The organism is Pseudomonas sp. CROZ-RG-20F-R04-15 (genome assembly GCF_022662375.1).
GTDB lineage: Bacteria > Pseudomonadota > Gammaproteobacteria > Pseudomonadales > Pseudomonadaceae > Aquipseudomonas.
Genome location: NZ_JAKNQL010000005.1, coordinates 282,093 through 338,714 on the forward strand (window position 1 = coordinate 282,093; position 56,622 = coordinate 338,714).

The 56,622-nt window shown below is 59.2% G+C and carries 53 protein-coding genes and 4 tRNA genes (2 of these 57 running past the window's edge); 25 read left to right on the forward strand and 32 right to left on the reverse strand.

The genetic code is table 11. The annotated features are described in order from the left end of the window. The 6 genes from clpB to L8H52_RS10860 form a co-directional block, all read left to right on the forward strand. Positions 1–2,427: the 3' portion of an ATP-dependent chaperone ClpB gene (gene clpB / locus L8H52_RS10835; protein ID WP_242207025.1), read on the forward strand. It extends 138 nt beyond the left edge of the window; the window shows 2,427 of its 2,565 coding nt (coding positions 139–2,565); its start codon lies beyond the left edge, outside the window; it ends in the stop codon at positions 2,425–2,427. A 297-nt stretch (positions 2,428–2,724) separates the two neighbouring features. Beyond that, positions 2,725–2,800, forward strand: a tRNA-Asn gene (locus tag L8H52_RS10840). A 9-nt stretch (positions 2,801–2,809) separates the two neighbouring features. Further along, a tRNA-Pro gene (locus L8H52_RS10845) sits at positions 2,810–2,886 on the forward strand. A 5-nt stretch (positions 2,887–2,891) separates the two neighbouring features. Then, positions 2,892–2,967 (forward strand) — tRNA-Lys (locus L8H52_RS10850). A gap of 97 nt (positions 2,968–3,064) precedes the next feature. Continuing rightward, positions 3,065–3,141: transfer RNA gene (locus tag L8H52_RS10855), tRNA-Pro, on the forward strand. Positions 3,142–3,305: 164 nt separating this feature from the next. Next, positions 3,306–4,931, forward strand: coding sequence for a methyl-accepting chemotaxis protein (locus tag L8H52_RS10860; protein WP_242207026.1), 1,626 nt, complete (start codon positions 3,306–3,308; stop codon positions 4,929–4,931). Between the two features lie 62 nt (positions 4,932–4,993). On the opposite strand, the gene L8H52_RS10865 is transcribed toward L8H52_RS10860, so the two are convergent. The 5 genes from L8H52_RS10865 to L8H52_RS10885 form a co-directional block, all read right to left on the reverse strand. Beyond that, positions 4,994–5,401, reverse strand: a complete 408-nt coding sequence (locus L8H52_RS10865) for a hypothetical protein (RefSeq protein WP_016986236.1) — start codon at positions 5,399–5,401, stop codon at positions 4,994–4,996. Between the two features lie 292 nt (positions 5,402–5,693). Further along, positions 5,694–6,992, reverse strand: a complete 1,299-nt coding sequence (locus L8H52_RS10870) for an NAD(P)/FAD-dependent oxidoreductase (protein ID WP_095121769.1) — start codon at positions 6,990–6,992, stop codon at positions 5,694–5,696. 63 nt (positions 6,993–7,055) lie between these two features. Then, on the reverse strand, positions 7,056–7,229 hold the full coding sequence (locus L8H52_RS10875) for a DUF3094 domain-containing protein (protein ID WP_007909875.1): 174 nt from the start codon (positions 7,227–7,229) through the stop codon (positions 7,056–7,058). Between the two features lie 51 nt (positions 7,230–7,280). Further along, entirely contained in the window at positions 7,281–7,808 is a 528-nt protein-coding gene (locus L8H52_RS10880; protein ID WP_242207027.1) for an MOSC domain-containing protein, read from the reverse strand. Continuing rightward, positions 7,805–8,431: a DUF1780 domain-containing protein gene (locus tag L8H52_RS10885; RefSeq protein ID WP_007909887.1), complete on the reverse strand. Its 627-nt coding sequence runs from the start codon at positions 8,429–8,431 to the stop codon at positions 7,805–7,807. Before L8H52_RS10885 ends, L8H52_RS10880 begins: the two co-directional genes overlap by 4 nt. A gap of 118 nt (positions 8,432–8,549) precedes the next feature. On the opposite strand from L8H52_RS10885, the gene L8H52_RS10890 reads away from it, so the two are divergent. After that, entirely contained in the window at positions 8,550–9,239 is a 690-nt protein-coding gene (locus L8H52_RS10890) for an energy-coupling factor ABC transporter permease (RefSeq protein WP_242207062.1), read from the forward strand. Between the two features lie 65 nt (positions 9,240–9,304). Further along, positions 9,305–9,520, forward strand: a complete 216-nt coding sequence (locus L8H52_RS10895; protein WP_007909901.1) for a hypothetical protein — start codon at positions 9,305–9,307, stop codon at positions 9,518–9,520. Positions 9,521–9,526: 6 nt separating this feature from the next. Here L8H52_RS10895 and yacG read toward each other — a convergent pair whose 3' ends face one another. Genes yacG through pilB form a run of 5 tightly spaced genes read right to left on the reverse strand, consistent with a single transcriptional unit; the run spans position 9,527 to position 14,138 of the window. After that, positions 9,527–9,727 (reverse strand): DNA gyrase inhibitor YacG, encoded by a 201-nt coding sequence (gene yacG / locus L8H52_RS10900; protein ID WP_095048684.1) that lies wholly within the window; start codon positions 9,725–9,727, stop codon positions 9,527–9,529. After that, positions 9,724–10,347: a dephospho-CoA kinase gene (gene coaE / locus L8H52_RS10905; RefSeq protein WP_242207028.1), complete on the reverse strand. Its 624-nt coding sequence runs from the start codon at positions 10,345–10,347 to the stop codon at positions 9,724–9,726. The genes yacG and coaE overlap by 4 nt, the downstream gene beginning before the upstream one ends. Beyond that, entirely contained in the window at positions 10,344–11,216 is an 873-nt protein-coding gene (locus L8H52_RS10910; RefSeq protein ID WP_242207029.1) for an A24 family peptidase, read from the reverse strand. Before L8H52_RS10910 ends, coaE begins: the two co-directional genes overlap by 4 nt. Before the next feature lies 1 nt (position 11,217). After that, positions 11,218–12,435, reverse strand: coding sequence for a type II secretion system F family protein (locus tag L8H52_RS10915; protein WP_242207030.1), 1,218 nt, complete (start codon positions 12,433–12,435; stop codon positions 11,218–11,220). Between the two features lie 2 nt (positions 12,436–12,437). Continuing rightward, positions 12,438–14,138, reverse strand: coding sequence for a type IV-A pilus assembly ATPase PilB (gene pilB, locus L8H52_RS10920; protein WP_242207031.1), 1,701 nt, complete (start codon positions 14,136–14,138; stop codon positions 12,438–12,440). Positions 14,139–14,363: 225 nt separating this feature from the next. Here pilB and L8H52_RS10925 point away from each other — a divergent pair, with 225 nt between their 5' ends. Together L8H52_RS10925 and L8H52_RS10930 are read left to right on the forward strand one after the other, a co-directional pair. Further along, entirely contained in the window at positions 14,364–14,801 is a 438-nt protein-coding gene (locus tag L8H52_RS10925; RefSeq protein WP_242207032.1) for a pilin, read from the forward strand. A 296-nt stretch (positions 14,802–15,097) separates the two neighbouring features. Then, positions 15,098–15,454 carry a BON domain-containing protein gene (locus tag L8H52_RS10930; RefSeq protein ID WP_242207033.1) on the forward strand — a complete coding sequence of 119 codons (357 nt, stop codon included), beginning with the start codon at positions 15,098–15,100 and terminating at the stop codon, positions 15,452–15,454. A 285-nt stretch (positions 15,455–15,739) separates the two neighbouring features. Here the strand turns inward: L8H52_RS10930 and L8H52_RS10935 are convergent, their stop codons facing one another. The 16 genes from L8H52_RS10935 to dksA form a co-directional block, all read right to left on the reverse strand. Then, positions 15,740–16,036, reverse strand: a complete 297-nt coding sequence (locus tag L8H52_RS10935; protein ID WP_242207034.1) for a DUF2845 domain-containing protein — start codon at positions 16,034–16,036, stop codon at positions 15,740–15,742. Then, entirely contained in the window at positions 16,036–18,987 is a 2,952-nt protein-coding gene (locus tag L8H52_RS10940; protein ID WP_242207035.1) for a DUF748 domain-containing protein, read from the reverse strand. Before L8H52_RS10940 ends, L8H52_RS10935 begins: the two co-directional genes overlap by 1 nt. A gap of 222 nt (positions 18,988–19,209) precedes the next feature. Continuing rightward, positions 19,210–20,226: a class I SAM-dependent methyltransferase gene (locus L8H52_RS10945; RefSeq protein ID WP_242207036.1), complete on the reverse strand. Its 1,017-nt coding sequence runs from the start codon at positions 20,224–20,226 to the stop codon at positions 19,210–19,212. 138 nt (positions 20,227–20,364) lie between these two features. Further along, the gene (locus L8H52_RS10950; RefSeq protein ID WP_242207037.1) at positions 20,365–21,237 is read right to left on the reverse strand and encodes an oxygenase MpaB family protein; all 873 of its coding nucleotides are present in this window, start codon (positions 21,235–21,237) and stop codon (positions 20,365–20,367) included. Positions 21,238–21,289: 52 nt separating this feature from the next. Continuing rightward, positions 21,290–23,227, reverse strand: coding sequence for an acetate--CoA ligase (acs, locus tag L8H52_RS10955; RefSeq protein WP_242207038.1), 1,938 nt, complete (start codon positions 23,225–23,227; stop codon positions 21,290–21,292). A gap of 152 nt (positions 23,228–23,379) precedes the next feature. Continuing rightward, positions 23,380–25,044, reverse strand: a complete 1,665-nt coding sequence (gene pgi, locus L8H52_RS10960) for a glucose-6-phosphate isomerase (protein ID WP_242207063.1) — start codon at positions 25,042–25,044, stop codon at positions 23,380–23,382. A 231-nt stretch (positions 25,045–25,275) separates the two neighbouring features. Beyond that, positions 25,276–25,656 (reverse strand): aspartate 1-decarboxylase, encoded by a 381-nt coding sequence (gene panD, locus L8H52_RS10965; RefSeq protein ID WP_003205654.1) that lies wholly within the window; start codon positions 25,654–25,656, stop codon positions 25,276–25,278. A 205-nt stretch (positions 25,657–25,861) separates the two neighbouring features. After that, positions 25,862–26,722 (reverse strand): pantoate--beta-alanine ligase, encoded by an 861-nt coding sequence (gene panC / locus L8H52_RS10970; protein WP_242207039.1) that lies wholly within the window; start codon positions 26,720–26,722, stop codon positions 25,862–25,864. Continuing rightward, complete coding sequence (gene panB, locus L8H52_RS10975) at positions 26,719–27,519, reverse strand: 3-methyl-2-oxobutanoate hydroxymethyltransferase (RefSeq protein ID WP_016983495.1); 801 nt, start codon at positions 27,517–27,519, stop codon at positions 26,719–26,721. The genes panC and panB overlap by 4 nt, the downstream gene beginning before the upstream one ends. A gap of 397 nt (positions 27,520–27,916) precedes the next feature. Continuing rightward, complete coding sequence (gene folK, locus L8H52_RS10980) at positions 27,917–28,402, reverse strand: 2-amino-4-hydroxy-6-hydroxymethyldihydropteridine diphosphokinase (protein ID WP_242207040.1); 486 nt, start codon at positions 28,400–28,402, stop codon at positions 27,917–27,919. Between the two features lie 4 nt (positions 28,403–28,406). After that, entirely contained in the window at positions 28,407–29,807 is a 1,401-nt protein-coding gene (locus L8H52_RS10985) for a polynucleotide adenylyltransferase PcnB (RefSeq protein ID WP_242207041.1), read from the reverse strand. 734 nt (positions 29,808–30,541) lie between these two features. Next, positions 30,542–31,975 carry a sigma-54 dependent transcriptional regulator gene (locus L8H52_RS10990; protein ID WP_242207042.1) on the reverse strand — a complete coding sequence of 478 codons (1,434 nt, stop codon included), beginning with the start codon at positions 31,973–31,975 and terminating at the stop codon, positions 30,542–30,544. A gap of 22 nt (positions 31,976–31,997) precedes the next feature. Then, a complete protein-coding gene (locus L8H52_RS10995; protein WP_242207043.1) occupies positions 31,998–34,952 on the reverse strand; it encodes a sensor histidine kinase in 2,955 nt (984 codons plus the stop codon). Continuing rightward, positions 34,936–35,112: a hypothetical protein gene (locus L8H52_RS11000; RefSeq protein ID WP_003176118.1), complete on the reverse strand. Its 177-nt coding sequence runs from the start codon at positions 35,110–35,112 to the stop codon at positions 34,936–34,938. The genes L8H52_RS10995 and L8H52_RS11000 overlap by 17 nt, the downstream gene beginning before the upstream one ends. A gap of 77 nt (positions 35,113–35,189) precedes the next feature. Beyond that, on the reverse strand, positions 35,190–36,086 hold the full coding sequence (gluQRS, locus tag L8H52_RS11005; RefSeq protein WP_242207044.1) for a tRNA glutamyl-Q(34) synthetase GluQRS: 897 nt from the start codon (positions 36,084–36,086) through the stop codon (positions 35,190–35,192). Between the two features lie 197 nt (positions 36,087–36,283). Next, positions 36,284–36,727, reverse strand: a complete 444-nt coding sequence (dksA, locus tag L8H52_RS11010; protein ID WP_064118688.1) for an RNA polymerase-binding protein DksA — start codon at positions 36,725–36,727, stop codon at positions 36,284–36,286. A 334-nt stretch (positions 36,728–37,061) separates the two neighbouring features. Between dksA and L8H52_RS11015 the strand changes: the two genes are divergently transcribed. Both L8H52_RS11015 and sfsA read left to right on the forward strand, forming a co-directional pair. Next, complete coding sequence (locus L8H52_RS11015) at positions 37,062–38,234, forward strand: pyridoxal phosphate-dependent aminotransferase (protein WP_242207045.1); 1,173 nt, start codon at positions 37,062–37,064, stop codon at positions 38,232–38,234. Continuing rightward, entirely contained in the window at positions 38,234–38,947 is a 714-nt protein-coding gene (gene sfsA / locus L8H52_RS11020; protein ID WP_242207046.1) for a DNA/RNA nuclease SfsA, read from the forward strand. The genes L8H52_RS11015 and sfsA overlap by 1 nt, the downstream gene beginning before the upstream one ends. On the opposite strand, the gene L8H52_RS11025 is transcribed toward sfsA, so the two are convergent. Then, positions 38,944–39,261: a Rieske (2Fe-2S) protein gene (locus L8H52_RS11025; RefSeq protein ID WP_242207047.1), complete on the reverse strand. Its 318-nt coding sequence runs from the start codon at positions 39,259–39,261 to the stop codon at positions 38,944–38,946. The genes sfsA and L8H52_RS11025 overlap by 4 nt on opposite strands. Positions 39,262–39,426: 165 nt before the next feature. Here L8H52_RS11025 and L8H52_RS11030 point away from each other — a divergent pair, with 165 nt between their 5' ends. From L8H52_RS11030 to L8H52_RS11045, 4 genes are read left to right on the forward strand one after another with little or no spacing between them, the layout of a single operon-like run. Then, complete coding sequence (locus tag L8H52_RS11030) at positions 39,427–40,299, forward strand: ABC transporter substrate-binding protein (protein ID WP_242207048.1); 873 nt, start codon at positions 39,427–39,429, stop codon at positions 40,297–40,299. 50 nt (positions 40,300–40,349) lie between these two features. After that, the gene (locus tag L8H52_RS11035) at positions 40,350–41,333 is read left to right on the forward strand and encodes an iron ABC transporter permease (RefSeq protein ID WP_242207064.1); all 984 of its coding nucleotides are present in this window, start codon (positions 40,350–40,352) and stop codon (positions 41,331–41,333) included. Next, a complete protein-coding gene (locus tag L8H52_RS11040) occupies positions 41,333–42,100 on the forward strand; it encodes a heme ABC transporter ATP-binding protein (RefSeq protein ID WP_242207049.1) in 768 nt (255 codons plus the stop codon). Before L8H52_RS11035 ends, L8H52_RS11040 begins: the two co-directional genes overlap by 1 nt. Positions 42,101–42,121: 21 nt before the next feature. Then, positions 42,122–42,973, forward strand: a complete 852-nt coding sequence (locus L8H52_RS11045; protein ID WP_242207050.1) for a ChaN family lipoprotein — start codon at positions 42,122–42,124, stop codon at positions 42,971–42,973. Between the two features lie 232 nt (positions 42,974–43,205). Here L8H52_RS11045 and L8H52_RS11050 read toward each other — a convergent pair whose 3' ends face one another. The 4 genes from L8H52_RS11050 to L8H52_RS11065 all read right to left on the reverse strand — a co-directional run bounded on the left by L8H52_RS11050 (position 43,206) and on the right by L8H52_RS11065 (position 46,568). Further along, positions 43,206–44,000: a cyclic nucleotide-binding domain-containing protein gene (locus L8H52_RS11050; protein ID WP_242207065.1), complete on the reverse strand. Its 795-nt coding sequence runs from the start codon at positions 43,998–44,000 to the stop codon at positions 43,206–43,208. A 16-nt stretch (positions 44,001–44,016) separates the two neighbouring features. Further along, a complete protein-coding gene (locus L8H52_RS11055; protein ID WP_003228231.1) occupies positions 44,017–44,289 on the reverse strand; it encodes a TfoX/Sxy family protein in 273 nt (90 codons plus the stop codon). Positions 44,290–44,576: 287 nt separating this feature from the next. After that, on the reverse strand, positions 44,577–44,921 hold the full coding sequence (locus tag L8H52_RS11060) for a pentapeptide repeat-containing protein (protein ID WP_007909940.1): 345 nt from the start codon (positions 44,919–44,921) through the stop codon (positions 44,577–44,579). A 90-nt stretch (positions 44,922–45,011) separates the two neighbouring features. Beyond that, positions 45,012–46,568: a bifunctional aminoglycoside phosphotransferase/ATP-binding protein gene (locus L8H52_RS11065; protein ID WP_242207051.1), complete on the reverse strand. Its 1,557-nt coding sequence runs from the start codon at positions 46,566–46,568 to the stop codon at positions 45,012–45,014. A gap of 118 nt (positions 46,569–46,686) precedes the next feature. Here L8H52_RS11065 and mrcB point away from each other — a divergent pair, with 118 nt between their 5' ends. The 3 genes from mrcB to L8H52_RS11080 are packed head-to-tail and all read left to right on the forward strand — an operon-like array spanning position 46,687 to position 50,112. After that, positions 46,687–49,011, forward strand: coding sequence for a penicillin-binding protein 1B (gene mrcB / locus L8H52_RS11070; RefSeq protein WP_242207052.1), 2,325 nt, complete (start codon positions 46,687–46,689; stop codon positions 49,009–49,011). A gap of 16 nt (positions 49,012–49,027) precedes the next feature. Then, on the forward strand, positions 49,028–49,777 hold the full coding sequence (locus L8H52_RS11075) for a hypothetical protein (RefSeq protein WP_242207053.1): 750 nt from the start codon (positions 49,028–49,030) through the stop codon (positions 49,775–49,777). Next, positions 49,777–50,112, forward strand: coding sequence for a YqcC family protein (locus L8H52_RS11080; protein WP_201231345.1), 336 nt, complete (start codon positions 49,777–49,779; stop codon positions 50,110–50,112). Before L8H52_RS11075 ends, L8H52_RS11080 begins: the two co-directional genes overlap by 1 nt. A gap of 18 nt (positions 50,113–50,130) precedes the next feature. Here L8H52_RS11080 and L8H52_RS11085 read toward each other — a convergent pair whose 3' ends face one another. Continuing rightward, positions 50,131–50,547: a DUF4124 domain-containing protein gene (locus tag L8H52_RS11085; RefSeq protein WP_242207054.1), complete on the reverse strand. Its 417-nt coding sequence runs from the start codon at positions 50,545–50,547 to the stop codon at positions 50,131–50,133. Positions 50,548–50,946: 399 nt separating this feature from the next. Between L8H52_RS11085 and L8H52_RS11090 the strand changes: the two genes are divergently transcribed. From L8H52_RS11090 to msrQ, 6 genes are all read left to right on the forward strand, one after another. Next, positions 50,947–52,671: an acetolactate synthase 3 large subunit gene (locus tag L8H52_RS11090; RefSeq protein ID WP_242207055.1), complete on the forward strand. Its 1,725-nt coding sequence runs from the start codon at positions 50,947–50,949 to the stop codon at positions 52,669–52,671. Positions 52,672–52,673: 2 nt separating this feature from the next. Next, on the forward strand, positions 52,674–53,165 hold the full coding sequence (ilvN, locus tag L8H52_RS11095; protein WP_003176102.1) for an acetolactate synthase small subunit: 492 nt from the start codon (positions 52,674–52,676) through the stop codon (positions 53,163–53,165). A gap of 48 nt (positions 53,166–53,213) precedes the next feature. Continuing rightward, complete coding sequence (gene ilvC, locus L8H52_RS11100) at positions 53,214–54,230, forward strand: ketol-acid reductoisomerase (protein WP_003228216.1); 1,017 nt, start codon at positions 53,214–53,216, stop codon at positions 54,228–54,230. A 149-nt stretch (positions 54,231–54,379) separates the two neighbouring features. After that, the gene (gene pssA / locus L8H52_RS11105) at positions 54,380–55,237 is read left to right on the forward strand and encodes a CDP-diacylglycerol--serine O-phosphatidyltransferase (protein WP_016983477.1); all 858 of its coding nucleotides are present in this window, start codon (positions 54,380–54,382) and stop codon (positions 55,235–55,237) included. A gap of 63 nt (positions 55,238–55,300) precedes the next feature. Further along, positions 55,301–56,314 (forward strand): protein-methionine-sulfoxide reductase catalytic subunit MsrP, encoded by a 1,014-nt coding sequence (msrP, locus tag L8H52_RS11110; protein WP_242207056.1) that lies wholly within the window; start codon positions 55,301–55,303, stop codon positions 56,312–56,314. Beyond that, positions 56,314–56,622: the start of a protein-methionine-sulfoxide reductase heme-binding subunit MsrQ gene (gene msrQ / locus L8H52_RS11115; RefSeq protein ID WP_242207057.1), read on the forward strand. The gene runs 315 nt beyond the window's last position; 309 of the gene's 624 nt are visible here — the first part of the coding sequence; its start codon is at positions 56,314–56,316; its stop codon lies beyond the right edge, outside the window. Before msrP ends, msrQ begins: the two co-directional genes overlap by 1 nt.

The following is a 56,622-nucleotide window of genomic DNA, read 5'->3' on the forward strand; positions in this document are numbered from 1 at the left end:
AAACCTCTGCTGATGCAGGTGGGCTTCGACGTCAACAGCTTGCGCAAAGAGCTGACCAAAGAGCTCGACCAATTGCCGAAAATCCAGAACCCGACTGGCGACGTCAACATGTCGCAGGATCTGGCGCGCCTGCTCAATCAGGCTGACCGTCTGGCTCAGCAGAAGGGCGACCAGTTCATCTCCAGCGAACTGGTGTTGCTCGCCGCAATGGACGAGAACAGCAAGCTCGGCAAGTTGCTGCTCGGCCAGGGTGTGAGCAAGAAAGCCTTGGAAAACGCGATCAACAACCTGCGCGGCGGCGAAGCGGTGAATGACGCCAACCACGAAGAGTCGCGGCAGGCGTTGGATAAATACACGGTCGACCTGACCAAGCGTGCCGAAGACGGCAAGCTCGATCCGGTGATCGGCCGTGATGACGAAATCCGTCGCACCATTCAGGTTCTGCAACGCCGCACCAAGAACAACCCGGTGCTGATCGGCGAACCCGGCGTGGGTAAAACCGCGATTGCCGAAGGTCTGGCCCAGCGCATTATCAACGGCGAAGTGCCGGACGGCCTCAAAGGCAAGCGTCTGCTCTCGCTGGATATGGGCGCGCTGATTGCCGGTGCCAAGTATCGTGGTGAGTTCGAAGAGCGCCTGAAATCACTGCTCAACGAGCTGTCGAAGCAGGAAGGGCAGATCATTCTGTTCATCGATGAGCTGCACACTATGGTGGGTGCCGGTAAGGGCGAAGGCTCGATGGACGCCGGCAACATGCTCAAGCCTGCGCTGGCTCGCGGTGAGTTGCACTGCGTCGGCGCGACCACGCTCAACGAATACCGCCAATATATAGAGAAGGACGCGGCGCTCGAACGACGCTTCCAGAAAGTATTGGTGGATGAGCCGAGTGAAGAAGACACCATCGCCATCCTGCGTGGCCTCAAAGAGCGTTACGAGGTTCACCACAAGGTGGCGATCACCGACGGCGCGATCATTGCCGCGGCCAAGCTCAGCCATCGCTACATCACTGACCGGCAGTTGCCGGACAAGGCCATCGACCTGATCGACGAGGCCGCCAGCCGCATCCGTATGGAAATCGATTCCAAGCCGGAAGTGCTCGATCGTCTGGAGCGTCGCCTGATTCAGTTGAAGGTGGAATCCCAGGCGCTGAAGAAAGAAAGCGACGAAGCGGCGATGAAACGTCTGGAAAAACTCCAGGAAGAAATCGTCCGTCACGAGCGTGAGTACTCGGATCTGGAAGAAATCTGGAACTCGGAAAAAGCCGAGGTGCAGGGTTCTGCGCAGATTCAGCAGAAGATCGAGCAGTCGCGTCAGGAACTGGAAGCCGCGCGCCGTAAAGGCGACCTCAATCGCATGGCCGAGTTGCAGTACGGGGTGATCCCGGATCTGGAGCGCAGCCTGCAAATGGTCGATCAGCACGGCAAGAGCGAAAACCAGCTGCTGCGTAGCAAGGTGACTGAAGAAGAGATCGCCGAAGTCGTATCGAAGTGGACCGGCATTCCGGTGTCGAAAATGCTCGAAGGCGAGCGCGACAAACTGATGAAGATGGAAAGCCTGTTGCACAAACGTGTGATCGGCCAGGAAGAAGCGGTGGTCGCCGTCGCTAACGCAGTACGGCGTTCGCGTGCCGGGTTGTCTGACCCGAATCGTCCGAGCGGCTCGTTCATGTTCCTCGGCCCGACCGGTGTCGGTAAAACCGAGCTGTGCAAGGCGCTGGCCGAATTCCTCTTTGACACTGAAGAGGCGATGGTGCGGATCGACATGTCCGAGTTCATGGAGAAACATTCCGTGGCTCGCTTGATCGGTGCGCCACCGGGATACGTCGGTTACGAAGAGGGCGGTTACCTGACCGAGGCAGTGCGTCGCAAGCCTTATTCGGTGATCCTGCTGGACGAAGTCGAGAAGGCGCACCCGGATGTGTTCAACATCTTGCTGCAAGTGCTCGAGGATGGTCGCCTGACCGACAGTCATGGCCGCACGGTGGACTTCCGCAATACCGTGATCGTCATGACTTCGAATCTGGGGTCGGTACAGATCCAGGAACTGGTTGGTGATCGTGAGGCGCAGCGCGCAGCGGTGATGGATGCACTGACGTCGCACTTCCGTCCGGAGTTCATCAACCGGGTCGACGAAGTGGTGATCTTCGAGCCTTTGGCGCGGGATCAGATCGCGGGCATTACCGAGATCCAGTTGGGCCGTCTGCGCAGTCGTCTGGCCGAGCGCGAGCTGAAGCTGGAACTCAGCCCCGAAGCGATGGACAAGCTGATCGCTGTCGGTTACGACCCGGTGTATGGCGCACGTCCTTTGAAACGTGCGATCCAGCGCTGGATCGAAAACCCGCTGGCGCAATTGATCCTCTCGGGTCATTTCATGCCAGGCGACACGGCAACCGGCAAGGTCGAGAACGACGAAATCGTTTTCAACTAAGTCCAAACGCCAATGAAAATTGGCAGGCCCCACATTGTGGGGCCTTTTTTTTCGTTAGGCTGTTGAACTCAAAGGAAAAGGCTTGTAAAGTGCGCCCCGCAGTCAGTCGCCAAGACGGTCTCAGCTCACTGAGTTGAAATCTGAAATAAGTTGCAAATCATTAACTTGAAAGCAATTTAGGGGGTTGACAGAGGTGTTCTAGGTTGTAGAATAGCGCGCCTCAGACACACGAACGCAGCGATGCGAACGAGTGACTGGAAGCAACAAGTTTCACCGTTGTAAATTGAAATATGTAGTTCCGTGATAGCTCAGTCGGTAGAGCAAATGACTGTTAATCATTGGGTCCCAGGTTCGAGTCCTGGTCACGGAGCCAATTTCAAGCCGGGGTATAGCGCAGTCCGGTAGCGCGCCTGCTTTGGGAGCAGGATGTCAGGAGTTCGAATCCCCTTACCCCGACCATTTTTGGGTCGTTAGCTCAGTTGGTAGAGCAGTTGGCTTTTAACCAATTGGTCGTAGGTTCGAATCCCACACGACCCACCATTTTTGAAACCAGTTAACGCTGGGATCGAATCTTAAGATCAGAGGCCAAAAGCGCTGATCGAAGAAGGCGATCTTTGAAAGGTCGCCTTTTTTTTACCGGGGTATAGCGCAGTCCGGTAGCGCGCCTGCTTTGGGAGCAGGATGTCAGGAGTTCGAATCCCCTTACCCCGACCATATTAAAAATCCTCGTATCGAAAGATACGGGGATTTTTTTTGTCCGACAAAAACTCATTTCCCCTTCAAGTCATCATACAACCTGCCGATAGCCCGCTAACACGAGGGGACTGCCATGGCTTCGCCCCTTGAATCTGGCCAATACAAGAATAAGGGCGTTCGTCATGTTGCTTCGTCAGTTGAATATTGCTCCCCGGGCGGCCCTGGGGTTCGCCCTGATCGCGGTGTTGGTGGCCTTGCTCGGCGTGTTTGCGCTGGGGCAGATGTCGAGTATTCGCGACAGTGAGGTCGCAGTAGAAAATCAGTGGCTGCCGAGCATTCGTGGCGGCGACGAGATTCGCGAGATCATGCTGCGCATCCGCACCATTTCGCTGCGCATGGCGCTGGATCAGGATCCGGCCAACATTGCGACTTACCGCAGCCAGATGGACACCCGCGACAAGGAGCTGAGCGAGAAAATCGCCGCTTACGACAAACTGGTCAACACCCCGCAAGGCCAGCAGCTATACGACCAGTTCAAAAAAACTTTCGCCGCCTATCGTAGCGGTATCGCTCAATCTTTCACCCTCGCTGAGCAAGGCAAGCGTGAGGAGCTGACCAGATTGCTGCTGGTCGACATGAAAACCGTGGTCGATGGCTCCGGCAAGCAACTCAACGACCTGGCGGATCTGTTCGCCAAACAGGTCGCGGCCGAAAGCCAGAAGTCCGCTGCGCACTACGATAATTCACGCACGATTGTCAGTTTGTTCATTGCCTTGGCCGCACTGGCCACCGTAGCACTGGCGATGATGCTCACGCGCAGTATCGTTCGGCCGCTGAGCAGCGCCGTGAGTGCAGCAGAAAGTGTGGCGCAGGGTGATCTGACCCGGCCGATCGAAACCCATGGCAACGATGAAGTCAGTCGTTTGCTCAAAGCCTTGGCGACCATGCAGCAGAACCTGCGTGAGACGCTACAAGGCATCAGTGGTTCGGCGACGCAACTGGCGACGGCTGCCGATGAACTCAATGCGGTGACGCTCGACAGCACACAGGGGCTGCAACAACAGAGCAACGAAATCGAACAGGCCGCGACCGCCGTCAACCAGATGACGGCCGCGGTGGAAGAGGTCGCACGCAATGCGGTGTCGACGTCTGACGCGACCCGTCAGTCCAGCGAGTCGGCGCATCTGGGCCAGATGCGCGTCAGCGAGACCGCCACGGCCATCAACGCCCTGGCCAGCGATGTGCAACAGACCGGTGAGTTGGTGCAGTCACTGGCCAACCAGTCGCAGGACATCGGCAAAGTGCTGGACGTGATCCGGGCGATTGCCGAGCAGACCAATCTACTGGCGCTCAACGCGGCGATCGAAGCAGCGCGGGCCGGTGAGAGCGGGCGAGGGTTTGCCGTTGTCGCCGATGAGGTACGGGCGCTGGCCTATCGCACGCAGCAATCGACTCAGGAGATCGAGCAGATGGTTCAGGGCATGCGCAGCGGTTCGAGCCTGGCGCTGGATTCGATGCAGGCCAGTACCGCGCGGGCGACGACCACGCTGGCGCTGGCCGAGCGTGCCGGCGAGGCGCTGCAAACCATTACAGCGTCGGTGCATCAGATCCATGAGCGCAATCTGGTGATCGCCAGTGCCGCCGAAGAGCAGGCGCAAGTAGCCCGGGAAGTGGACCGCAACCTGGTGAACATTCGTGATTTGTCGGTACGTTCGGCCGCCGGTGCCGACCAGACCAGTGCCTCCAGCCACGAGTTGTCGCAACTGGCCAACGCCTTGCAGGGCATGGTGCGGCGCTTCCAGTTGTAAACGGCAGACGTGAAAAAGCCGCGTTTCTCCCAAGAGAAGCGCGGCTTGGTTTTTTCTGCTGATCAGGCACCGTCTTGATCTTTCAGGTGTTCGAACAGGCCTTTTGGCATTTTCTTGCCGTTGGCTTCAAAGTTGGCCTTCACGTTGTTGTAGGCCTCTTGCTCATCGATAAAGCCATCGTGGTTGGTGTCGATCTTGTCGAAATCGGACTTCGGCGCGACTTTGAGGAATTCGGCGCGGGAAACCTTGCCGTCACCATCGCTGTCAGTCTTGGCCATCGAAGCATCGCCACATTTGCCTTCACCGCATTTGCCTTCCGGCGCTTTCACCGAGGTTTCCGCCGAGGCGACCATGTAGCCCTGCGCCAGTGGTTGAGCGGCAAACACCGAACCAGACAGCATCAGGCCACCCGCCAGTGCGGCGCCGATCAGGCCAATGGATTTTTTACCGAGGGTCGAAGTACGGGACATTTACATTCTCCTGGGCTGCACTGTGCAACCACGCGTTAAGGACGATTGCCTGAGCAGGTGTTGCTCGGGTGTGGCCATTAAGCGGTGGCGGTGTATCGCAACTGTGTCGCGCAGCGGGGGAGTTTGTAAGCGAAGGTGGGAAAAGCGGGGCGGGGATACAGTAAGAAACAGATCTTTCGATCAACACAAAACAATGTGGGAGCGAGCCTGCTCGCGAAGGGGTTGTATCAGGCGACATTTCTGTCGTTTGACTCACCGCATTCGCGAGCAGGCTCGCTCCCACAGGTTTACATCAATGCAGTTTCAGACGCGGCTCGGTGCCACGGCCAATCTTGCTGCCCAGCATCAACATCGCCGTGCGGAACGGCCCGTACAGCGCCATCTGGTGCATGCGATACAGCGACACGTAAAACATCCGCGCCAGCCAGCCTTCGAGCATCACACTGCCGGTGAGGTTACCCATCAAGTTACCCACAGCCGAGAAACGCGACAGCGAGATCAGCGAGCCGTAGTCGGTGTACTTGTACTCCGGCAGAGTCTTGCCTTCGATGCGCAGCTTCAGCGACTTGGCCAGCAACGACGCCTGCTGGTGCGCGGCTTGCGCCCGTGGCGGCACGTTGCGGTCGGTACCCGGTTGCGGGCACGCGGCGCAATCGCCGAAGGCGAAGATGTTTTCATCGCGCGTGGTTTGCAGGGTCGGCAACACTTGCAGTTGATTGATGCGGTTGGTTTCCAGGCCATCGATGTCCTTGAGGAAACCCGGTGCGCGAATGCCCGCTGCCCAGACTTTCAGGCTGGCCTTGATCTCGTTGCCATCGGCAGTGATCAGGCTGTCGGCGGTCACTTCGCTGACCGAGGCGTTGGTCATCACATTGACCCCGAGTTTTTCCAGGGTCTTGTGTACCGGCCCGCTGATGCGTTCCGGCAGGGCTGGCAATACTCGAGGCCCGGCTTCGATCAGGGTGATGTGCATGTTTTCCGGTTTGATCCGGTCCAGACCATAAGCCGCCAGTTCATGGGCAGCGTTGTGCAGTTCGGCCGCCAGTTCAACGCCCGTCGCACCGGCACCGACGATCGCCACGCTGATCTGCTCGATCACATCGGTTTGCCCGGCGTGAGCACGCAGATAGTGGTTAAGCAGTTGCTGGTGGAAGCGCTCGGCCTGTTTGCGGGTGTCGAGGAACAGGCAGTGTTGCGCTGCGCCCTGAGTACCGAAATCGTTGGTGGTGCTGCCGACGCTGATCACCAGCGAGTCGTACTGCACTTCACGTGCCGGCACCAGTTCTACGCCGTTTTCGTCGTAGGTGGCGGCCAGCTGGATTTTCTTCTGCGCGCGATCGAGCCCGCTCATGCGCCCCAGCTGGAACTCGAAGTGGTTCCATTTCGCTTGGGCAACATAGTTGAGTTCGTCTTCGGAGGAGTTCAGCGATCCGGCGGCCACTTCGTGCAGCAGTGGTTTCCAGATGTGCGTCAGATTGGCGTCGACCAGCATCACACTGGCCGTGCCGCGTTTGCCCAGAGTCTTACCCAGACGGGTAGCCAACTCCAGACCGCCGGCGCCGCCGCCGACAATAACAATACGATGGGACATGGGGATAACTCGCAAGGTTTTTAAAGGAAATCGGTGCGGTTACCCAAGCGAGCGCCAAGCAGCTCATAGCGTCAGGTAACTGATAAATCGGCTCAACAGGCCCAGACCAATGGTCACTGCCAGCACCAGCACCAGGAGCATCCACGGCCGGAATGGCCGGCGCTCGACTCGGTGTTGGGACAGTTGCAGGTACTCTTCGACATGTTTCTGGTCTTCGGGGTTCAGGCGGCTGGTCATATTTGCCTCGTCAGGTAGACGTTGCTGAATGGGCAGAAGCTACAGCGGTTTTTATCCGGGGTTGAACGCAGCATAGCCGCTGTCCGGAACCGGTTCGACGCTCACGCTATCTTCGAGGCGAATGATCCCGCTTTGTAACACCCGCGCGGTAATTCCGCCATGCCCGCGCACCGCTTGAAAAGTGCCAGGGCCGAGGTTGTTCTGCAGGCGTGCGCAGGGCTGGCACCAGCCCGTGGTTTCGAATATTGCCTGACCGATGCGAAAGCGCCGACCCTTGAGGCTAAACAAATTGATACCGCTGATAACAAGATTGCGCCGCAGGTCTTCAGGCCTGATTGGTTGATCGTCGGGGCGGCCCATCAGGGCGTTGATCACCGGCAGATGTTCCCACTGGATCAGCGTGACCTGCCGCGCGTTACGCACACCAGGCCGGGCGTGGTCGCCGGTCAGTCCTGCTTCCAGTCGCGCCTCCACTGCATCGAGTTCGATCATCGGCCCACGGGATTCGGGGCGCACGCCGATCCAGCGTACACGCCCAGTCTGCGGCACATCGGCGATCAATTGCTGAAGTGGCGTCACAGGCTGATCCCGACATCGAAGACGATGCTGCGACCGAGGTTGCTGCGCAGAAAATCCGGCGCGTCCGGGTGGGCGAACAGCACGCGGGCGAAGGTCGGGCCGACGAGCGACAGCGAGCGCCAGCCCTGACGCAGGTATTCGGTGGGCGGGGGGAAATGGCTGTTCAAATCCAGTACTTCTCGTTTGAGGCTGGCGAAGGCGATGATGTCCAGTTCGCCGAGATCCATGCCGCGTTCTTTGTAGTTGTGGGCTTTTTTGCGCAGGGTCGGCGCCAGTCGCAGCAGGAATTCATTAGCCGGGATTCGTTTGGGCTTGGCTTCGCGGCGGACCAGTTGGCTGAGGGAAAAGGCGCTGCGCCGCCGCTGCAATTCATCACGCCACTCATCGTTGAGTCGGCGCCCCTCATCGAGAACGAAGAACACTTCGAAATTGGCATCCCGAAACAAAACGTCCGGCGGTTCGCCAGCGGGCGCGAATTCGTCGGCGCGGTAGGGAATGTTCAGGCCTTGCAGCAGGCGCTGACAGACCCAACGCTCACGCTCCCATTTGCGGGCATTGGACAGAAAGGCGTTGGCCTGCTCGGCCGCGATGGTCAGCAGGCGTAAATAATCTGAGTCATCCATAGGCCCAAGCTTAGCGTTCAAATGCGACAAACAGATAGCTTTGCATCAGCTGATGCGTTGCGGGCGGCGGTGTAGACTGCCACAAAGGACGTAAAGCCATGGATAAAGTGAGGGAATGATGATCGGTGCCGAACTGTTGTCCTCGGCGAGCCTGACGCTCGGCTGGCTGATTTATCTGCCGGTGCTGCTCTGGGCGATTACGCGCGCGCCGTGGGTCGAGTTGTTCAGCGACAGCCGGCGTCAGCATCTGTTGTTCGGCACGGTATTCGCGCTATTTCTGTTGTGGCTGGTGCGCAGGGATTTCGACACCGGCGTGTCCTATCACTTTATCGGCATGACCGCCGTGACATTGCTGCTGGATTGGCCGCTGGCAATTGTCGGTGGCCTGGTCGCACAGATCGGCCTGGTGCTATTGGGTCGTCAGGATTTGCTGGCGGTCGGGGTCAATGGCTCGCTGCTGATCCTGTTACCGGTGTTGATCACTGAATGTGTGGCGATCCTCGTCGAGCGCGCACAGCCACGTAATCCGTTTGTTTATATCTTCTGCTCCGGATTCTTCGCTGCGGCGTTGTCCGCGCTGTTATGTCTGATCCTGAGCCTGACGCTGCTGTGGTACGACGGTCTCTTCGCCATGCCGGAATGGCTGGAAGACTTCATCGGGTATCTGTGGCTGCTGCTGTTTCCCGAGGCGTTCATCAACGGCATGGTCGTCAGCGCACTGGTGGTGTTCTGCCCGGAATGGCTGGAGACATTCAATCGCACGCGTTACCTTGCGGCGCCGTGGAAGGACGACGATCCCAAGTCTTGATCCATATCAAACCCGCCATGCGCGGGAAATTTCATGCTCGCGCAAATCCCTTCAGGAGCAGCGGCATGAGTGTGTACGAGTGGGCAAGGCAGGAGACCCGGCAGAGTCTGGACATGGCGCAGGAGGTGGGCTTTGACCCGGGTTTGAGTTTGCGCGCCTTGCTCAGTGCGGTGGTGCAGCAGAGCAAGGCCGTGCGCAACGCCGAAGACCTGGCCGACGAGTTGCGCTTTCTGGCGGAAAACCTCGACGACGATCAGGACTACGGTTTTATGCGGCCCTGATCGAGATCAGTGACGCGGATCGAAGTCGCCGGAAAACAGTTCGTCCTCGGCATCCGGTGCGACCGGAATCTTGTGTTCTTCCGACGCCCAGGCGCCGAGGTCGATCAGCTTGCAGCGATCAGAGCAGAACGGCCGAAACTTGTTTTCGGGGATGAATTCCACGGGGGCGCCGCAGGTCGGGCATTCAACGGTGGGAATCTGGCTCATGCTTGGCCTCCGGATAAAGTCAGGTAAAAGTGATGCAGACGCTCGACTTCGCTGTGCAACCAGGCGAGGTCGCGGTCATTGACCACCACGTCGTCGGCACGGCTCACGCGGTCTTCGCGGCTCGACTGGGCCTTGAGAATCGCCTGAACCTGCTGCTCACTGGTCTGGTCACGCTGCAAGGTGCGTTCGATCTGCAGTTGTTGCGGAGCGTCGATGACTAGAATGCGTTGGGTCATCGCGTATTGCCCGGATTCGATCAACAGCGGCGAAACCAGAATCGAGTAAGGCGATTTTGCCAGCGCCAGGTGATGCGCGATTTCCTCGGCGATCAACGGATGCAGCAGTGCTTCGAGCCAGCGCCGTTGCTCCGGCACTTCAAAGATCAGTTTGCGCAGGGCGGCGCGATCCAGCGTGCCATCGGCCAGCAGTACGCCGGGGCCGAAATGTTCGGCAATCTTTGCCAGCGCCGGACGCCCCGGCTCAACCACCCAGCGCGCCGCGTGATCGGCATCCACCACGTGGATACCCAGGTCGATGAAGTGCTGGGCCGCCGCGCTTTTGCCGCTGCCGATGCCGCCGGTGAGGCCGAGAATCCAGGGTTTTTCCACAGGGGTATTCATTTCAAACCGACAGACTGCCAATAGAAGGCGGTTATTTGACCACCCCAGAGCAACGCAATCCAGCCGGCAATTGCCAGATAGGGGCCGAATGGGATCGGCGTCGAGGTTTTCTGCTCGCGCAAGCGCAGCAAAACCACTCCGATAATGGCGCCGACCAGTGATGACAACAGAATGGTCAGCGGCAGAATCTGCCAGCCGCCCCATGCCCCCAGCAGCGCCAACAGCTTGAAATCACCGTGGCCGATGCCGTCCTTGCCGGTCAGAAGCTTGAACAGCCAGAACACTGACCACAGCGCCAGATAACCGGCCACCGCGCCCCACAGTGCATCGTGCAACGGTACGAACACGCCAAAGCTGTTGGCGATCAACCCCAGCCACAGCAGCGGCAGCACCAGCACATCGGGCAATAGTTGATGCTCGGTGTCGATCAGGCTCATCGCCAGCAACCCCCAGGTGAGGACGATCAGCAGGCACGCCGGCCAGCCAAACCCGAGATGCCAGGCGATGAAGGCCGAGAGCAAGCCGCAGGCCAGCTCGGTCAGCGGATAACGTTTGCTGATCGGCGCGGTACATGCTGAACAACGCCCGCGCAGGCACAGATAGCTGAGCAGCGGAATATTTTCCCACGGGCGGATCCGGTGGGCGCAATGCGGGCATTCGGAGTGCGGCAGCATCAGGTTGTAGGTCGGTTGCGGCGCTTCGCCGGGCAAACCGAGCACATCATGGGCCTGCTGGCGCCAGTCGCGTTCGAGCATTTTCGGCAGGCGCCAGATCAGCACGTTGAGGAAGCTGCCGACCACCAGACCGAGCAACAGGGCGGTGAAGACAAAGGCCAGCGGGTACAGGGCAAACAGTTCGTCGATAGGCATGTCAGATCGCTGAGCCGAGTTGGAAAATCGGCAGGTACATGGCCACCACCAGCCCGCCGACGATCACCCCCAGCACGACCATGATGAACGGCTCCATGAGGCTGGTGAGATTGTCGACCATGTTATCCACTTCCTCCTCGTAAAACCCCGCGACCTTGTCGAGCATTTCGTCCAGCGCGCCGGACTCTTCGCCAATCGCCGTCATCTGCACGGCCATGTTGGGGAAGACCCCGGTGCTGCGCATCGAGAAATTCAGCTGCATGCCGGTGGAGACGTCCTGGCGAATGCGCAGCACCGCGCGCTTGAACACAACGTTGCCTGTGGCGCCGGCCACCGAGTCGAGCGCTTCCACCAGCGGCACACCGGCGGCGAAAGTAGTGGAAAGGGTTCGGGCAAATCGCGCCACGGCGGACTTGTACATCAGGGTGCCCACCAATGGCAGTTTCAACAGCCAGGTGTCTTTGCGATCGCGCAATGCCTGAGACGTTTTCAGTGCATGGCGAGTGCCGAAAATCGCCGCGACCAGCGCGCCGAGAATCGCCCACCACCATTGCTGCATGAATTCCGAAAGGCTGATCACCATCAGGGTAAAGGCCGGTAACTCTGCACCGAACCCCGAGAATACCGACTGGAATTGCGGCACCACTTTAACCAGCAGAATTCCGGTCACAACCGCTGCGACCAGCACCACGGCGGAGGGGTAAGTCATGGCTTTCTTGATCTTGGCCTTGAGCCGTTCGCTTTTTTCCTTATAAGTTGCGACCCGTTCGAGCAAGGTGTCGAGCGCGCCGGACTGCTCGCCGGCATCGACCAGGTTGCAATACAACTCGTCGAAATACTGCGGCTTCTTGCGCAGGGCTGTGGCGAAGCTGTTACCGGCCGCGACCTCCTGTTTGACCTCGTCGACCAGCTTGCGCATGGCCGGGTTTTCAAAGCCTTCGCCGATGATGTCGAACGACTGCAACAGCGGCACGCCGGCCTTCATCATGGTCGCCATCTGCCGGGTGAACAGGGCAATGTCCTGGGCCTTGATGCGTTTGCCCAAGCTCAACAACGAGGTGGATTTTTTGCGCACCTTGCCGGGATTGATCCCCTGTTTGCGCAGTTGTGCCTTGATCAGCGCCGGGTTCTGCCCGCTCAGCTCGCCGGTGACTTTGCTGCCTTTCCTGTCCGTACCTTCCCAAGCGTAGATACTGATTTTCGCTGCCTTGACCGCCATGTTCAGTCCTTGGTGACCCGATTGATTTCTTCAAGGCTGGTGATGCCTTGCATGGCCTTGTGCAGCCCTGAGGTGCGCAGGTCGTCGAAGCCGTCGCGGCGCATTTGAATGTCGATTTCCAGCGAGTTGCCTTCGGCCATGATCAAACGTTGCAACTCCGGTGTGTTTTTCACCACTTCATAAATCCCCACGCGTCCCTTGTAACCGCTGTTGCAGTGATCGCAACCGACCGGCTCGTAGATCGTGAAATGGCCGATGCGTTCCTCGGGGAAACCTTCCTTGATCAGGGTTTCGCGTGGGATCTCGATGGGTTTCTTGCAATGGCTGCAGAGCTTGCGCGCCAGACGCTGAGCGATGATCAGGCTGACCGATGTGGCGATGTTGAAACCGGGAATGCCCATGTTGTGCAGGCGGGTCAGGGTTTCCGCAGCGCTATTGGTGTGCAGGGTCGAGAGCACCAGGTGGCCGGTCTGCGCCGCCTTGATCGCAATCTCGGCGGTTTCCAGATCGCGGATCTCGCCGACCATGATCACGTCCGGGTCCTGCCGTAGAAACGAGCGCAGCGCCTGGGCAAAGTCGAGGCCCTGTTTGGGATTGACGTTGACCTGGTTGATGCCTTCCATGTTGATCTCCACCGGATCTTCGGCGGTGGAAATGTTGATGTCGACGGTGTTGAGGATATTCAGGCCGGTGTACAGAGACACGGTTTTCCCCGAGCCGGTGGGGCCAGTGACCAGAATCATGCCTTGAGGCTGCTTGAGCGCGGCCATGTACAAGTCTTTCTGCACCGGCTCGTAGCCGAGCGCGTCGATGCCGATCTGTGCGCTGGACGGGTCGAGAATCCGGATCACCACTTTTTCGCCCCACAGGGTCGGCAGCGTGTTGACCCGAAAATCGATCGACTTGCTCTTCGACAGGCGCATTTTGATCCGCCCGTCCTGCGGCTTGCGTCGTTCCGAGATGTCGAGGCTGGCCATGACTTTCAGGCGTGCGGCGATGCGCCCGGCCAGTTGAATCGGTGGCTTGGCCACTTCGCGCAGGATGCCGTCGGTGCGCACCCGTACCCGGTAGTTCTTCTCGTAGGGTTCGAAGTGCAGGTCGGAAGAGCCGCTCTTGATCGCGTCGAGCAGCATCTTGTGGACGAAGCGCACCACGGGTGCATCGTCAGCGTCGAGGCCAGCGATGGCGTCCTGTTTGTTGTCGTCGATGGATTCGACATCGAGGCCGTCGAGGTCGACATCGGCCATGTCCTCCAGACCACTGGCGTGGGTGTCGAAGAACTTTTCGATGGCATCGCTGAGCTTGTCGTCCTCGACCAGAATGGCTTCGGTGCTCAGTCCGGTGCTGAACTGAATGTCGTTGATCGCTTGATGATTGCTCGGATCGGAAATCCCCACGAACAGCTTGTTGCCCCGCCGCCACAAGGGCAGGGCGTGATGCTGACGGACCAGTTTTTCGCTGACCAGCCCTTTGGGCTGGGTTTCCTTGTCGAGGCAATTGAGATCAAGGAACGCCATGCCGAAATGCTCGCTGGCGATCTCGGCCACTTGCCAGCTCTTGACCAGTTTGTTCTGCACCAGATAGCTGACCAGTGACAGGCGATTGCGCTGGGCCTGTTGCCAGGCTTGCTGGGCGCTTTTTTCTGTCAGCAACTCGGCCTGCACCAATTGCTTGGCCAGACCGCTCAGAGCGATGTCATTCATGGGGATTCCGCACGCTTGCAGTTCATGACTTATAGCCTAGTCAAGTGACAGCGCCAAACACGGCGGGTACAGGTGACAAAAAGTGTCAGATAGTGCGGTTGCGGGTTGTAGGAAATGGCGTTGTAGAGGGGACGCGCCCAACGGACGGGGCTTGGAGGCGTTGGCATGGCCTATGCTGCGTCCCTTGCAGATCATGAGATTTCGACTCATGCATGGAGCGTGTCTATGAAAAAACAACAAGGTTTTACTCTGATCGAACTGTTGATCGTGGTGGCGATCATCGGGATTCTGGCGACTATCGCCCTGCCGCAGTATTCCAAGTATCAGGCGCGGTCGAAGGTGACGGCGGGGCTGGCGGAAATCAGTGCGATGAAGGTGCCGTTCGAGGACACCATTAACCAAGGTACCGCTCCGGATATAACCACCGTAAATGGCGGTACAACCACCACCTCCAACTGTACGGTGGCGGTTACAGGCACGGCGGCGACGGGTGCGGGCACCATCAGCTGCACGTTGCTCAACGCTCCGGGACCGGTACTGGGCAAAACCATCACGCTCACTCGTTCGGGCGCTGCTACTGGTAGTACCTCTGGTGTGTGGACCTGTGGCACTACTGTCAACGCGGATTATTCGCCAAAAGGCTGTACCGCCAGCGGTACGTGATTGCTAGCGTGTGACGACCGAATGCCCTGCCACGCAGGGCATTTTTCGTTACTAGGTGAAAATAAAAGTATCAATAATTTCAGCAGCTTATGAACTTTTTAAAAAGCCGCAACTTGCATGTGAAAATTGCACAAGTCATGCATTTTGCATGAATCCGAAAATCGCAGATTATAATAAGTCATTGTTTTTTAAGGAAATTAACAAGTCTGAAAAGTTGGCACAGCGTTCGCAACTACCTTGGTAACCCTGCTGACAAGACAACCAGCAGACTTTCCAGAAAAACAGGAGTTACTCGTATGAAGAAGTTCGCTATCACTGCCGCTGCTGCTACCGCGCTGACCCTGACCATGGCTTCCGGTGCATTCGCACAATCCACCCAGGCTACCCAGGCTCCAATGACTCTGGCCGCCGGTGAAATGACCAAGGCTAAAGAAACTACTTCCGATACCTGGATCACCACCAAAGTCAAAAGCGACCTGGTCACCGAAAAAGGCATTCCGGGCACCGACATCAAAGTAGAAACCAACAAAGGTGTTGTATCGCTGTCGTCGACTGTAGCCGTTACCGAGTCTCAGAAAGCTACCGCTGTAGCGATCACCAAGAAAATCAAAGGCGTCAAAGCGGTCTCCGCTGACGGCCTGAAAGCCGAGTAAGGCATGACTTCTCGCCTGGACCGGGAGAAGACGCGACAGACGGGCCGAGCAATACGTCTGCCGCAACTTTAGAGTTCATGCGAACGGTCACACGGATGTGACCATTGCAGGCCCCGCCACTTGTGCCGGGGCCTGTTCTATTTCAGGGACGAAAGAATCGAAGGGCACCGCAAAACAACTGTGGGAGCGAGCTTGCTCGCGAAAGCGGTATGCCAGTCACAATGGATTTGACTGACCAGACGCCTTCGCGAGCAAGCTCGCTCCCACATGGGTATGTGATTTGGATCAGTTTCTGCGTTTGCTGTTGATCTGGCGCAGACGGTTGCCTTCGAAGCGCAGGTATTGGTACATGCCGTTGCTCGGGCCGTAGGTCCATTCCTCGACCTGAAACTCCTCGCGGCGATTGGCGCTGCGTTTGTAACCGAGCACATCACGACTGACCGGTTCACCGCACTTTTGCAGGACTTCGCTGGAGCGGTCGCCAAGGCTGATCAGTTGGCTGCCGCAGCGCAGCGTATCGGACGCCGAGGCGTGACTGGCCGTGAACGTCATTGCGAGCAAGGCCAGCCACTGCAGTTTCATCACTCGGCATCCAGATGCATTTGCGTGACCACGCGGCCGTCGCTCTCGGCCTCGCCAAGATTGGCGTCGATGAAGTACACGCGGTCGTCTGCCAGTTGACCTTTATCGACCAGATAATCCTTGATGCTGCTGGCACGGTCCTGACCCAACTGACGCAGCAGTACATCGCTGCCACTCCAGAACTGAATCACGCCTTCGCGCATCTTCGCCGTACGTTCTTCCTTGCCCAGATCCTTCCATTCGGCCGGTGGCTGGGTTTTCAGACGAGTACGGTAGATGCCTTCTAGCAGTGGGCCTTTCTCGCCCTCCGGCACTTGCAGCAGCGACGCCTGAGCCGGGACTTTATCGCCACGACGCTGGAGCATCTTGTAGTAGTTGTATTGGTATTCGCGCTCCAGACGCTGCTCGGCGAGCAACGGGCCGTCACTGCTCTTCGCTGCTGTGCCTTCGATTTCCAGACGCAGTGCCGGACGTTCCTTCAGTGCCTGGGACAGTTTGACCAGCGCCGCTTCGGCATCCTTGCTCAAGTCGCTGGAACCCGGCGCAAACGACACGGTGCCGAGGTCTTCCGAGCCGCCGCCATTGATCAGCCCGCCGATCATCTTGAACGGTGCGGCAGCGGCTTTGACGATCAGGTTGCGCAGGGTCTGCCAGACAATCGGCATCACGCTGAACTGTGGATTGTTCAAGTCGCCGGTGACCGGCAGTTCGATGGAGATCTTGCCGTCGACGTCCTTGAGCAAGGCGATCGCCAGTTTCAGCGGCAGGCTCACGGCGTCCGGGCTGTCGACTTTTTCGCCGAGCTGCAATTGCTCGACCACCACCTTGTTCTCGGCTTTGAGCTGACCCTTGGTGATCAGGTAATGCAGGTCAAGGTTGAGCCGGCCCTTGCGGATACGGTAGCCGGCAAATTTGCCGGAGTAGGGCGTCAGTGTTGTCAGCTCGACGCGTTTGAAGCTGGTGGCGATGTCGAGGCTGGCCATCGGGTCGAACGGATTGACCGCGCCCTTGATGGTTACGGGCGCATAGCGATCGACCTTGCCTTTGATGTCGACGCTGGCCGGTTTGGCCTGACGGCTGTCGATGGTACCGATCTGGCCGTTGAGCTGTTGCACTGCGGTGGCGAAGTTCGGTGTCAGGCTGAAGTCGGCGAAGTTGGCCGAGCCGTCATTGATGGCGATGCCACCGATGTGAATACCCAGCGGTTTTTCGTTGCTGGCCGGTTTCGCTGCGGTGCTTTTCGCGCCACTGTCGGCGGGTTGTGGAATCAGCAGATCATCGATGTTGGTGGTGCGATCATCGTTGATCATGAATCGCGCATACGGCTGGAACAGGTTGATCTTGTCGATCGACAGGCTGTCGCCGTGTTGATAATTCAGGCCTTCGACCACCACTTGCTGCCACTTGAGGAAGTCGCGGGTTTTCAGGGTGTCGAGGGTGTGCAGTTGATCGATCTGCGCGCGCCCGGTGACGCTGAGCGCAAGCGGTTCGGTGCTCTTCAGATTGACCTTCAGATCGCTGCCAAGCATGCCGCTGCGCAGTTCCAGGCGAATGAACGGATTGATGTAGGACTGCGCGACACGCAGGTCGATGTCCTGGGTCTTCACGTTGAGCTGGGCGTTGACCGGGGCAAGATTGACCGTGCCGTCGGCCATGATCTTGCCTTGTTTGCCCACACCGCTGTCGAGCTTGAGCTTGAAGGGCGAGCCGTTGAGGCTGTCGAAATCCTGCAGGTCGACGTTCAGCGGGGTGATATCCAGAGCAACAGCCGGTTTGGCGGAGCGGTCGGCCAGATGCACGGTGTAATTGCGCAATTGCACGTCTTTGAGCAGCACCTGCCAAGGCTTGCTCGGCGCGGTCGGTTCAGCTTTCGGCGAGTCGGCAGCGGCCGGCGTGTTGGCCGGTTCTGCGGCGGCTTTGGCGGCCGGTTTCGACGGTTGGCTGGCGAACAGTTTCTGCCAGTCCAGTTGGCCGTCAGCTTCGAGCGCCGCCCAGGTTTCCAGTTTGTTGCTGCGGATCTTGCCGACCACGACTTGTTGCTTGGCCAGATCCACCGAGGTTTCGCTGACGTCGAGACGTTCGAGTTTCGCCAGTGGCCGCCCGTCCGGAGCCTTGATGGCGAACGGCGCGATGCTCACCGCGACGTTGTTCAACTGCAGTTCGGTTTCTTTCGACAGATTGAGTTTGTACTCGCTGCTGAGGCTGATCACGCCGTCTTCCAGTACCAGCGGCACCGAATCACGCACGTAAGGCCAGAAGGCTTTCATCTTGCCGTCGGTGACTTTCAGGGTGCCTTCGGAGGTGAACGGGATCAGGCTGAAATTGCCGCTCCAGTCGATCCGGCCACCGGCGGGGCCGATGGCGACCAGGGTCATGTCGGCGCTGTCTTCGGGCAGGGTGCTGAGGTTTTTCAGTTCGAAGCTGAGGTCATCGTAGAGAAACTCGATGGGTTCGCTCGGGCGCACGTCCTCAAAGTGCACGACGCCGCCAGCCAGTTTGATATTGTCGATGCGCAGCGGGAACGGTTTGGCGTTCGGGTCGGCTGGCGTCGGCTCACTGGCCGGCACGTTGAACAGGCCCAGCAGGTTGAGCTTGCCGTCTTTGGCGAAAAGGATTTCGCTTTTCGGCTTGTCCAGCTCGATGTTCGCCAGATGCAGGGCTTTGGTCCACAGGCTGTCGATTTGCAAGTCGGCGTACAGACGCTCGAAGCCGATCTGCTCCTTGCCCGGCTCGCCGATGACCAGCCCCCACAGGGTGACCTCAAGGCTGAACGGATTGAGCTCGATACGCTGGATATGTGCCGGCACCGTCGCGTAATTGGCCAGTTGTTGATTGGCCACACGCAGGGCGATGCCCGGCAAAATCAGAAACCCCAGCAGGCTGTAGAGGGCCAGAGCAGTCAACAAGGCGCCAATCGCGCGAATCAATCCTTTGGTCATGTGCGGCTTCATCTGTCTGAATCGGAGTGCCTTGGAGTATGGCACGCGATTCTGGTTCCGAAGTAATAGCCGTGCTGCAGGATTGTTCAGATTCTTCTGTAGGAGCACATTCCAAGTGGGAGCGAGCCTGCTCGCGAAAGCGTCATATCAGTCGCTCTATTTGTTGGCTCATACACCGCTTTCGCGAGCAGGCTCGCTCCCACAGGGGGAATAGTTGTCAGCTGCGCGGGCGGATCACAGCTGCAGGATCAGGGTTTTCAGCGGCGGTTGCTGGTCCATGGACGGGAAGTCGGCACCCGGGGTCATTACGCTCCACTCGCGCACCGGGCGCCCGGCCTTCTCGGCACAGCGCAGCACCTGCTCGCGCCAGTCATCCATGCTGACTTTCGCCAGGTTGTTGCAGCAGATCAGCACGCCATTGTCGGCGGTGGTCAGCAACGCCGGTTTGAGCAGGCTTTGATAATCGCGCAGCAGGTCGACGGTGCCGAATGCACTCTTGGCCCAGGCCGGTGGATCGAGCAGGACCAGATCGTATTGGCGCTGATCGAGACGCTGGTAGCTCGGCAGTTTTTGTCCCCGACGCTGGCTGATCGGCAGGCCGGCGAGTTGGCGGATGGCCGGGAAGTAATCCGACTGGATGAATTCCATCTCCGGCAGCTGTGGATTGAGCAGACCGTTTTCGCGACCGACTGCCAGATTACCCTCGGCGAAATCCAGATTGCACACTTCACTCGCGCCACCGGCAGCTGCGCTGAGGCCAACGCCGCAGGTGTAGGCGAACAAATTGAGCACGGATTTGCCTCTGGCGTGATCCTTGACCCAGCCACGGGTATTGCGCAGGTCGAGGAACAGCAGCGGATCCTGCCCGGCATGACGCCCGCGTACGCGGTAGTTCAAGCCCCATTCATGACCGACCAGATCGGCCAGCGCGGCGTCTTCGGCTTTATAGACGCTGTCTTCACGATCAATGCGCGAATTGCCACGGGAGCGGTCGTTGTAAACCAGTAACGTTTCCAGGCCCAATGTTTGATTGACCATGGCGTGCAGTTGCAGCAGGTCATCACGCTCCAGTGTCTGGTGAAAGCTTTGCACCAGCAGTTGCGGGCCGTAGCGGTCGATGGTCAGACCGCCAGCACCTTCCTGGCTGCCGTGGAACAGCCGATAACAATCGGTGCCCTGGCGGTGCAGCTCGGCCAGCAAATCCTGGCGTTGATCGAGGGCGGCGCGCAGCGCCTGATTCAAGGAAGACATGCGGGCGCCTTGCTGGAGAGAATGGGGGCGCGGGAGTTTAGCAGCTTGGCGGGCAATCGAGTTGCGCCCTTCGCGAGCAGGCTCGCTCCCACATGGGCATGCATTGCAAATGTGGGAGCGAGCCTGCTCGCGAAGCTTTTAAGTCAGCAAACCCATCCGGCGTTTGGCCCGCTGCACCGAACCATTGCGCATCGCCCAGCGCAGCATCGGCGCGCTGCGTCTGACGCTGGCGCGAATCAGTTGGCGTTGCAGTGAACTCTGGCGGACATCGAGCATGTCGCTGGCCCAGTCCGGCAGCAGATCGATACCGGCCTTCATCATCAAATCACCAAACGGGCGGGCCAGAACACTCGGTGCCGGCGCGGCGAGCAACAGGCGCAACACCTCACGACTGCGCTCGTCGCACAGCAGCTGCGGGCGCATCCTTTGCAGATAATCAGCCACGTCCTGCCGCGATTTCGGCACATCCCTTGCGCCCAGGCGTTCGGCAATTACGGCGATTTCCGCGTAATAACGATCCTGATCAGACCCCGACAACTGCGGATTGCGATAGCGCAGATGTGCCGCGAGAAAGTTGCTGACCTCGGCCACATGCACCCACGTCAGCAAGTCTGGATCACTTGCCGCATAGGGCTGGCCATCCGGCGCAGTGCCAACCACTTGCAGGTGAATGGTACGCACCTTCTCGATCAGCCAGTCGGCATCCCGCCGTGAACCGAAGGTGGTGCCGGAAACAAACTGACTGGTACGCCGCAAGCGCCCGAGCATGTCTTCACGGAAATTCGAATGATCCCAAACCCCGGCCAGCGCCAGCGGATGCAAGGCTTGCAGCAACAACGCGCTGATGCCGCCGATCAACATGCTGCTGAAATCGCCATGCACCTGCCAACTGACCGAGTCGGGGCCGAACAGGCCGGGATCGCCCTTGGGGTTTTCCAGGTCGAGTAGGCCGAGTGACAGACCGGTCAGGCTCATCAGTTGGTTTTCGATACGACTGCGGATGAATTCCATGACTACTCAGTGAAGAAAGGGCGGGCGCGGCCCGTTGACCGCGCCCGAAGCGTTACTGATTGAGGCGCTTGTCGATCAGGCCCTGCACCACGCTCGGGTCGGCCAGGGTCGAGGTGTCGCCGAGGCTGTCGAGTTCGTTGCAGGCAATCTTGCGCAGAATGCGCCGCATGATCTTGCCTGAGCGGGTTTTCGGCAAGGCCGGCGCCCACTGGATCAAGTCCGGTTTAGCAAAGCTGCCGATTTCCTTGCTGACGTGCGCCAGCAGTTCTTTCTTCAACTCGTCGTTGGATTCGGCACCGTTCATGGGCGTGACGAAGGCGTAAATGCCCTGACCTTTGACGTCGTGCGGATAACCGACCACGGCGGCCTCGGCGATGCTGTCGTGCAGCACCAAAGCACTTTCCACTTCGGCGGTGCCGATGCGATGGCCAGAGACGTTGATCACGTCGTCGATGCGCCCGGTGATCCAGTAATCGCCATCCTCATCGCGCCGTGCGCCGTCACCGGTGAAGTAATAGCCGGGGTAGGGTTTGAAATAGGTGTCGACCATGCGTTGCGGGTCGCCATAGACGCTGCGGATCTGCGCCGGCCAGCTGGATTTGATCGCCAGCACGCCGCTGCCGGCGCCTTTGATTTCCTTGCCGTGCTCATCGAGCAACACCGGTAGCACGCCGAACATCGGTTGCGTGGCGCAACCGGGTTTGATCCGCTGCGCGCTGACCAACGGGCTGAGCATGATGCCGCCGGTTTCGGTCTGCCACCAGGTGTCGACGATGGGGCAGCGCTGTTCTCCTACGACATTGAAATACCATTCCCACGCTTCTGGATTGATCGGCTCACCGACGCTGCCGAGTAATCTGAGGCTGGCGCGCGAGGTTTCTTTCAACGGTTCGGCACCTTCACGCATCAACGCGCGCAACGCGGTCGGCGCGGTATAGAAAATGTTGACCTTGTGTTTATCGATCACCTGCCAGAATCGTGAACTGCTCGGGTAGCTCGGCACGCCCTCGAACATCAACGTGGTCGCGCCATTGGCCAGCGGACCATAGACGATGTAGCTGTGGCCGGTGACCCAACCAACGTCGGCGGTGCACCAGAACACCTCGCCGTCGCGGTAGTCGAGCACGTATTTGAAGGTCATCGCCGCTTGCAGCAAATAGCCGCCGGTGGTGTGCAGCACGCCTTTGGGTTTGCCGGTGCTGCCTGAGGTGTAGAGGATGAACAGCGGATCTTCGGCATCCATCGGTTCCGGTGGGCAATCGTCGCTGACATCGCGTACAGCCTGGTGATACCAGAGGTCGCGGCCTTCGACCCAATCGACTTTGCCCTGGCTGCGTTCAACCACGACCACGGTGCTGACGTCCGGGCAACTTTGCAGGGCTTTGTCGACGTTCTGCTTGAGCGGCACGAACTTGCCGCCACGCACGCCTTCGTCGGCGGTGATGACTGTGCGGCAATCGGCATCGAGAATACGGTCACGCAGGGAGTCGGGGGAGAATCCGCCGAAAACCACCGAATGAATTGCGCCGATCCGCGAACACGCGAGCATGGCGTAAGCGGCTTCGGGGATCATCGGCATGTAGATGCACACCCGGTCGCCTTTGTTCACGCCACGGCTTTTCAGCACGTTGGCCAGTCGGCAGACATGGTGATGGAGTTTTTTGTAAGTGATTTGCGCCGATTCGGCAGGGTCGTCGCCTTCCCAGAGCAGGGCGGTCTGCGCGCCGCGTTGTTCGAGGTGGCGGTCGATGCAGTTGTAGCTGACGTTCAGTTTGCCCCCAGTGAACCAGGCGGCTTCGCCGGTTTTCAGGTCATAGCGCTGAACGGTCTGCCACGGTGTGCTCCAGTCGAGGAACTGCGTGGCCTGTTCGGCCCAGAAGGTGCTGGGGTGTTCAATGGATTCGCGGTACAGGCGCCGATAGTCTTCCTGACTCAACTGAGCAGCCCGGCGGACGGCATCGGCTTTGGGGAACGTGCTGATATCGAACATGACGGTTCCTTATTCTTGTGGTGCGACAAGGATAAAGATGCGCCGAGCGATGCAGAGGTTCAAGTCATGCGCAAAACAACTGTGGGAGCGAGCAGGCTCGCTCCCACATTGGAGATGGGTTGCCCACTGGAATTGTGGGCAACCCATTCACATCAACCGCGGTGACGACCGCGGAAGTAGTTGATCAAGCCCTGGGTGGAAGGGTCATCCGCGTTGGTTTCATCGCTGCCGACCAGACGGTTGTAAACGCCTTTGCCCAATTCCTTGCCCAGCTCCACACCCCATTGGTCGAAGGCGTTGATGCCCCAGACCACACTCTGTACGAACACTTTGTGCTCATACATCGCCACCAGTGCGCCGAGACGACGCGGGCTGATGCGTTCAACCACAAGGGTGTTGCTCGGACGGTTGCCCGGGATCACCTTGTGCGGCGCGAGTTTGTGCACCTGCTCTTCGCTCATGCCTTTGTCGCGCAACTCTTGCTCGGCTTCCGGCAGGGTCTTGCCGAGCATCAGCGCCTGGCTCTGCGACAGGCAGTTGGCGTACAGCCACTGGTGGTGGTCGGAGACCGGGTTGAAGCTGACGATCGGCACGATGAAGTCGGCCGGAATCAGCTGCGAACCTTGATGCAGCAACTGGTGGTAGGCGTGCTGACCGTTGCAGCCGACGCCGCCCCAGATCACCGGACCGGTATCGGTCGATACCGGCGTGCCGTCCTGACGCACGCTCTTGCCGTTGGATTCCATGTCCAGCTGTTGCAAGTGCTTGGTGATGTTGCGCAGGTAATGGTCGTACGGCAGGATCGCGTGGCTTTGTGCGCCCCAGAAGTTGCCGTACCACACACCGAGCAGGGCCAGCAGCACCGGCATGTTCTGTTCGAACGGCGCGGTCTGGAAATGCTGGTCCATGGTGTAGGCACCGGACAGCAGTTCCTTGAAGTTGGACATGCCAATGGCCAGCGCAATCGGTAAACCTATCGCCGACCACAGCGAATAACGACCGCCAACCCAGTCCCACATCGGGAAGATGTTTTCTTCGCGGATACCGAACGCCACGGCCGCCGCGTTGTTGCTTGAAACGGCGATGAAGTGACGATACAGCTCGGCTTCGGAACCGCCCTGCGCCAGGTACCAGGCACGTGCGGCTTGAGCGTTCTTCAGGGTTTCGAGGGTATTGAACGACTTCGATGAAACGATGAACAGCGTGGTCTCAGCGCGCAGTTTCTGCGTCAGCTCGTGGAATTCGCTGCCATCGATGTTCGCCAGATAATGGCAACGCACGCCTTTCTGCGCGTAGGACAGCAGCGCTTCGGACACCAGCTCGGGGCCAAGGAACGAGCCACCGATGCCGATATTGACCACGTCGGTGATCGGCTTCTCGGTGTAACCACGCCACAGACCATCGTGGATGCGGCCAACCAGATCGGTGATCTGGTTCAGCACCTTGTGTACTTCCGGCATCACGTTGACGCCGTTGACCGACAACTTGTCGCCCACCGGGCGGCGCAGGGCGGTGTGCAGCGCCGGGCGGCCTTCGGAAGTATTGACGATTTCGCCTTCAAACAGCGCTTTGATAGCGCCTTTGAGGTCGACTTCATTGGCCAGGTCGACCAGCAGGTTACGGGTCTGGGCGTTGATCAAATTCTTCGAATAATCGAGAAACAGTCCGCAGCTGCTGAGGGTGAATTGATTGAAGCGCTGCGGATCGGCGTTGAAGGCTTCGCGCATGCTGAAATCCTGCATGGCTTGGCGGTGATCTTTCAACGCTTGCCAGGCGGGCAGAGCGGTAACGTCTTGAGGAGTGAGGTAATACGCCATCGCTGCGGTTTTCCTTTTTACTTGAACGGCCTTTTGAACACTGAACAGACCCGGCACGCCATGTTTGGGCATGGGATCAACTGCGTCGACACGATTTCTGGACACAGGGCGAATACAGTAAACCTCGCGCTGCGTTCTGTCTTGACTTTGTCTGACCAGATCCCTGTACTTTTTTAACATCGCGACAGGGATTTGGCCGACAAACGGAGAGGGGCTGGGGCGATTTCGCGATCAGGCGAGCTGAACCGGGATGGCGTTGCTGGTGTGACTCAGCTCGTTGCCCGGTGCCATGTAGAGCATGCGCGGCTTGAAATTGACCAGCTCCGCTTCGCTGTAATGGGCGTAGGCACAAATGATCACGCGGTCACCGACCTTGGCTTTGTGCGCAGCGGCGCCGTTGACCGAGATCATCCGCGAGCCTTCTTCGCCACGAATCGCGTAGGTGGTGAAGCGCTCGCCGTTGTCGACGTTATAAATCTGGATCTGCTCGTATTCGCGGATGCCGGACAAGTCCAGCCACTCGCCATCAATGGCGCATGAACCTTCGTAATCGAGCACCGCATGGGTGACTTCGGCGCGGTGCAGTTTGGCCTTGAGCATGATCGCGTGCATGAGGTTTTTCCCGGGTTGGCATCGAACGGCGGGCAGTGTGCCCGAAGGCTTTTAAGGCGGCAATATGGCTGTAACTGGATCTTTAAAACACAAAAAAACCTGTGGGAGCGAGCTTGCTCGCGAAGGCGTCATGTCAGTCGATATTTACGTCAGCTGACAGATTGCATTCGTGAGCAAGCTCACTCCCACAGGTTATCGGTGAGGCTTAAACCGGGGTATCGAGATTCAGGTGCAGGTTATCGATCAACCGTGTGGTGCCGAGGAACGCGGCCACCAGAATCACCAGATCACGGTCTTCAGCCGTCGCCGGACGCAAGGTCAGCGCATGGCGGATTTCCAGATAGTCCGGGCGCAGACCCGCGGCTTCGAGCTGTTGCAACTGAGCACTGATCAGCGCCGGGAAGTCCCGTTCGCCTGTTTTGATCGATTCGGCAATGTTGCTCAGCGAGCGATAAACCACCGGTGCCACCGCACGTTGTTCTTCGCTGAGGAAACCATTGCGCGATGACAGCGCCAGGCCGTCGGCGGCGCGAACAGTCGGCTCGCCGATGATCTGGATCGGCATGTTCAGGTCGTGCACCAGAGCGCGGATCACCGCCAGTTGCTGGTAATCCTTCTGGCCGAAAATCGCCAGGTCCGGCTGGACCATGTTGAACAACTTGCTGACCACGGTCGCGACACCTTCGAAGTGCCCCGGCCGGCTGGCGCCACACAGGCCTTCGGACAGTTGCGGCACGCTGACCCGGGTCTGCCCGGCCATGCCATCGGGGTACATTTCCTCGACAGTCGGCGCGAAGAGCAGGGAACAGCCGGCTTCAAGGAGTTTCTCTTGATCCGCCGCCAAGGTGCGCGGGTATTTGTCGAGGTCTTCGCCGGCGCCGAACTGCAGCGGATTGACGAAAATGCTCGCGACCACGAAATCCACGCGTTGGGTGGCTTTGGTGATCAGTGCAACGTGACCGCTGTGCAGGTTGCCCATGGTCGGCACAAAGCCGATGCGCTTGCCTTCACTGCGGGCGCGGGCGACAGCGGCGCGCAGTTCGCGTACGGTTTTAACGGTGTTCATGCAGAGAATCCGTGTTCGATGCCAGGGAACGTGGTGGCTTTGACTTCGTTGACGTAAGCCTTCAGCGCGGACTGGATGCTGTCCTGACCGTGCATGAAGTTCTTCACGAACTTCGGCACGCGGCCAGTGATCGACAGGCCGAGCATATCGTGCAGTACCAGAACCTGACCGTCGGTTGCGTTACCGGCGCCAATGCCAATGACCGGGATCTTCACTGCCTGACTGATTTCGGCGGCCAGCTCGCTCGGCACGCATTCGAGCAGCAGCATTGCCGCACCGGCCTGTTCCAGCGAGATCGCATCGGCGCGCATCTGCCGCGCCTGGTTCTCGTTACGGCCCTGCACTTTATAGCCACCGAGAATGTTCACCGCCTGCGGGGTCAGGCCCATGTGCGCGCAAACCGGTACACCGCGCTCGGCGAGCAGACGGATCGATTCGGCAAGCCACAACTGACCTTCGACTTTGATCATGTGCGCGCCGGCCTGCATCAGCATCGCGCTGTTGCTCATGGTTTGTTCGAGGGTGGCGTTGGCCATGAATGGCAGGTCGGCGAGGATCAGGGCATCCGTGTTGCCGCGTTTGACGCAAGCGGTGTGGTAGGCCATTTCTGCGGTGGTCACCGGCAAGGTGCTGTCGTGACCTTGCAGGACCATGCCGAGGGAGTCGCCCACCAGCAGCACTTCGACACCGGCCTCGTTGCAGGCGTGGGCGAAGGTCGCGTCATAGCAGGTCAGCATGGTGATCTTTTCACCTTTCTGCTTGAGGCTCTGGAGCGTGGTCAGGGTGATGGCTGGCATGTAAAAAATCCTCGTTCAGGCGCTCTGGAAACTACTGCGAGTAACGCGCGTGATTCGTCATCTACTCAGGCGCACGCTCTTTTGTCGTGCTTATAAGGCCTGGATTGCGCCCGTATGTGCCGGGTTGGCGGCAGCGGGACGCCTATAGTCGTGATGAGCCAACAGGAAGTCAATTGCGTGTGTTACCGCATTGTTACGAGGGGAGTGTTACCGGCGTTACTGATGCGATTCAGCGGCGCGCTGGGGCTGATTCGGCGGTTTTTTGTCCGACAAAATCCAGCGTGCGCAATAAACCAATGTGGGAGCGAGCCTGCTCGCGAAGGCGGCGGATCAGTCAACATGGTGCTGAATGACACACCGCCTTCGCGAGCAGGCTCGCTCCCACAGGGGATTGCAATCAATCTGTCGAGAGGCGTTCCAGGCCGACGTACGGGCAGGCTGCCAGCAGATCGGAGAGGTTGCGGCCATCGGCCAAGCGCAGGTCCTGTGGGGCCAGTTCGGCGAGCGGATACAGCACAAACGCGCGTTCCTGAATCTGGTAATGCGGGACTTTCAGGCGTGGCTCGTCGATCAAGCGATCACCGAACAGCAGAATATCCAGATCCAGTGTGCGCGGGCCCCAGCGCTCAAGGCGTTCGCGGCCCTGATCATTCTCGATCGCTTGCAACGCATCAAGCAATTCCAGCGGGGCGAGCGAGCTGTCCAGCGCGGCCACCGCGTTGGTGTAACGTGGCTGGCCCGGCAACAGGGAATCGCTTTGGTAGAAGGCCGAAACGCCGACCAGCGTGGTTTGCGGCAATTGCCCCAGCGCCTCGACGGCGCTGCGCAGTTGTTCGGCGGGGTCTGCGAGGTTGCTGCCCATGCCGATGTAGATGCGTTCCATGCCTTTACTCGCCTGTAGCGCTCGGCGCGCCAGCGCGTTTGCGCTTGGAACCGCCGCTACGGCGACGTTTGCGTGGTGCGCCGCTGGCGTCATCGCCCTTGCCGCTGAGGTCGCGGATCATGTCGCGACGTTCGCTGTCGTTGGCGTCCTGATAGTCCGTCCACCATTCGCCCAGACCATCGGTCTCTTCGCCAGCGCTTTCACGCAGCAACAGGAAGTCGTAACCGGCGCGGAAACGCGGGTTGTCCAGCAACAGGTCGGCGCGTTTGCCGCTGCGGCGTGGCAGGCGTTCCTGCATGTCCCAGATCTCGCGGATCGGCATGGTGAAACGTTTCGGAATCGCGATGCGCTGGCACTGTTCGGCGATCAGCTCGTGGGCGCCTTCCTGCATCGCCGGAATCGGCGGCATGCCACGTTCTTGCAGGCGCAACACGCGAGCCGGCAGGGCAGGCCACAGCAGCGCGGCAAACAGGAACGCCGGGGTTACCGGTTTGTTCTGCTTGATGCGCAGGTCGGTGTTGGTCAGCGCTTCGCTGATCAGCGTGTGGGTGTACTCCGGGTTGTGTTCCAGCGCATCGGCACTGGCCGGGAACAGCGGGGCGAACAGTTGCAGATCGACCAGCATTTCGAAAGTGATCGCGCCGTGCCCGGAGAGAAACAGCTTGAGCACTTCTTCGAACAGTCGTGCCGACGGGATTTCGCGCAGCATCGGCGCCAGTTCGCGGATCGGCTGCACGGTGTGCTTCTCGATGCCGAAGTTGAGCTTGGCGGCGAAACGCACGGCGCGCAGCATGCGCACCGGGTCTTCCTGGTAGCGCTGCTTCGGGTCGCCGATCAGACGGATCAGGTGGTTGCGGATGTCGTGTACGCCGTTGGCGTAATCGAGAATGCGCTCGCTGACCGGATCGTAATACAGGGCGTTGATGGTGAAGTCGCGGCGTTGCGCGTCTTCTTCCAGCGAGCCGTAAACGTTGTCGCGCAGAATCCGCCCGCTCTCGTTACGCGAAGACTGATTGCTGTCTTCGTCGTCTTCGTTGACTGGGTGATTGGCGCGGAAGGTCGCGACTTCGATGATTTCGCGACCGAAATGGATATGCACCAGTTTGAAGCGACGGCCGATGATCCGCGCATTGCGGAATTCGGCACGGACTTGCTCGGGTGTGGCGCTGGTGGCGACGTCGAAATCCTTGGGCGTGATGCCCAGCAGCATGTCACGCACGCAACCACCGACCAGATAAGCCTGGTAACCGGCACCTTGCAGGCGTTCGACGATATTCACCGCATAGCGGCTGAATTGCGTTTTCTGCAGCGAATGTTGACCGCTGTTGAGCACTTCAGGGGTGCTGCGGATGTGTTGCGTACGACGCACGGGAGTTCGGAATGACTGGAACAACTTCTTCAGCATGGGATGCACTGTTTGAAGGAATGTTCGGCCATACCAAAGAATGACCGCATGATGGGCGCAGATTCTAGCATTTAGTCGGGGGATGGTGTAGGACACGGCCGATTTGAGCTGCAAGCCGCAGGCTACAGGCATCGCGCGCGATAAAAATGGGGGATTTTGCAAGGGAGGAGAAACTACAAGGGGAGCCGAAGCTCCCCAAGAAGTAGTTGCGTGCTCTTTTTATTATTGATTCGGGCTTCTTGTTTTTGTTGAGTGCCCTCGCCACGAAGTGTTTCCTTCGTGACCCTCCCAATCGGGAGCCAAGAGCAAACGGATTGCTTTGGTCGCTGAATTGCAGTGATCTCTCGATCCAACCAGTACAGGCTCTGTCTTAGGACAGTTTTTGTTGTTCTCGGCCTGGTCGTGGGGCAAGCCCCAAATACAACGCCTCTCCAAAAGAATCAGTTAGCTGCGCCTCTCGCCGTCTTGTTTTTATTGTGCGTGAGTCGATTCGTCTTATTTTTATTGTCTTGTGCATTGCTTGTTATTGTTCTTGTACTGAACATATAGCAGGGGGCGTGCCAACTTTTGCGAAGCCCAATAAAACAAGGGGTTAGGTCGATATAACCGTTTTGTCGGGGCGAAAAAAAGCCGGGGTTTCGTTACCGATAACCCCGGCTTCTGTTACGTGAAAGGACTGAGGTAACAGTTTTTTCACATCTTCAAGCGTTACCCGCGCACTCGACAGGTAACGTTCAGCTCTCGCTGGCGACCCCGGTCTTGCGCCGTGGAATGCCCAAGCGTTGACGGCGCTCCCACAGGCATTTACGGCTGACGCCCAGTTTGCGCGCCAGTTCGGTCTCGGTCATGTGGTCCTGATGCTCGAGGACGAAGTGCTGGAAGTAGTCTTCCAGCGACAGGTCTTCGGTCGGCTCATGACTGCTGCTGGCGCTTCCCGCAGCTTGTGGCGGCAGACCGATGAACTCGTCGTCTTCCAGATCGCTCAGCTCGATGTCGATGCCCAGCAGGTCGGCCGAGATTTCCGGGCTTTCGCTCAGAATCACTGCGCGCTCGACCGCGTTCTCCAGTTCACGCACGTTACCCGGCCAGGAATAGTGACGAATGGCCTGTTCGGCATCCGCAGCAAATTTCAGGTCGGTACGGTTGATGCGCGCGCTCTGGCGAGCGAGGAAAGCCGTGGCGATTTCGTTGACGTCGGTGCCGCGCTCGCGCAGAGCTGGCAGTTTCAACGCTATCACGTGCAGGCGGTAATAAAGGTCTTCACGGAACTGGCCGATTTTCGCCAGGCTCTTCAAGTCGCGGTGAGTCGCTGCAATCAGGCGCACATCGACTTTCTGCGACTGCACCGAGCCGACCCGGCGAATTTCGCCTTCCTGCAGCACGCGCAGCAGGCGGGCCTGGGCTTCCAGTGGCAGTTCACCGATTTCGTCGAGGAACAGCGTGCCGCCGTCCGCCGCTTCCACCAGACCGGCGCGTCCGGCGCTGGCGCCGGTGAACGCGCCTTTCTCGTGGCCGAACAGTTCGGACTCGATCAGGCTTTCCGGAATGGCCGCGCAGTTCACCGAAATCATCGGTGCCTTGGCACGTTTCGACAGGTTGTGCAGGGCGCGGGCCACCAGTTCTTTACCGGTGCCGGATTCGCCCTGGATCAACACATTGGAATCGGTCGGCGCGACCTTGCGGATCTTGCTGTACAGATCCTGCATCGGTGGGCAGGAGCCGATGATGCCGATCTCGCCATTACTGTTGTCGACGGCGGATTTGCCGCTGCCATTGGCCGGTTTGCTGGCAACCGCTTCGCCGGCAGCCGGGGCCGATTGGCGATCACGCAGGATCCGCGCGACAGCCTGAAGCATTTCATCGTGGTCGAAAGGCTTGGCGATATAGTCCACCGCGCCCATCTTCATCGAGTCGACCGCCGAACGCAGGCTGGCGTAACTGGTCATGATCAGCACCGGTGTGCCCTGGCCGAGCTTGATCAGCTCGGTGCCCGGAGCGCCCGGCAAACGCAGATCACTGACGATCAGATCGAACGTAGGAATGGTGAAGCGTTCTTGTGCTTCCTGCACTGAACCGGCTTCGCTGACCTGGTACTGATTACGTTCCAGCAGGCGGCGCAAGGCGGAGCGGATAATTGTTTCGTCTTCGACGATCAAAATGTGCGGCATTGATTCGATACTCTCGACGGTCTCAGTTCACAGCGGACGTCGCTTCGACATGACGCGGTAAGGTCACCCGGATACGGGTGCCGCGTTGGCTTTGTACATCAGCCGGGCTGTCGATGGTGATTTGTCCATAATGCTCTTCAACGATGGAATAGACCAGTGCAAGGCCCAGACCGGTGCCTTCGCCAGGATCCTTGGTGGTGAAGAAGGGTTCGAACAATCGGTCCATGATGTTCTTCGGAATACCGCTGCCTTCGTCCTCGACGATCAGGTCGACCGTGTGTTCGCCGGCTTCGCTCTTGACCCGTACCGCACTGTGCGGCGGCGAGGCGTCGCGGGCGTTGGATAGCAGATTGATCAAGACCTGGGCGAGCCGCTGCGGGTCGCCTTCGACCCAGTGATCGGGATCGCAGAGGTTGTAGAACTGCACTTCGAAATTGCGTCGGTTCAGCGCCAGCAGGCCGATGGCATCCTGCGCGACTTCCGCCAGGCAGACGGGCTCGTCACTGTGCTGATGGCTGCCGGCGTGGGCGAAACTCATCAACGACTGGACGATGCGCGATATGCGTTTGGTCTGTTCGAGAATCTGCCCGCTGATTTCCGTCAGTTCGTCGTCTTCTTCGCGCTCTTCGCGCAGGTTTTGCGCCAGACAGGCGATGCCTGTGACCGGGTTGCCGATTTCGTGGGCGACACCCGCCGCGAGGCGACCAATGCTAGCCAGGCGCTCGGAGTGCACCAGTTTGTCTTCGAGCATCTGTGTTTCGGTCAAGTCCTCGACCAGTAACACCAGACCACTGTTACCCGGCGCCAACGGCTCATCGATCGCTGCTTTGTGCAGGTTCAGCCAGCGAGTCTGACCGTCGAGGGCCAGATGCTGTTTGTGCAAATGCTCGTCCGGCAGGTTGATGAAACCCTGCAGCAATTCTTTCCACGGCTCGCCAATGGTGCTCAAGCGCGAACCGACCACGCGTTGCGCGGCAATTCCGGTGAGTTCTTCCATGGCCTTGTTCCACATCAGGATCTCTTGATCCTTGGCCAGCGAGCAGACGCCCATTGGCAGTTCCTGCAGGGTCTGGCGGTGGTAGCGGCGCAGGGCATCGAGTTCGGCCGCTAAACCTGTGAGGCGTGAGTGGTAATCCTCGAGGCGGCTTTCGATGAAGTGAATGTCTTCGGTGACATAGTTTTCGCCGCCAGCCTTGTACGGCAGGAAGGTTTCGACCATGTCTTGCGCCACGCTGGGACCCATCAGGCCGGAGAGGTTGGCTTCAATGCGGTCACGCAAACGGCGCAGGGCATAAGGACGGCGCTCGTCGAAGGGCAGATAAAGGTCACGCAGCGCTTGCTCGACTTCTTTCTGCGCTGCCTTGGCGCCCAACGGTTTGGCCAGTTGTGTGGCGAACTCCTGTGGCGAAGCGGCGTGCAGTTCGCGCCGTTGCGGGCGACGGACGTTATCCACCGCACAGGCTTCGGCGGCGCTGGCTTCTTCGGGGCTGGCGTTGGTGAACAGCGAGATCAAGGTGAACATCAGCACGTTAGCGGCGAGCGAGGCGATGGCCGCCATGTGCCAACTGGTGTCGTCGAGCACATAAATCATGTTCAACAGCGGAATGTAGAAGCCCTGCAGATTACCGACCAGCGGCAACAGCATCGTCACCACCCAGACCAGAATCCCCGCCAGCAGACCGGCAATAAAGCCGCGACGGTTGGCGGTCGGCCAGTACAGTACCGACAACACACCGGGCAGGAATTGCAGGGTCGCGACAAACGCGACGATGCCGAGGTTGGCCAGATCCTGCTCGGCGCCGAGCATCAGGTAGAAACCGAAACCGGCCATGATGATCGCGACGATCAGCGCCCGACGGGTCCATTTCAGCCAGCGGTAGATATTGCCTTCGGCCGGCGGCTGATAGAGCGGCAAAACCAAGTGGTTCAGGGCCATGCCCGACAGCGCCAGGGTGGTGACGATGATCAGACCGCTAGCCGCTGACAGACCGCCGACATAGGCGAGCAACGCCAGCGGTTTGCTGTTGGCGGCGATGCCGATGCCGAGGGTGAAATATTCCGGGTTGGTCGTGGCGCCGAGTTTCAGGCCGGCCCAGAGAATCAGCGGCACTGCCAGACTCATCAGCAGCAGGAACAGCGGCAAACCCCAACTTGCGCTGACCAGCGAGCGCGGGTTGAGGTTTTCGGTAAAGGTCATGTGGTACATGTGCGGCATCACGATCGCCGAGGCGAAAAACACCAGCAGCAGCGTGCGCCACGGGCCTTCCTGCAACGGCGTGTGCAGCGCGGCGAGGGCGGTCTGGTTTTGCAGCAGCCAAATCTCAAGCTGTTGCGGGCCGTCGAACACGCCGTACAGCGCATACAGACCAACGCCGCCGAGGGCGACCAGTTTGATCACCGACTCAAAGGCAATCGCGAATACCAGCCCTTCGTGCTTTTCACGCGTGGCGATATGTCGGGAACCGAAGAAAATCGTGAACAGAATGATCAGCGCACAGAACGCCAAAGCCACGCGGCTCTGGATCGGTTCGCCGGTGAGAATGCCGATGGAGTCGGCCACTGCCTGAATCTGCAACGCCAGCAAGGGCAGCACGCCGATCAGCATGAAAATCGTGGTCAGCGCGCCCGCCCAGGTGCTGCGAAAGCGGAACGCGAACAGATCGGCCAATGACGACAGTTGGTAGGTGCGGGTGATTTTCAGGATCGGATAGAGCAGCACCGGCGCCAGCAGGAACGCGCCGGACACACCAAGGTAACTGGAAAGAAAACCGTAACCATACTGATAGGCAAGCCCCACCGTGCCGTAGAACGCCCACGCACTGGCGTAAACCCCCAGCGACAAGGTGTAGGTCAACGGGTGGCGAATGATCGCGCGCGGGATCATGCCCCGTTCGCTGATCCAGGCAACGCCGAACAGCACCGCCAGGTACGCGGCGCTGATCAGGATCATCTGGGTCAGGCTAAAGCTCATCGGCATCTTTTTGGCTCTGCAGGATGAAGGTCACGACAATCAGGATCAGCCAGAGCAGATAGGGGCGATACCAGGCGCCCGTAGCGTCGATCCACCAATCCATGATGGCGGGGGAAAACAGGTAGATCCCCACGACTAAAAGCAGGACCAAGCGATAGATGTACATCCCGGCCTCTCTTTTTTATGCGCGTGCCCGAAAACGTGCGGCGATGGTAACGGATGGGCGCGCGACTGCAAGTGTCGTCATAGCAGTTGCGCTTCGGGCAGGGTCAGTGTGCGCGGGATCTTGCTGGCATCCCAGTGCGCGCAGCCCCACTTGAGTAACTCTAGCGGCGAGGCGTGGGCCAGTTCGGCGCCGGGATTTTGCCCCAAGGCGCGCAGGGCTCGCAGCAGCAATGGCGTGGCTTGATCCGCTTCAAGCGGCGGCGAGCGGTAGGACTTGCCGAGCTTGTTGCCGTCCGGCTGGGTGATCAGCGGCAAGTGCAGGTAGCGTGGCTGGCGCAGGCCCAGCAGTTCTTGCAGATACAACTGACGCGGGGTCGAATCGAGCAGGTCGGCGCCACGGACGATGTCGGTGATGCCTTGCCAGGCATCGTCGAGTACCACGGCCAATTGGTAGGCGTAGAGGCCATCGCGGCGACGGATCACGAAATCGCCGACTTCACGACCCAAATGCTGGCGGTATTCGCCCTGGACGCGGTCGATGAAGTGGTATTCCAGTTCTGGCACGCGCAGGCGGATGGCGGCGTCTTGCTGGTCGTGGCCGAGATTGCGGCACAGGCCAGGATAAATGCCGTCGTAAGGTTCGAGCTGTTTGCGCGAGCAGGTGCAGGCATAGGCCAGACCGTGATTGAACAGGCTGTTGAGCACGTCGGCGTAAGCCTCATGCCGATCGCTCTGGCGCACCATCTCGCCGTCCCATTCGAAGCCGTAGCTTTCCAGTGCCTTGAGAATCGCCGTTTGCGCGCCGGGCTCTTCACGCGGCGGATCGAGATCTTCCATGCGCACCAGCCAGCGACCGCCGACCGAACGGGCGTCGAGGTAAGAGGCGAGGGCGGCGACCAGCGAACCGAAGTGCAAATGGCCACTGGGGGTTGGGGCGAAGCGGCCGATGTAGGCGGGGGATGTCTTGGCTGTCATTAATGCGATAGTACTTTTTCAGCGCGTGTACACAACACCTGTGGGAGCGAGCTTGCTCGCGAAAGCGGTGTGTCATTCAGCATTAAATTGTCTGATCCGGCGCCTTCGCGAGCAAGCTCGCTCCCACAAAGGCAAAAGGCAAAAGGCAGAAACAAAAACGGAGCGTTAGCACGCTCCGTTTTTCGTTCAGGTCGAGATTACTTGCCGACCTGCTTTTCCTTTATTTCCGCCAGGGTCTTGCAATCGATGCACAGATCCGCAGTCGGACGGGCTTCGAGGCGCTTGACGCCGATCTCGATGCCGCAGGACTCGCACCAGCCGTATTCTTCGTCCTGAATCAGCTCCAGCGTCTTGTCGATCTTCTTGATCAACTTGCGCTCGCGGTCGCGGGCGCGCAGCTCGAGGGCGAATTCTTCTTCCTGACTGGCACGGTCGGCCGGGTCAGGGAAGTTGGCCGCTTCGTCTTTCATGTGATCAACAGTACGGTCGACTTCCTGCATCAAGTCCTGTTTCCACTTGTTCAGGATCTTGGTGAAGTGCGCGCGCATCGGTGCGCCCATGTACTCTTCACCGGCCTTCGGAACGTAAGGTTCGAAGCCGCTGATCGTCGTTTGCTGCTGTTGCTTTGCTTGGGTGGGCATGAAATGGACCGCCTCTACTCTTGTAATCCATTGCGCAGGATTGCTCCATCACCGACACCTGCCGGCCCTGCGGCTGCAAGCGGGCGAACTTACCAGATCAATTCGGCCTGCGCTACTCCCGGATGTCGAGGCCCCGGCGGGTGGCGCTTGCAAATGTTTGGCAAGCCGTGTCTGGCGGTGTTGAAGACCTGTTCAATCACTGATTTTAGTCAATCCTGGAGCGTACGCTCATATCGTTACAGTCCAGCGTTCTTGAGGCTGTGACCGCTACGGGTTCTCGCTCGTTCCGGCAGATGGGTAGAATCGTCTCTTTTTCCCTGCCGAAGGAAAACCAATGGCTCAGTCCTACAGTGCGCGCAGTCGTGCGATCGAACCGTTCCATGTGATGGCGCTGCTGGCGCGGGCCAATGAATTGCAGGCTGAAGGTCACGACGTGATCCATCTGGAAATCGGCGAACCGGACTTCACCACCGCCGAGCCGATCATTCGTGCAGGGCAAGCGGCGCTGACGGCAGGCAAGACCCGTTACACCGCCGCGCGCGGCATTCCCGAGCTGCGCGAAGCGATTTCCGGGTTTTATCAATCGCGTTATGGTTTGAACATCGATCCGCGACGGATTCTGATCACCCCGGGTGGCTCCGGTGCGCTGTTGCTGGCCAGTGCGTTGCTGGTCGATCCGGGCAAACACTGGTTGCTGGCGGACCCGGGTTACCCGTGCAACCGGCACTTCCTGCGTTTGGTCGAAGGCGTAGCGCAGCTGGTGCCAGTTGGCCCGGACGTGCGCTACCAACTGACCCCGGATCTGGTCGAGCGTCATTGGGATCACGACAGCGTCGGTGCACTGGTCGCCTCGCCGGCCAACCCGACCGGCACGATTCTGACTCGCGATGAACTGGCCGGTTTATCCACAGCCATCAAAGCCAGACACGGCCATCTGGTGGTGGACGAGATCTATCACGGCCTGACGTACGGCACCGATGCTGCCAGCGTGCTGGAAGTCGATGACAGTGCGTTTGTGTTGAACAGCTTTTCCAAGTATTTCGGCATGACCGGTTGGCGCCTGGGCTGGCTGGTGGCACCGGAGGCAGCGGTCAGCGAGCTGGAGAAGCTGGCGCAGAATCTCTACATCAGCGCGCCGAGCATGGCCCAATACGCGGCGTTGGCGTGTTTCGAGCCGGACACTATCGCGATTCTGGAAGAGCGCCGTGCGGAGTTCGGCCGTCGTTGCGACTTCCTGCTGCCAGCACTGCGCGAGTTGGGTTTCAACATCGCCGTGGAGCCTGAGGGCGCGTTCTATTTGTACGCCGATATCAGCCAGTTCGGCGGCGATGCCTTCGCGTTCTGCCGTCATTTCCTCGAAACCGAACATGTCGCGTTCACGCCCGGACTGGACTTCGGTCGCTATCAGGCCAGTCACCATGTGCGTTTTGCCTACACGCAAAACCTCCCGCGCTTACAGGAAGCGGTGGAGCGCATCGCGCGTGGCTTGAAGAGCTGGCAAGGCTGATGCGCTTTTATCCTCCTCTGGAAGAGGCGCGCCTGATCCGGCGTTACAAGCGTTTTCTCGCCGATATCGAAACCGTTAGCGGCGAGTTGCTGACCATTCACTGCCCGAACACCGGCTCGATGCTCAATTGTCAGGTCGAAGGCGGGCAGGTCTGGTTCAGCCGCTCCAATGACCCGAAACGCAAATTGCCGGGAACCTGGGAAATTGGTGAAACCCCGCAGGGCCGCTTGTTTTGCGTGAATACCGCACGGGCTAACGGTCTGGTTGAAGAGGCGTTGCAGGCTGGCGTTATCACTGAGTTGAACGGCTTTACCGCGTTGAAGCGCGAAGTGGCCTACGGGCAGGAAAAGAGCCGTATCGATTTTCGCCTCGAATACCCCAGCGGCCCGGCGTACGTGGAAGTGAAAAGCGTCACCCTGGGCTTCGACGGAACGGTAGTAGCGGCGTTTCCCGATGCCGTGACCCAGCGTGGCGCCAAGCATCTGCGGGAATTGGCGCATCTGGCGCGGGACGGGATTCGCGCGGTGCAGTTGTATTGCGTCAATCTGACCGGGATTGAAGCGGTGCGGCCGGCGAAGGAAATCGATTCGGCTTATGCCGATGCGCTTCTCGAAGCAGTGGCCTGCGGTGTTGAGGTGTTGGCGTATGGCGTGCGACTGGACCATGAAGAGATGGTCATCGACCGGCGTCTCGATGTGCTGCTTAACGGCTAAACATCGATCCACAGTCCTTGCGCATCTTCCCGGCAATTGATAGCGGTGAGTGATTGCCCCGCGCACGGTCCAGCCACGCATTCACCGTCCTCGATCAGAAACAGTGCGCCGTGGGTGGCGCACTGGATCAGGCTGTTGCTCGGGTCGAGAAACTGGTCGGGTTGCCATTCCAGCCCGACGCCGCGGTGCGGGCAGCGATTGAGGTAGATGTAGACCTGGCCGCTGCGACGTACGGCGAACAGCTTGTTACCGTCGATCTCGAACCCACGGCTTTTCGCTTCGCCCAGATCGGCGCCAGCGCAGAGAAACTTCATGGCTATCCTCTAGTGTCTGCTCGTGTCCGGATATGTCCGAGCTTGACGTTTAAATGCAAACAATTATCAAATGGCGGCCTTCGCCCGCAGGGCGGCTGGCAGATGTCGAGGATACTTGGCCTGTCCTGTCGATGCCCGGGAAAACTTCTTTCAAGGAAGCTGTGTATGCGCCTGAGTACCCGCGTTGTTGTGCTGTGTGCCGGACTGTTCGTCAGCCATCAGGCTGCAGCGGCCGATTTGCCGCAACGTTGGGTCAGCGCCGGCGGTGCACTGTCTGAATGGGTCAGTGCGTTGGGCGGCGAGTCGAAGCTGGTCGGCGTTGATACCACCAGTCAGCATCCGGAGTCGTTGAAGGCGCTGCCGAGCATCGGCTATCAGCGCAGCCTTTCCGCCGAGGGCATTCTCAGTCTGCGCCCGGATGTCCTTATCGGCACCGAAGAAATGGGCCCGCCACCGGTACTGTCGCAAGTAAAAGCGGCCAAGGTGCAGGTGGCATTGTTCTCGGCTCAGCCCGATTTGCCGACAGTTGAGAAAAACGTTACCCGTCTCGGTCAATTGCTCGGCGCTGAAACCCAGGCCAGGCAACTGCTGGAAAGTTATCAACAGCAACTCGACGCGCAGAAAGTGCGGGTTGCTGACGCGCAGTCCAGGCAGAAAGCGCCGGGCGTGCTGCTATTGCTCGGTCATGCCGGTGGCAAACCGTTGATCGCCGGTAAAGACACTGCCGCCGACTGGCTGCTGCAACAGGCGGGCGGGCATAACCTGGCGACGCATACCGGTTACAAACCGTTTTCCGTGGAATCCCTCGCCAGCCTCGATCCTGAAGTGCTGGTATTCGCCGACCGTGCGTTGACCGGTGACGCGGCGAAAGCGGCGCTGTTCAAGGAGAACCCGATTCTCAATTCAAGTCGCGCGGCCAAAACCGGCCGTGTGTTGGAGCTGGATCCGACGCTGCTGGTCGGTGGGCTCGGACCGCGTCTGCCGGCAGCGCTGAAAACCCTGTCTGACGGTTTCTACCCGGCCAAGAGCGGCCAATGACCACATTGGTCAAACCCCGTGGCTTGTTCATTGGCCTGACGCTTCTCTGTCTGCTGGCGATCTGGCTGTCGTTGGCGCTGGGGCCGGTGAGCCTGCCGCTGTTCGATACGTTGCGCGCAGCGTTGCGCATGCTCGGCGTGCCGCTGGCGCCGGAGGGGCTGGAGCAGGCTGAGCTGATTCTCGGGCAGATTCGTCTGCCGCGAACCTTGCTCGGGTTGGCGGTCGGTGGCGTGCTAGCCTTGTCGGGCGTGGCAATGCAGGGATTGTTTCGCAATCCGCTGGCGGATCCGGGGTTGGTTGGCGTTTCCAGCGGCGCGGCGCTTGGGGCGGCGATTGCGATTGTCGGTGGTTCGTTTTTTGGTGGTTTGCCGGAGTGGTTCGGGCCGTATCTGTTGTCGGTCTGTGCGTTTCTCGGCGGGCTCGGCGTAACAGCGCTGGTCTATCGACTGGGTCGACGCAACGGTCAGACCAACGTCGCAACCATGTTGCTGGCAGGCATTGCGCTGACAGCGCTGGCGGGTTCGGCAGTAGGTCTGTTCACTTATCTGGCGGATGACGCGACCCTGCGCACGCTGACCTTCTGGAACCTCGGCAGCCTCAATGGCGCCAGTTACGCGCGGTTGTGGCCACTGCTGATCATCAGCGCCGGCGTGGCGTTGTGGCTACCGCGTCGGGCCAAGGCGTTGAATGCTCTGTTGCTGGGCGAATCGGAAGCCGGGCATTTGGGTATCGATGTCGAAAAGCTCAAACGCGAGTTGGTGTTTTGTACGGCGCTGGGCGTCGGCGCGGCGGTGGCGGCGGCGGGCATGATCGGTTTCGTCGGTTTGGTGGTGCCGCATCTGGTGCGCTTGCTGGCGGGCCCGGATCACAAAGTCTTGCTACCGGCATCGGTGCTGGCCGGGGCGAGCCTGTTGCTGTTGGCTGATCTGGTCGCTCGGTTGGCGCTGGCGCCGGCGGAGCTGCCGATCGGTATCGTCACCGCGTTTATCGGTGCGCCGTTCTTCCTTTATCTGCTGCTGCGAGGACGTGCCTGATGTTGCGCGCGCAAAATCTGCACATCCAGCGTGGCCGCAAGGCAGTGCTCAGCGATGTCACGCTGCAACTGGAACCAGGTGAAGTGCTCGGAGTGCTCGGGCCGAACGGCGCTGGTAAAAGTACCTTGCTGGGCGCCTTGTGCGGTGAATTGGCGGCGAGTGCGGGCGAGGTTTCGCTCGACGGGCAGGCATTGAGTCACTGGACTGGCCCGCAGCGTGCGCAACGATTGGCGGTGTTGCCGCAAGTGTCGACGCTGGATTTTGCCTTTCGCGTCGAGGAAGTGGTCGGTATGGGGCGCTTGCCTTATCAAAGCGGTCGGGTGCGCGATGACGAAATCATCGCGGCGGCTTTGGCTGCAGCGGATGCCGGGCATCTGAGCGGACGCAGTTATCTGGCGCTGTCCGGTGGCGAACGGCAGCGTGTGCATCTGGCGCGAGTACTGGCGCAATTGTGGCCGGGCCAGGCCGGGCAGACGTTGCTGCTCGATGAGCCAACGTCGATGCTTGATCCACTGCATCAACACACGACGTTGCAAGCGGTGCGCGAGTTCGCTGATCATGGCGCAGCGGTTTTGGTCATCCTGCATGATCTGAATCTGGCGGCGCGTTATTGTGATCGCATTCTGCTGCTTGAAGGCGGGCGTCCGGTGGCTCTGGATACGCCGGAGCAGGTGCTGCGGCCGGACTCGCTGAAAGCCGTGTTCGGTCTCGAAGTCTTGGTGCAGCCGCACCCGGAGCGTGGGCATCCGCTGATCATCGCCCGGTGATTGAATCATCGAGGTGATTGCATGCGTGGCTTGTGGCTGTTGGCGGTGGTGTGGCTTGCGGGGTGTCAGCATGGGATTGCGCCACCGCCGATCAATGGCGAGATTCGCGATCTGCGTAGCGGTCAGGTGCTGACGGCGCAGCAACTGTTGGTGCGTCTTGCTGCGCCGGAGCGGCTGATCATTGGCGAGCAGCATGATAATGCCGATCATCATGTCGCGCAGTTATGGCTGTTGCGCGCACTTGGCGAACAACGCCCGCAAGGCAGTCTGTTGCTGGAAATGCTGACGCCGGACCAGCAGCCAAAAGTTGATGCCGTTCGCCAGGCGGCATCGCCGCCGTCCGGTCTTCCTGAAACGCTGGCCTGGCAGGAGGGCTGGGACTGGAATCTTTATGGTCCGATCATTCGTTTCGCCCTAACGCAAACTTATCCGCTGCTGGCGGCCAATCTTGAAAACAGCGAAATCCGGGCCTTTTATCGCCATCCTCCGCTTCTGAACGGTGCGCACAGTAACGCGCCATCGGTGAAAGAAACGCTGCTGGAACAGATCGCTGAGTCTCACTGCGGTTTACTGCCCGAATCACAGATGCCGGCGATGCTCGCCGTTCAGCAACAGCGTGATCGGCGGATGGCAGAACGCTTGCTGGCTGCACCGAAACCGGCTCTGTTGTTGGCCGGCGCGTGGCATGCACGCAAGGACGTCGGCGTGCCGCTTCACGTTGTGGATTTGGGCGCCATTGAGTCACCGACAGTGCTGATGCTGGCAGAGCAGGGCGGCGAAGTGACCGCCGCGATGGCCGATTACGTTTGGTATACGCCTGCAACACCAAAACAGGACTACTGCGAACAGATGCGTAAACAGTTCGGCAAATGACTTTTCCACAGGCAAAAAAAGACCCGGTAAAAACCGGGTCAAATAACCGTGATTAGCCTGATGAGGAGATAATCTGAGAGTCCGAACCAAGGGCTTTTCAGAATATCGACTGATCTCGCGATCAGTTGTGATAATCATAGCGATTCTCATTAGCGCGTCAACAACTGTTTTCTCATTTCTTTGATTTAGTCTTGGAAATGGCCGTAATGGCCCGGAAACAAAGGACGTGGCGTCAGCTTTTGGTTGCACTCAATTGGCTGACCTGCTTGTTCAGTTGGCCGATCCGTCGCGCCATGCTCTCGATGAGGCTGTGTGCGATCTTCGGATTGGTGCGGGTCATGCTCAAGAATTGCTCACCGGGAATCAGCATCACAGTGCTTGGCTCCCGGGCAATGACCGTGGCATTGCGCGGCTCATGCGTGAATACCGCCATCGCGCCGAATATTTCGTCCTTGGGCACTTCGCCGACCTTGTGGCCATCGACAAACGCTTCGGCATGCCCGTCGATGATCACGAACACATGATCGGCGGCGTCACCCTGGTTGATCAGAACCGTCCCGGCCTCAACCCGCTTAAAACCATTGGTGCTGCGAAACTCGCGAGGTTTCAGCTCCGCCACGGCATGGGCGAGCATTGCCATTTGCCCCAGCAGGTACGCAAGAAACTGCTCTGCCCGGCGGCCGTCGGCATACAAATGCTCGAACACCGCAACGCGTCGATAGGGCATCAGGCGCAATGGCCCGTCGCTGCACAAGCGGCAATCGCCCCAGTCATCGCCACGCTGCAGGCCGATCAAATCGCCGTCCTGCCAATAAAACAGCGGCCGGGCAGCGATGCTGCCGGTGATCACGCCTTCCGTCAGCAGAAACAATTGATCGCCGGGTAACTGCGCGAGCAAATCATCCGGCGCGTCCAGCTGCAGTTCCGCGCCGCACGGCGCCAAACCCTGCAGCCACTGCGCAGGCAAACTCTGCAGGCGATTGATCAGTGCATCGGCCCAAGCCGATTGTTCCCCCAATAAATACATGACGGTCAATGCCCGTTCAGTTTTTGTGGCGCGAGGAAATGGCTTCGAGCTGCTTGTTCAGGGCGTCCTTGCGTTCGGCGGGGATGTCGTTCCAGTGCACATCCATCAACGCGCCTTCGATCGCATACAACAACACCTTCGATGCGCGAAACCCGCGGGTACGCACAGCCCGGTAGGCGTCCACCGCGCCCAGGCGACGCAAGTCGGAGGCGCTATGGATGCCCACGGCATGCAGCCATTGCGCCGACGTCTTGCCAAGATTCTTCAGGTGTTGCAGTTCATCATTCATCAAGCCTCCTTGCGACGGCCGAATGGTGCGTGGGCGAGCTTCTCAGGAGTGTAGCCATCAGTAGGAAAAGCGTGGTTGTTTGGTCGGATTCGACGCAAATGCTTCTAAGAAAGGGCGCTTGAACGGCCTGCGAACGCAGAAAGGCGGGATAAACACAAAAATAAATGTGGGAGCGAGCCTGCTCGCGAAAGCGTTCTGACTTTCACGATCAGGGTGACTGACACTCCGTCTTCGCGAGCAGGCTCGCTCCCACCCAGCGGGCGTTGTGTCAGAGAATAATGAGGCGATCAGCGAGTGCGATAACGCAACCGCGTACCGAAATTCATCGACATCAGAATCTCGTCAGCGCTCAGCTCCGGCGGGAAGTACGCCCCGGAAATCTGCGCGTGGGCCAGGCTTGCGCCTTCAAGCGAGGCGTTGCGGAAATCGATACCGCGAAGATCGGCGGATCGGAAGTACGCGTCGCGGAAATCCACGCCATCGGCATTCAGTTCACGCAGATCGAGACCACGGAAATCGCCACCGACCATATCGATCGGGCCATCCTGTGGACGCTCTTTGTTGAAACCTGTGATGTCGTCTTTGTGCAGCAAGGCATACAGCGGGGTGTCGAGAAGTTTCGGCTGGCTCATGTCATATCACCGTTGGTTTTATGACGCCAGTATAGTGCCACTATTTGACGGCCGTGAAGCAAGCGAGGGCTTCACGGCCGAAATAGTTTCTTACAGGCCGGGCAGGCGCTGACGGATCTGCGCGACCACGGTGTCCAGGGTGCCGGACTCATTGGTCTGCACGCGTTTGCTGCGCAGGATTTCTTCCGGCGTCAGCGCTTCACGATTGGCCTGCTGCGCTTCGATCACGGCCAGTGTGGCGTCGGACGGATCCTGTTTGTCCGCCTGACGAATCGCCAGCCAGCTCTCGATCACCGCTTGCGGCGCGTTGCAGTCGAGGATCAGGAATGGCGTACCGGTGGCCTCGGCGATCTTCGCCGCGTTGTCGCGCTGCTCGCGCTTGAGGTAGGTGGCATCGATCACCACCGGGAAACCAGCGTGCAGGATCACTTCAGCGATTTCATGCAGGCGCGCGTAGGTCGCGGTGCTGGCGTCGGCACTGTAAATGCCGGCCTGCACGTCGTTGGCGACGGTTTGCTCGCCGAACAGACGCTTGCGTTCTACGTCCGACCGCAGACGAATCGCGCCCAGCGCTTCGACCAGACGCATGGCCACGTGGCTTTTGCCGACAGCGGAAACGCCGTGGGTGATCGCCATGAAGCGCGAAGGAATGGTGCTGTAGCTTTCCGCCAGGTTGGCGTAGTTGCGGTACTGGCGCAGGGTGGTGGCGCGCTGCACCGGGGTCGCGTCCGCCGGCATGCTGAACAGTGCAACCTTGGCGCGAACCAGGGCGCGGTAGGCTTTATAGAAGTTCAGCACTTCCAGGCCTTGATAGTCGCCGGTCAGCTCCAGGTACTGGCTGATGAAACGGCGCGCCAGGGATTTCAGGCCACGGTCTTCCAGGTCCATCGCGAGGAAACCGGTGTCAGCCCAGACGTCAGTGAAGCGGAACGGCTCGTTGAACTCGATGCAGTCGAAAATCACCACTTTGCCATCGATGACCGTGGCGTTCCCCAGGTGGATATCGCCGTGGCATTCACGGGTAAAGCCTTCGACCTTGCGTTGGGCGAACAACGGCTTTAGACGCTCGAAGCTGCTTTCGGCCCAGGCTTTCAATGCGTCGAGTTGCAGCAAATCGTTTTTGTCGCTGAGGAACGGCAGGATCTGCTCGAAGTTTTGCGACACCGGCGCCATCACGCTGTCCGGAGTGCCAGCGTCGTGTTCAGCCGGGACTTTTGGCGCGGCGAGGTGGAAACGGGCAATCTGCTCGGCCATCTCATCGATGTGCTGGGTAGTCAGCTCGCCATTGGCTTGCAAGGTGCTGAGCAAACCGGTCTGCGGGAACTGGCGCATTTTCAGCACGTATTCGATCGCTACGCCGTCGCCACCCAGTTGCGGCGCTTCAATGCTGCCGGTCACCGGCAACACTTCCAGATACAGATCATCGGTCAGGCGCTGGTTCAGACGCAGCTCTTCAGCGCAGAAATGCGCGCGCGACTCGAGGCCGGTGAAGTCGAGGAAGCCGAAATTCACCGGCTTCTTCACTTTATAAGCGAAGGGACCGGTAAGGATCACCCACGAGATATGGGTTTCGATGACCTGAAACCCTTCGACAGGGTGCGGGTAGAGGGCCGGGTTTTGCAGGGCAGCGATCAGTGACTGGCTCACGGGCGATCCTTCAGAGACTGGGGGAAATTCGAGGTCGCCATTATGGCCGCTCGCCAGCCTGACGCAAACCTCGGAGCGCTCCTGTTGAGGATGAATAAAGTGCGTATAATCCGCCGCCATGACTCGAACTCGATCTCCCCGTACCAAGAAAAAACCACCCTCCAAGGGCCTGAGCCCGTGGTTGAGCTGGGCCATTAAACTCAGTCTGGTCGGCCTTGTGGTGCTGGCCGGCTTCGCCGTTTACCTCGATGCCGTGGTGCAGGAGAAGTTCTCCGGCAAGCGCTGGACCATCCCGGCCAAGGTTTACGCGCGGCCGCTTGAGCTGTTCGTCGGACAAAAGCTCAGCAAGGACGATTTCCTCACCGAACTCGATGCCCTCGGCTATCGCCGCGAAGCCGTGAGCAATGGCCCCGGTGCTGCAGCCGTCAGCGGCAACACAGTCGATCTGAATACCCGTGGCTTCCAGTTTTACGAAGGTCTGGAGAAACCGCAGCCGGTGCGCGTGCGTTTCTCTGGCGATTACGTGGCCGAGCTGTCGGCGACCAACGGTTCGAAACTCTCCGTGGTGCGCCTCGAACCGCTGATGATTGGCGGCATTTATCCGAAAAATCTCGAAGACCGCATTCTGATCAAACTCGATCAGGTGCCGCCGTATCTGCTCGAAACTCTGGTCGCTGTCGAAGACCGTGATTTTTACAGCCACTGGGGCGTCTCGCCGAAGTCGATTGCCCGCGCAGTCTGGGTTAACACCTCTGGCGGCAAGATGACCCAGGGCGGCAGTACGCTGACCCAGCAGTTGGTGAAAAACTTCTACCTGACCAACGAACGCAGCCTGACCCGCAAGCTCACCGAAGCAATGATGGCGATGCTGCTGGAACTGCATTACGACAAGAAAGAAATCCTTGAGGCTTACCTCAACGAAGTCTTCGTCGGCCAGGACGGTCAGCGTGCGGTGCACGGTTTCGGTCTGGCCAGCCAGTTCTTCTTCGGTCAGCCATTGTCCGAGCTGAAACTGCATCAGGTGGCGTTGCTGGTCGGCATGGTCAAAGGCCCGTCCTACTACAACCCGCGTCGTAATCCCGAGCGCGCGCTGGAGCGGCGTAACCTGGTGCTCGACGTGCTTGAGCAGCAAGGCGTGGCGACTGCCGAGCAGGTCGAAGCGGCGAAGAAAATGCCGCTGGGCGTGACCACTCGCGGCAAGCTCGCCGACAGCTCGTTCCCGGGCTTTATCGATCTGGTCAAACGTCAGTTGCGTGAAGACTACCGCGACGAAGACTTGACCGAAGAAGGCCTGCGCATCTTCACCAGTTTCGACCCGATCCTGCAGATGAAAGCCGAGGCCTCGGTCAACGACACTTTCAAACGTCTGGCCGGGCGCAAGGGCTCCGATGACGTGGAAGCGGCGATGGTCGTGACCAACCCGGAAACCGGCGAAGTCCAGGCAATGATCGGCAGCCGTCAGGCCAGTTATGCCGGGTTCAACCGCGCACTGGATGCGGTGCGGCCGATCGGTTCGTTGATCAAGCCGGCGGTTTATCTGACCGCGCTCGAGAAACCGAGTCAGTACACCCTGACCAGTTGGCTGTCGGACGACCCGTTGTCGGTCAAAGGCGCGAACGGTCAGGTGTGGAAACCGCAGAACTATGACCGCCGCTCGCACGGCACCGTGTTCCTCTATCAGGGCCTGGCGCATTCCTACAACCTGTCGACCTCGCGTCTGGGTCTGGAAGTCGGTGTGCCGAATGTGCTGAAAACACTCGGTCGTCTGGGCGTAACGCGTGAGTTCCCGGCGTTCCCTTCGATGTTGCTGGGTGCTGGCGGCATGACCCCGATCGAAGTCGCGACCATGTACCAGACGCTGGCCAACGGTGGTTTCAACACGCCAATGCGCGGGATTCGCAGCGTGCTGACCGCCGAGGGCGAGCCGCTCAAACGTTATCCGTTCCAGATCGAGCAGCGTTTCGATCCAGCGTCCATTTATCTGATCCAGAACGCCATGCAGCGCGTGATGCGCGAAGGTACCGGCAGCTCGGTTTATAACGTGCTGCCCAAGACTCTGACGCTGGCCGGCAAGACCGGTACCAGTAACGATTCCCGCGACAGCTGGTTCGCTGGTTTCAGTCAGGATCTGCTGGCGGTGGTCTGGCTGGGGCGCGACGATAACGGCAAGACACCGTTCACCGGTGCCACCGGTGCGCTGCAGGTTTGGACCAGTTTCATGCGCAAGGCCGATCCGCTGCCGCTGGACATGCCGCAGCCGGACAACGTCGTGCAGGCGTGGGTCGATTCGCGGACCGGACAGGGCTCCGATGCCAACTGCCCAGGCGCGGTGCAGATGCCGTATATTCGCGGCAGCGAACCGCCACCCGGCGCCGCGTGTGCGGGCGAAACGCCTGCTTCCGGCGAATCGGTGATGGATTGGGTCAAGGGCTGGATGAATTAAGCAAAGAGGGTTTCAAGTGAACAAGTGGTTGATTCCAGCGGTGACCGCCGTGGCTTTGCTCAGCGGCTGCTCTACCGTACAGCGTGGTTCGATTCCGGTGGTTGACTCCGGTACCGCGGTGTCCAACAGCGAACGCATCTCGGCCAATGGCGGTTTCCGTCAAACAACGGTCAAGCGTCCTGCGCAGGGCCAGACTCAGGCGATTCCGCAAGGTGATACTGGCGTGGTGGTGATGGTACCGGGTGGTGGTGCAACAACCTCTGCACCGATCAGCTCTTCGCCAATTGTGCCGGGACCGGCATCCGGCGGTATCACGGCAGGGCCGTACAATCCTTCGCCGGCTGACTCCGCGCCGATCAATTCCGGCAGCTACAGCATGCCATCGACCCCGAGCGGGATTCCTTCCGCCAGTAGTGGTGGCGGCCTGTCGGCCGACGAACAACTGGACGGTCCGGTGCTTGCCTTGCTGACCACTGCGCAACAGCAGCAGGCCGGTGGCGACCTCAATGGCGCTTCGTCCAGCCTGGAGCGTGCTCAGCGCGTCGCTCCACGTGAGCCGCAAGTGCTTTATCGTCTGGCGCAGGTGCGTATGGCTCAAGGCGATGCACCGCAAGCCGAGCAGTTCGCCCGTCGTGCGCTGACCATGGCCAACGGTCGCCCTGACCTGCAAGCCAACCTGTGGGAAATCATTGCTCAGTCCCGTGAGAAACAAGGCGATTCCGCCGGCGCCGCTCAGGCCCGTCAGAAGGCTAAGGTTTCGCTGTGATGGATGCCCGTTTCCCGAAAATCGCCGATCAGCTGTTGCTGATCGAGCGTGAGCTGCGCACGCAGGGCTGGTGGGATGAGGTTTCGCCGTCGGCCGAAGCGCTGAGCAGTGTCGAGCCATTCTCGGTCGATACACTGGACTTCGAGCAGTGGCTGCAATGGATCTTCCTGCCACGGATGAAGATGATCCTCGAACAGGATCTGCCATTGCCGAATGCCTCGGGTATTCAGGAAATGGCCGAAATGGTCTTCGCCCAGCGCAACCTGCAGGGCAAGGACCGTCAGCTTCAGGTGCTGCTCAAAGAGTTTGACCTGCTGATCACTGCCTCGCGTTGAATTGGAAACTGCCAGTCGCTACTGGCAGTTTTCACTTATCTGTTTCTGCGCCTCGACAATGCGCTCATGCCGCTGTGCATCGTCCAGCCGGCGCAATTGCCCCTCCACTTCCTCCCTCAAGCGCGGATTGTTCTGCAATTGGGCCAGGTTCGTCCGTGCCTGCTCGCAAAACTGCTTGAGCTGTGCCTGTTGGTCGGCGACCTGTTTCTTCACCTTGTCATCAATCGCCTTCTGATCGCCCAATACACCGCTGCCCGGCATTGCCGCCGGTTTCGGCGGCGTCGAGGAGGGCGTCTGCAAAGTCGTCGACGGCTGACCCGGTGGCGGCTGCGCATCGAAATGGGTGACCCCTTGAACATCGACCCATTTGTAGATTTGAGCGGCCATGCACCATGGGCTGAGGCCGATCAGCAGAGTAAGGAGGAGCGTTCGCATGCTGATTCCTTGGCAAAATTGCGCAATTGACACTAACAGAGTAGCGGTTTTCAGGTTTTTTCTTGCGTTCTCATGTGCTTACCCACAATTAACCACACAGACGACTTGACTTGGAGAGGGCGAAACAGAAGAATCCAAAGTCCGCTGTAGAGGGACTGCCAGAAGCAGACCCACTCGGTAGATCATGAGGCGCACATCCGCGCCGACCTGTTACACCCGCAACGCGTTACCTCGCGCTGGGTGGGAAAGGCCCGCAACACTTGGGACGATCCCAATACTTGCTCAGTCAGTGCTGACGTAGTCGGCGACCACCGTCGCTCATGCTCTGCCGAGAAGTAAACCTATTAAGACCCGCCCCTTTTTTGTGGACGGTATTCTGGCGTTTTAGAGGTGAACAACGTGGAGCTTTTATCTGGCGGTGAGATGCTCGTCCGCTTTTTGCGTGACGAAGGCGTCAAATATATCTACGGGTACCCGGGTGGTGCTCTCCTGCATGTTTACGATGCCCTGTTCAAAGAACCGGAAGTGAATCACATCCTGGTTCGTCACGAACAAGCGGCAACCCATATGGCTGATGGCTACGCCCGTGCCACCGGTAAAGCCGGCGTGGTATTGGTGACTTCCGGTCCAGGCGCCACAAACGCCATCACCGGTATCGCCACGGCCTATATGGATTCGATTCCAATGGTGATCATTTCCGGTCAGGTGCCAAGCACCATGGTCGGCACCGACGCGTTCCAGGAAACCGACATGATCGGTATCTCCCGGCCGATCGTGAAGCACAGCTTCATGATCAAGCACGCTTCGGAAATCCCGGAAGTCATGAAGAAGGCCTTCTACCTGGCGCAATCCGGTCGTCCGGGCCCGGTCGTGGTCGATATCCCGAAAGACATGACCAACCCGGCCGAGAAGTTCGAATACATCTTCCCGAAGAAAGCCAAGCTGCGTTCCTACAGCCCGGCCGTTCGCGGTCACTCCGGGCAAATCCGCAAGGCAGCAGAAATGCTTCTGGCGGCCAAGCGCCCAGTGCTCTATTCCGGTGGCGGCGTGATTCTCGGCAACGGTTCCGCACCGCTGACCGAACTGGCAAAAATGCTTAACCTGCCCGTGACCAACACTTTGATGGGCCTGGGCGGTTTCCCCGGCACTGATCGTCAGTTCATCGGCATGCTCGGCATGCACGGCAGCTACACCGCCAACCTGGCGATGCACCACGCTGACGTGATCCTCGCTGTCGGCGCGCGTTTCGACGATCGCGTGATCAACGGCCCGGCGAAGTTCTGCCCGAACGCCAAGATCATTCACATCGACATCGACCCGGCATCGATTTCCAAGACCATCAAGGCCGACGTGCCTATCGTTGGTCCGGTTGAGAGCGTCCTGACCGAAATGGTCGCGATCCTCAAGGAAATCGGCGAGACCCCGAACAAGGAGTCCGTGGCCAGCTGGTGGAAGCAGGTTGATGAATGGCGCGGTGATCGCGGTCTGTTCCCTTACGAAAAGGGCGACGGCAGCCTGATCAAGCCGCAGACCGTGATCGAAACCCTCTGCGAAGTGACCAAGGGTGAAGCCTTCATCACTTCCGACGTGGGCCAGCACCAGATGTTCGCGGCGCAGTACTACACGTTCAACAAGCCGAATCGCTGGATCAACTCCGGCGGTCTGGGCACCATGGGCTTCGGTTTCCCGGCGGCCATGGGCATCAAGTTGAGCTTCCCGGATGACGATGTTGCCTGCGTCACCGGTGAAGGCAGTATCCAGATGAACATCCAGGAACTGTCGACCTGCCTGCAATATGGCTTGCCAGTAAAAATCGTCATCCTCAACAACGGCGTTCTGGGGATGGTTCGTCAGTGGCAGGACATGAGCTACGGCAGCCGTCACTCGCACTCCTACATGGAATCGCTGCCTGACTTCGTCAAGCTGGCTGAAGCCTACGGCCACGTCGGCGTACGCATCACCGAATCGAAAGATCTGAAGTCGAAGATGGCAGAAGCGTTCGCGATGAAGGATCGTCTGGTGATCATCGACGTTTCGGTCGACACCAGCGAGCACGTCTATCCGATGCAGATCAAAGACGGCTCCATGCGCGATATGTGGCTGAGCAAGACGGAGCGTACTTAATCATGCGGCACATTATTTCCTTGCTTCTGGAAAACGAACCCGGCGCTTTGTCTCGCGTAGTCGGCCTGTTCTCGCAGCGCAACTACAACATCGAAAGCCTGACCGTGGCACCTACCGAAGACCCGACCCTGTCGCGTCTGACGCTGACCACCGTTGGCCACGATGAAGTCATCGAGCAGATCACCAAAAACCTGAACAAGCTGATCGAAGTGGTCAAGCTGGTGGATCTGTCGGAAAGTGCTCACATCGAGCGCGAACTGATGTTGGTCAAGGTCAAGGCCACTGGTGCCCAGCGCGCCGAGATCAAACGCACCACCGATATTTACCGTGGACAGATCGTCGATGTCAGTGCCAGCGTGTATACCGTTCAATTGACCGGTACCAGCGACAAGCTCGACAGCTTCATTCAGTCCATCGGCACCGCATCGATTCTGGAAACCGTCCGTAGCGGCGTGACCGGCATTGCCCGCGGCGACAAAGTACTCAGCATCTAAACCAAATTAGCGAATGGCCTGAACGGCCTGGATATAAAGGGGAAATTCATGAAAGTTTTCTACGATAAAGACTGCGACCTGTCGATCATCCAGGGCAAGAAAGTTGCCATCATCGGTTACGGTTCCCAGGGCCATGCCCAAGCGTGCAACCTGAAAGATTCCGGTGTCGACGTTACCGTTGGTCTGCGTAAAGGTTCGGCCACTGTTGCCAAAGCTGAGGCTCACGGCCTGAAAGTGACTGACGTTGCTTCCGCTGTCGCTGCTGCCGACCTGGTCATGATCCTGACCCCAGACGAGTTCCAGTCCTCGCTGTACAAGAACGAAATCGAGCCGAACATCAAGAAAGGCGCCACCCTGGCCTTCTCCCACGGCTTCGCGATCCACTACAACCAGGTTGTTCCGCGTGCCGACCTCGACGTGATCATGATCGCGCCGAAAGCCCCGGGCCACACCGTACGTTCCGAGTTCGTGAAAGGCGGCGGTATCCCTGACCTGATCGCGATCTACCAGGACGCCTCGGGCAACGCCAAAAACGTTGCACTGTCCTACGCTGCCGGCGTTGGTGGCGGTCGTACCGGCATCATCGAAACCACTTTCAAGGACGAGACCGAAACCGACCTGTTCGGCGAACAAGCCGTACTGTGCGGCGGTACCGTTGAATTGGTCAAAGCCGGTTTCGAAACCCTGGTTGAAGCTGGCTACGCGCCGGAAATGGCCTACTTCGAGTGCCTGCACGAACTGAAGCTGATCGTTGACCTCATGTACGAAGGCGGTATCGCCAACATGAACTACTCGATCTCCAACAACGCCGAATACGGCGAGTACGTGACTGGCCCGGAAGTGATCAACGCCGAGTCCCGTCAGGCCATGCGCAATGCCCTGAAACGTATTCAGGACGGCGAATACGCCAAAATGTTCATCAGCGAAGGCGCAACCGGCTACCCTTCGATGACCGCCAAGCGTCGTAACAACGCCGCTCACGGTATCGAAATCATCGGCGAGCAACTGCGCTCCATGATGCCGTGGATCGGTGCCAACAAGATCGTCGACAAAGCCAAAAACTAAGTCGTCGTCCCTTGTATGAAAAAACGCGGCCTCGGCCGCGTTTTTTCGTTTGAGCCGTTGGTTCTGGTATAAAGCTGCAGCGTTTGTGGCCGAACTGTCGTCCTCGAACATCTGTCGAAATTTCTCCAAACCGTTGCAAGGTAATGTCCATGAGCGAACGTCCCGAAGAGCCGAACAAGGCTTCTGACGCCGAAAGCCTGCTGCCCATCGATGAACACATCGAAGAAGGGCACGACGCAGAAGGTCGTAAAGTCCGGCATCGTGGTATCTATCTGCTGCCGAACCTGTTCACCACTGCGAACCTGTTCGCAGGGTTTTACTCCATCATCAACTCCATGAGCGCCCAGGCTGCGTTGAGTGCCGGTGATTCGGCGAATGCGAGCAAGTATTTCGCGTTCGCCGCGATCGCGATTTTCGTCGCCATGGTGCTCGACGGCCTCGACGGTCGTGTCGCGCGCATGACCAATACGCAAAGTGCCTTTGGCGCCGAGTACGACTCGCTGTCGGACATGGTCGCGTTCGGTGTCGCACCGGCGTTGCTCGCCTTCGGCTGGGCGCTGGGTGACATGGGCAAGGTTGGCTGGATGGTCGCCTTCATCTATGTAGCGGGCGCGGCGTTGCGTCTGGCGCGTTTCAACACGCAGGTTGGCACGGCCGATAAACGTTATTTCATTGGTCTGGCCAGCCCGGCAGCGGCCGGTGTAGTGGCGGGGATTGTCTGGGCGTTCAGCGATTACGGGATTCAGGGTTCGAAGATGTCGTTCCTGGTCGCATTGATGGTCGCGGCTGCCGGCATGCTGATGGTCAGCAACATCAAGTACAACAGCTTTAAGGAGCTGGACTTGAAAGGACGCGTGCCGTTTGTGGCGATCCTTGCAGTGGTGCTGGTGTTCGCCGTGGTCTTCAGCGATCCACCGCGCATTCTGCTGCTGGTGTTCCTCGCCTACGCCGCTTCCGGCCCGGTGCAGTACCTGTTGCATCTTCGTCGCCACAAAAAAGCCGAGTGATGTAATTTCCCGCATACTCCGCAGTCTATGGGTGCATCTGTCCTCCAAAGCTGCGGAGTTGTCATGCTGATCAAAATCCCCAAAGCGTCCGACTGCAACGAGTCGGATGTCACGCCTGAATCCATTTATCTCTCTCGCCGCCAATTGTTGGGTGCCACTGCTGTCGGTCTTGCCGTCAGTAGCCTGCCGCGCTGGGCCAATGCCGAGGATGCCGCTCGGTACGCCGATGTCGAGCCTGGCAAAGCGCCTGCATGGTTCAACGACAAGCTGTCTTCTACTAAATGGGGGGCAGTCAACGTCAAGGACGAGGCGATCACACCTTATAAAGATGCCACCCACTACAACAACTTCTATGAGTTCGGTACCGACAAGGGTGATCCGGCGGCGAATGCTGGCTCGCTGAAAACCGAACCGTGGAGTGTGGTGATAGACGGGGAGGTGGGTAAGCCAGGGCGATATGCGCTGGAAGACTTCATGAAACCGTACCAGTTGGAAGAGCGAATCTATCGCCTGCGCTGTGTAGAAGCGTGGTCGATGGTTATTCCGTGGATCGGTTTTCCGATCTCGGCGCTGCTTAAACAAGTCGAGCCGAACGCCAATGCCAAGTACATCCGCTTTGAGACCTTGCAGGATCCCAAGACCATGCCGGGGCAACGCTCTGGGTTTGCTTTGATCGACTGGCCTTATGTAGAAGGCTTGCGCCTGGATGAGGCGATGAATCCATTGGCCATTCTGGCGGTAGGCATGTATGGCCGCGAGTTGCCGAATCAGAATGGCGCGCCGCTGCGTTTGGTGGTGCCGTGGAAGTATGGCTTCAAGAGTGTTAAATCCATCGTGCGTATCAGTCTGGTCAGTGAGCAGCCGAAAACAACCTGGCAAAGCATCGCGGCAGATGAGTACGGCTTTTACGCAAATGTGAATCCAACCGTTGATCACCCACGCTGGACGCAGGCGCGGGAGCGGCGTCTGCCGAACAGCCTGTTCAAGCCGAACGTACGCGATACGCAGATGTTCAATGGCTACTCAGATGAAGTCGCTTCTTTATATACAGGGCTCGATCTGCGGAAGAACTACTGATGCGATTTCCGTTCTGGCGTATAGGCGTTTTCATTGCGGCGGCGATCTGGCCGATGCTCTGGTTGTATCAGGCACTTGGGGATTTGCTCGGGCCGGACCCCGGCAAAGTGTTGGTCGATCGGCTGGGGTTGGGAACACTGGTGTTGTTGTTGATCACCCTGAGCATGACGCCGCTGCAGAAACTCACCGGTTGGGCGGGGTGGATTGCGGTTCGCCGGCAGTTGGGGCTTTGGTGTTTTGCCTATGTGGTGTTGCACCTGTGTAGCTATATGGCATTTATCCTGGGGTTCGATTGGTCGCAGCTGGCG

Bases quoted from the DNA above. Each gene is read 5' to 3' on its own strand.
- L8H52_RS10985 (WP_242207041.1), bottom strand. From the start codon at position 29,807: ATGCTGAAGAAGTTGTTCCAGTCATTCCGAACTCCCGTGCGTCGTACG.
- pgi (WP_242207063.1), bottom strand. From the start codon at position 25,044: ATGGCGTATTACCTCACTCCTCAAGACGTTACCGCTCTGCCCGCCTGG.
- L8H52_RS10950 (WP_242207037.1), bottom strand. From the start codon at position 21,237: ATGGAATTCATCCGCAGTCGTATCGAAAACCAACTGATGAGCCTGACC.
- L8H52_RS10935 (WP_242207034.1), bottom strand. From the start codon at position 16,036: ATGAAACTGCAGTGGCTGGCCTTGCTCGCAATGACGTTCACGGCCAGT.
- ilvN (WP_003176102.1), top strand. From the start codon at position 52,674: ATGCGGCACATTATTTCCTTGCTTCTGGAAAACGAACCCGGCGCTTTG.
- L8H52_RS11025 (WP_242207047.1), bottom strand. From the start codon at position 39,261: ATGAAGTTTCTCTGCGCTGGCGCCGATCTGGGCGAAGCGAAAAGCCGT.
- coaE (WP_242207028.1), bottom strand. From the start codon at position 10,347: ATGAATACCCCTGTGGAAAAACCCTGGATTCTCGGCCTCACCGGCGGC.
- L8H52_RS10915 (WP_242207030.1), bottom strand. From the start codon at position 12,435: ATGGCGGTCAAGGCAGCGAAAATCAGTATCTACGCTTGGGAAGGTACG.
- panC (WP_242207039.1), bottom strand. From the start codon at position 26,722: ATGAACACCGTTAAAACCGTACGCGAACTGCGCGCCGCTGTCGCCCGC.
- yacG (WP_095048684.1), bottom strand. From the start codon at position 9,727: ATGAGCCAGATTCCCACCGTTGAATGCCCGACCTGCGGCGCCCCCGTG.
- panD (WP_003205654.1), bottom strand. From the start codon at position 25,656: ATGCACGCGATCATGCTCAAGGCCAAACTGCACCGCGCCGAAGTCACC.
- L8H52_RS11080 (WP_201231345.1), top strand. From the start codon at position 49,777: ATGGATGCCCGTTTCCCGAAAATCGCCGATCAGCTGTTGCTGATCGAG.
- msrP (WP_242207056.1), top strand. From the start codon at position 55,301: ATGCTGATCAAAATCCCCAAAGCGTCCGACTGCAACGAGTCGGATGTC.
- gluQRS (WP_242207044.1), bottom strand. From the start codon at position 36,086: ATGACAGCCAAGACATCCCCCGCCTACATCGGCCGCTTCGCCCCAACC.
- L8H52_RS11050 (WP_242207065.1), bottom strand. From the start codon at position 44,000: ATGTATTTATTGGGGGAACAATCGGCTTGGGCCGATGCACTGATCAAT.
- L8H52_RS10870 (WP_095121769.1), bottom strand. From the start codon at position 6,992: ATGTCCCATCGTATTGTTATTGTCGGCGGCGGCGCCGGCGGTCTGGAG.
- mrcB (WP_242207052.1), top strand. From the start codon at position 46,687: ATGACTCGAACTCGATCTCCCCGTACCAAGAAAAAACCACCCTCCAAG.
- L8H52_RS10930 (WP_242207033.1), top strand. From the start codon at position 15,098: ATGAAGAAGTTCGCTATCACTGCCGCTGCTGCTACCGCGCTGACCCTG.
- L8H52_RS11040 (WP_242207049.1), top strand. From the start codon at position 41,333: ATGTTGCGCGCGCAAAATCTGCACATCCAGCGTGGCCGCAAGGCAGTG.
- L8H52_RS10910 (WP_242207029.1), bottom strand. From the start codon at position 11,216: ATGCCTATCGACGAACTGTTTGCCCTGTACCCGCTGGCCTTTGTCTTC.
- L8H52_RS11045 (WP_242207050.1), top strand. From the start codon at position 42,122: ATGCGTGGCTTGTGGCTGTTGGCGGTGGTGTGGCTTGCGGGGTGTCAG.
- L8H52_RS10990 (WP_242207042.1), bottom strand. From the start codon at position 31,975: ATGCCGCACATTTTGATCGTCGAAGACGAAACAATTATCCGCTCCGCC.
- L8H52_RS11085 (WP_242207054.1), bottom strand. From the start codon at position 50,547: ATGCGAACGCTCCTCCTTACTCTGCTGATCGGCCTCAGCCCATGGTGC.
- L8H52_RS10890 (WP_242207062.1), top strand. From the start codon at position 8,550: ATGATCGGTGCCGAACTGTTGTCCTCGGCGAGCCTGACGCTCGGCTGG.
- L8H52_RS10940 (WP_242207035.1), bottom strand. From the start codon at position 18,987: ATGAAGCCGCACATGACCAAAGGATTGATTCGCGCGATTGGCGCCTTG.
- panB (WP_016983495.1), bottom strand. From the start codon at position 27,519: ATGCCAGCCATCACCCTGACCACGCTCCAGAGCCTCAAGCAGAAAGGT.
- ilvC (WP_003228216.1), top strand. From the start codon at position 53,214: ATGAAAGTTTTCTACGATAAAGACTGCGACCTGTCGATCATCCAGGGC.
- L8H52_RS11015 (WP_242207045.1), top strand. From the start codon at position 37,062: ATGGCTCAGTCCTACAGTGCGCGCAGTCGTGCGATCGAACCGTTCCAT.
- L8H52_RS10865 (WP_016986236.1), bottom strand. From the start codon at position 5,401: ATGTCCCGTACTTCGACCCTCGGTAAAAAATCCATTGGCCTGATCGGC.
- folK (WP_242207040.1), bottom strand. From the start codon at position 28,402: ATGGAACGCATCTACATCGGCATGGGCAGCAACCTCGCAGACCCCGCC.
- L8H52_RS10995 (WP_242207043.1), bottom strand. From the start codon at position 34,952: ATGCCGATGAGCTTTAGCCTGACCCAGATGATCCTGATCAGCGCCGCG.
- L8H52_RS11000 (WP_003176118.1), bottom strand. From the start codon at position 35,112: ATGTACATCTATCGCTTGGTCCTGCTTTTAGTCGTGGGGATCTACCTG.
- acs (WP_242207038.1), bottom strand. From the start codon at position 23,227: ATGTTCGATATCAGCACGTTCCCCAAAGCCGATGCCGTCCGCCGGGCT.
- L8H52_RS10895 (WP_007909901.1), top strand. From the start codon at position 9,305: ATGAGTGTGTACGAGTGGGCAAGGCAGGAGACCCGGCAGAGTCTGGAC.
- L8H52_RS11060 (WP_007909940.1), bottom strand. From the start codon at position 44,921: ATGAGCCAGCCGAAACTTCTCGACACCCCGCTGTATGCCTTGCTGCAC.
- L8H52_RS11055 (WP_003228231.1), bottom strand. From the start codon at position 44,289: ATGAATGATGAACTGCAACACCTGAAGAATCTTGGCAAGACGTCGGCG.
- dksA (WP_064118688.1), bottom strand. From the start codon at position 36,727: ATGCCCACCCAAGCAAAGCAACAGCAGCAAACGACGATCAGCGGCTTC.
- sfsA (WP_242207046.1), top strand. From the start codon at position 38,234: ATGCGCTTTTATCCTCCTCTGGAAGAGGCGCGCCTGATCCGGCGTTAC.
- L8H52_RS10925 (WP_242207032.1), top strand. From the start codon at position 14,364: ATGAAAAAACAACAAGGTTTTACTCTGATCGAACTGTTGATCGTGGTG.
- L8H52_RS10885 (WP_007909887.1), bottom strand. From the start codon at position 8,431: ATGGATGACTCAGATTATTTACGCCTGCTGACCATCGCGGCCGAGCAG.
- L8H52_RS10945 (WP_242207036.1), bottom strand. From the start codon at position 20,226: ATGTCTTCCTTGAATCAGGCGCTGCGCGCCGCCCTCGATCAACGCCAG.
- pilB (WP_242207031.1), bottom strand. From the start codon at position 14,138: ATGAATGACATCGCTCTGAGCGGTCTGGCCAAGCAATTGGTGCAGGCC.
- L8H52_RS11030 (WP_242207048.1), top strand. From the start codon at position 39,427: ATGCGCCTGAGTACCCGCGTTGTTGTGCTGTGTGCCGGACTGTTCGTC.
- L8H52_RS10860 (WP_242207026.1), top strand. From the start codon at position 3,306: ATGTTGCTTCGTCAGTTGAATATTGCTCCCCGGGCGGCCCTGGGGTTC.
- L8H52_RS10875 (WP_007909875.1), bottom strand. From the start codon at position 7,229: ATGACCAGCCGCCTGAACCCCGAAGACCAGAAACATGTCGAAGAGTAC.
- pssA (WP_016983477.1), top strand. From the start codon at position 54,380: ATGAGCGAACGTCCCGAAGAGCCGAACAAGGCTTCTGACGCCGAAAGC.